Origin of the sequence: Thiorhodospira sibirica ATCC 700588, from assembly GCF_000227725.2 — a bacterium.
GTDB lineage: Bacteria > Pseudomonadota > Gammaproteobacteria > Ectothiorhodospirales > Ectothiorhodospiraceae > Thiorhodospira > Thiorhodospira sibirica.
Map to the genome: position 1 here is coordinate 483867 of NZ_MU255056.1, position 57671 is coordinate 541537.

43 protein-coding genes, 1 tRNA gene and 1 pseudogene (1 of these 45 only partly in view) are annotated in these 57671 nt (G+C 57.8%); 25 read left to right on the forward strand and 20 right to left on the reverse strand.

Annotated elements, in window-relative coordinates:
- A pseudogene (locus tag THISIDRAFT_RS15155) lies at window positions 1–260 on the forward strand (IS91 family transposase); the annotation flags it as partial.
- On the opposite strand, the gene ruvB reads toward THISIDRAFT_RS15155, so the two are convergent.
- Window positions 209–1114, reverse strand: a complete 906-nt coding sequence (gene ruvB / locus THISIDRAFT_RS02390; protein WP_006786631.1) for a Holliday junction branch migration DNA helicase RuvB — start codon at window positions 1112–1114, stop codon at window positions 209–211. The pseudogene THISIDRAFT_RS15155 and the gene ruvB overlap by 52 nt on opposite strands.
- 251 nt (window positions 1115–1365) lie before the next feature.
- On the opposite strand from ruvB, the gene flgG reads away from it, so the two are divergent.
- From flgG to flgL, 6 genes are all read left to right on the forward strand, one after another.
- Window positions 1366–2151, forward strand: coding sequence for a flagellar basal-body rod protein FlgG (flgG, locus tag THISIDRAFT_RS02395; RefSeq protein WP_006786632.1), 786 nt, complete (start codon window positions 1366–1368; stop codon window positions 2149–2151).
- A 25-nt stretch (window positions 2152–2176) separates the two neighbouring features.
- Entirely contained in the window at window positions 2177–2863 is a 687-nt protein-coding gene (gene flgH, locus THISIDRAFT_RS02400) for a flagellar basal body L-ring protein FlgH (RefSeq protein WP_006786633.1), read from the forward strand.
- A 70-nt stretch (window positions 2864–2933) separates the two neighbouring features.
- Window positions 2934–4010, forward strand: a complete 1077-nt coding sequence (locus THISIDRAFT_RS02405; protein ID WP_246585412.1) for a flagellar basal body P-ring protein FlgI — start codon at window positions 2934–2936, stop codon at window positions 4008–4010.
- A 2-nt stretch (window positions 4011–4012) separates the two neighbouring features.
- Window positions 4013–5074, forward strand: a complete 1062-nt coding sequence (gene flgJ, locus THISIDRAFT_RS02410; RefSeq protein ID WP_006786635.1) for a flagellar assembly peptidoglycan hydrolase FlgJ — start codon at window positions 4013–4015, stop codon at window positions 5072–5074.
- A gap of 46 nt (window positions 5075–5120) precedes the next feature.
- Window positions 5121–7037, forward strand: a complete 1917-nt coding sequence (gene flgK, locus THISIDRAFT_RS02415; RefSeq protein ID WP_006786636.1) for a flagellar hook-associated protein FlgK — start codon at window positions 5121–5123, stop codon at window positions 7035–7037.
- A 15-nt stretch (window positions 7038–7052) separates the two neighbouring features.
- Entirely contained in the window at window positions 7053–8336 is a 1284-nt protein-coding gene (gene flgL / locus THISIDRAFT_RS02420) for a flagellar hook-associated protein FlgL (RefSeq protein ID WP_006786637.1), read from the forward strand.
- Window positions 8337–8519: 183 nt separating this feature from the next.
- Here the strand turns inward: flgL and THISIDRAFT_RS02425 are convergent, their stop codons facing one another.
- The 13 genes from THISIDRAFT_RS02425 to THISIDRAFT_RS02485 all read right to left on the reverse strand — a co-directional run bounded on the left by THISIDRAFT_RS02425 (window position 8520) and on the right by THISIDRAFT_RS02485 (window position 31943).
- Window positions 8520–9041: a hypothetical protein gene (locus THISIDRAFT_RS02425; RefSeq protein ID WP_006786638.1), complete on the reverse strand. Its 522-nt coding sequence runs from the start codon at window positions 9039–9041 to the stop codon at window positions 8520–8522.
- 47 nt (window positions 9042–9088) lie between these two features.
- A complete protein-coding gene (locus THISIDRAFT_RS02430; protein ID WP_006786639.1) occupies window positions 9089–9646 on the reverse strand; it encodes a hypothetical protein in 558 nt (185 codons plus the stop codon).
- The gene (locus THISIDRAFT_RS02435) at window positions 9643–11703 is read right to left on the reverse strand and encodes a cache domain-containing protein (RefSeq protein WP_006786640.1); all 2061 of its coding nucleotides are present in this window, start codon (window positions 11701–11703) and stop codon (window positions 9643–9645) included. Before THISIDRAFT_RS02435 ends, THISIDRAFT_RS02430 begins: the two co-directional genes overlap by 4 nt.
- A gap of 105 nt (window positions 11704–11808) precedes the next feature.
- Window positions 11809–15075: an efflux RND transporter permease subunit gene (locus THISIDRAFT_RS02440; RefSeq protein ID WP_006786641.1), complete on the reverse strand. Its 3267-nt coding sequence runs from the start codon at window positions 15073–15075 to the stop codon at window positions 11809–11811.
- Between the two features lie 237 nt (window positions 15076–15312).
- Window positions 15313–16353 carry an efflux RND transporter periplasmic adaptor subunit gene (locus tag THISIDRAFT_RS02445; protein WP_040851653.1) on the reverse strand — a complete coding sequence of 347 codons (1041 nt, stop codon included), beginning with the start codon at window positions 16351–16353 and terminating at the stop codon, window positions 15313–15315.
- 145 nt (window positions 16354–16498) lie between these two features.
- Complete coding sequence (locus THISIDRAFT_RS02450; protein ID WP_006786643.1) at window positions 16499–17359, reverse strand: FecR family protein; 861 nt, start codon at window positions 17357–17359, stop codon at window positions 16499–16501.
- A gap of 11 nt (window positions 17360–17370) precedes the next feature.
- Window positions 17371–23043, reverse strand: a complete 5673-nt coding sequence (locus tag THISIDRAFT_RS02455; RefSeq protein ID WP_221913942.1) for a two-partner secretion domain-containing protein — start codon at window positions 23041–23043, stop codon at window positions 17371–17373.
- A gap of 219 nt (window positions 23044–23262) precedes the next feature.
- Window positions 23263–24924, reverse strand: coding sequence for a ShlB/FhaC/HecB family hemolysin secretion/activation protein (locus THISIDRAFT_RS02460; protein ID WP_006786645.1), 1662 nt, complete (start codon window positions 24922–24924; stop codon window positions 23263–23265).
- Window positions 24925–25177: 253 nt separating this feature from the next.
- Window positions 25178–25534, reverse strand: coding sequence for a P-II family nitrogen regulator (locus tag THISIDRAFT_RS02465; protein WP_006786646.1), 357 nt, complete (start codon window positions 25532–25534; stop codon window positions 25178–25180).
- Window positions 25535–25686: 152 nt separating this feature from the next.
- A complete protein-coding gene (gene glyS, locus THISIDRAFT_RS02470; protein WP_006786647.1) occupies window positions 25687–27756 on the reverse strand; it encodes a glycine--tRNA ligase subunit beta in 2070 nt (689 codons plus the stop codon).
- The gene (glyQ, locus tag THISIDRAFT_RS02475) at window positions 27756–28694 is read right to left on the reverse strand and encodes a glycine--tRNA ligase subunit alpha (protein ID WP_006786648.1); all 939 of its coding nucleotides are present in this window, start codon (window positions 28692–28694) and stop codon (window positions 27756–27758) included. The genes glyS and glyQ overlap by 1 nt, the downstream gene beginning before the upstream one ends.
- Window positions 28695–28887: 193 nt before the next feature.
- Window positions 28888–30525 (reverse strand): methyl-accepting chemotaxis protein, encoded by a 1638-nt coding sequence (locus THISIDRAFT_RS02480; RefSeq protein ID WP_006786649.1) that lies wholly within the window; start codon window positions 30523–30525, stop codon window positions 28888–28890.
- Window positions 30519–31943: a leucyl aminopeptidase family protein gene (locus THISIDRAFT_RS02485; RefSeq protein ID WP_139063968.1), complete on the reverse strand. Its 1425-nt coding sequence runs from the start codon at window positions 31941–31943 to the stop codon at window positions 30519–30521. Before THISIDRAFT_RS02485 ends, THISIDRAFT_RS02480 begins: the two co-directional genes overlap by 7 nt.
- Before the next feature lie 505 nt (window positions 31944–32448).
- Between THISIDRAFT_RS02485 and THISIDRAFT_RS02490 the strand changes: the two genes are divergently transcribed.
- The 3 genes from THISIDRAFT_RS02490 (at window position 32449) to THISIDRAFT_RS02500 (ending at window position 34710) form a co-directional block, all read left to right on the forward strand.
- The gene (locus THISIDRAFT_RS02490; protein WP_006786651.1) at window positions 32449–32859 is read left to right on the forward strand and encodes a sulfur globule family protein; all 411 of its coding nucleotides are present in this window, start codon (window positions 32449–32451) and stop codon (window positions 32857–32859) included.
- Window positions 32860–33223: 364 nt separating this feature from the next.
- Window positions 33224–34165: an SPFH domain-containing protein gene (locus THISIDRAFT_RS02495; protein WP_006786652.1), complete on the forward strand. Its 942-nt coding sequence runs from the start codon at window positions 33224–33226 to the stop codon at window positions 34163–34165.
- A gap of 38 nt (window positions 34166–34203) precedes the next feature.
- Entirely contained in the window at window positions 34204–34710 is a 507-nt protein-coding gene (locus THISIDRAFT_RS02500; RefSeq protein ID WP_006786653.1) for an NfeD family protein, read from the forward strand.
- A 24-nt stretch (window positions 34711–34734) separates the two neighbouring features.
- Here the strand turns inward: THISIDRAFT_RS02500 and THISIDRAFT_RS02505 are convergent, their stop codons facing one another.
- Window positions 34735–35697 carry an RluA family pseudouridine synthase gene (locus THISIDRAFT_RS02505; RefSeq protein WP_006786654.1) on the reverse strand — a complete coding sequence of 321 codons (963 nt, stop codon included), beginning with the start codon at window positions 35695–35697 and terminating at the stop codon, window positions 34735–34737.
- 142 nt (window positions 35698–35839) lie between these two features.
- Between THISIDRAFT_RS02505 and THISIDRAFT_RS02510 the strand changes: the two genes are divergently transcribed.
- From THISIDRAFT_RS02510 to THISIDRAFT_RS15445, 8 genes are all read left to right on the forward strand, one after another.
- The gene (locus THISIDRAFT_RS02510) at window positions 35840–36913 is read left to right on the forward strand and encodes a glycosyltransferase family 2 protein (RefSeq protein ID WP_006786655.1); all 1074 of its coding nucleotides are present in this window, start codon (window positions 35840–35842) and stop codon (window positions 36911–36913) included.
- A 243-nt stretch (window positions 36914–37156) separates the two neighbouring features.
- The gene (locus THISIDRAFT_RS02515) at window positions 37157–38512 is read left to right on the forward strand and encodes an N-acetylmuramoyl-L-alanine amidase (RefSeq protein ID WP_040851659.1); all 1356 of its coding nucleotides are present in this window, start codon (window positions 37157–37159) and stop codon (window positions 38510–38512) included.
- Between the two features lie 12 nt (window positions 38513–38524).
- Entirely contained in the window at window positions 38525–39283 is a 759-nt protein-coding gene (pgeF, locus tag THISIDRAFT_RS02520) for a peptidoglycan editing factor PgeF (protein WP_006786658.1), read from the forward strand.
- Between the two features lie 123 nt (window positions 39284–39406).
- Window positions 39407–39622: a HypC/HybG/HupF family hydrogenase formation chaperone gene (locus THISIDRAFT_RS02525; protein ID WP_006786659.1), complete on the forward strand. Its 216-nt coding sequence runs from the start codon at window positions 39407–39409 to the stop codon at window positions 39620–39622.
- Between the two features lie 69 nt (window positions 39623–39691).
- Window positions 39692–40003, forward strand: a complete 312-nt coding sequence (locus THISIDRAFT_RS02530) for a YqfO family protein (RefSeq protein WP_006786660.1) — start codon at window positions 39692–39694, stop codon at window positions 40001–40003.
- A gap of 182 nt (window positions 40004–40185) precedes the next feature.
- Complete coding sequence (locus THISIDRAFT_RS02535; RefSeq protein ID WP_006786662.1) at window positions 40186–40767, forward strand: superoxide dismutase; 582 nt, start codon at window positions 40186–40188, stop codon at window positions 40765–40767.
- Window positions 40768–40940: 173 nt separating this feature from the next.
- The gene (locus tag THISIDRAFT_RS02540; protein WP_246585310.1) at window positions 40941–41525 is read left to right on the forward strand and encodes a retropepsin-like aspartic protease family protein; all 585 of its coding nucleotides are present in this window, start codon (window positions 40941–40943) and stop codon (window positions 41523–41525) included.
- Between the two features lie 2 nt (window positions 41526–41527).
- Complete coding sequence (locus THISIDRAFT_RS15445; protein ID WP_472910295.1) at window positions 41528–41626, forward strand: IS1/IS1595 family N-terminal zinc-binding domain-containing protein; 99 nt, start codon at window positions 41528–41530, stop codon at window positions 41624–41626.
- A 172-nt stretch (window positions 41627–41798) separates the two neighbouring features.
- Here THISIDRAFT_RS15445 and THISIDRAFT_RS15255 read toward each other — a convergent pair whose 3' ends face one another.
- Window positions 41799–42092 (reverse strand): IS1/IS1595 family N-terminal zinc-binding domain-containing protein, encoded by a 294-nt coding sequence (locus THISIDRAFT_RS15255; RefSeq protein WP_418896121.1) that lies wholly within the window; start codon window positions 42090–42092, stop codon window positions 41799–41801.
- Here THISIDRAFT_RS15255 and THISIDRAFT_RS02545 point away from each other — a divergent pair.
- The 5 genes from THISIDRAFT_RS02545 (at window position 42091) to THISIDRAFT_RS02560 (ending at window position 46050) form a co-directional block, all read left to right on the forward strand.
- Window positions 42091–42342, forward strand: a complete 252-nt coding sequence (locus THISIDRAFT_RS02545) for a hypothetical protein (RefSeq protein ID WP_006786664.1) — start codon at window positions 42091–42093, stop codon at window positions 42340–42342. The two genes, THISIDRAFT_RS15255 and THISIDRAFT_RS02545, sit on opposite strands and share 2 nt — an antisense overlap.
- 56 nt (window positions 42343–42398) lie before the next feature.
- Window positions 42399–43607 carry a methyl-accepting chemotaxis protein gene (locus THISIDRAFT_RS02550; RefSeq protein ID WP_006786665.1) on the forward strand — a complete coding sequence of 403 codons (1209 nt, stop codon included), beginning with the start codon at window positions 42399–42401 and terminating at the stop codon, window positions 43605–43607.
- A 214-nt stretch (window positions 43608–43821) separates the two neighbouring features.
- The gene (locus THISIDRAFT_RS14615) at window positions 43822–44211 is read left to right on the forward strand and encodes an RNA-guided endonuclease InsQ/TnpB family protein (RefSeq protein WP_246585311.1); all 390 of its coding nucleotides are present in this window, start codon (window positions 43822–43824) and stop codon (window positions 44209–44211) included.
- 31 nt (window positions 44212–44242) lie between these two features.
- A complete protein-coding gene (locus THISIDRAFT_RS14620) occupies window positions 44243–44617 on the forward strand; it encodes an RNA-guided endonuclease TnpB family protein (RefSeq protein ID WP_006786667.1) in 375 nt (124 codons plus the stop codon).
- Window positions 44618–44793: 176 nt separating this feature from the next.
- Window positions 44794–46050, forward strand: coding sequence for an MFS transporter (locus THISIDRAFT_RS02560; RefSeq protein ID WP_006786668.1), 1257 nt, complete (start codon window positions 44794–44796; stop codon window positions 46048–46050).
- Between the two features lie 6 nt (window positions 46051–46056).
- Here the strand turns inward: THISIDRAFT_RS02560 and THISIDRAFT_RS02565 are convergent, their stop codons facing one another.
- The 3 genes from THISIDRAFT_RS02565 to THISIDRAFT_RS02575 are packed head-to-tail and all read right to left on the reverse strand — an operon-like array spanning window position 46057 to window position 51432.
- Window positions 46057–47376 (reverse strand): hypothetical protein, encoded by a 1320-nt coding sequence (locus tag THISIDRAFT_RS02565; RefSeq protein WP_006786669.1) that lies wholly within the window; start codon window positions 47374–47376, stop codon window positions 46057–46059.
- The gene (locus THISIDRAFT_RS02570; RefSeq protein ID WP_006786670.1) at window positions 47373–48695 is read right to left on the reverse strand and encodes a hypothetical protein; all 1323 of its coding nucleotides are present in this window, start codon (window positions 48693–48695) and stop codon (window positions 47373–47375) included. The genes THISIDRAFT_RS02565 and THISIDRAFT_RS02570 overlap by 4 nt, the downstream gene beginning before the upstream one ends.
- Window positions 48676–51432, reverse strand: coding sequence for an MFS transporter (locus tag THISIDRAFT_RS02575; RefSeq protein WP_159098502.1), 2757 nt, complete (start codon window positions 51430–51432; stop codon window positions 48676–48678). Before THISIDRAFT_RS02575 ends, THISIDRAFT_RS02570 begins: the two co-directional genes overlap by 20 nt.
- Before the next feature lie 253 nt (window positions 51433–51685).
- Between THISIDRAFT_RS02575 and THISIDRAFT_RS02580 the strand changes: the two genes are divergently transcribed.
- Window positions 51686–51762 (forward strand) — tRNA-Met (locus tag THISIDRAFT_RS02580).
- Window positions 51763–52012: 250 nt separating this feature from the next.
- Window positions 52013–56599 carry a bifunctional diguanylate cyclase/phosphodiesterase gene (locus THISIDRAFT_RS02585; protein ID WP_006786672.1) on the forward strand — a complete coding sequence of 1529 codons (4587 nt, stop codon included), beginning with the start codon at window positions 52013–52015 and terminating at the stop codon, window positions 56597–56599.
- A gap of 69 nt (window positions 56600–56668) precedes the next feature.
- Here the strand turns inward: THISIDRAFT_RS02585 and THISIDRAFT_RS02590 are convergent, their stop codons facing one another.
- Window positions 56669–57671: the end of a hybrid sensor histidine kinase/response regulator gene (locus tag THISIDRAFT_RS02590; protein ID WP_006786673.1), read on the reverse strand. Its footprint extends 1151 nt past the window's final position; 1003 of the gene's 2154 nt are visible here — the last part of the coding sequence; its start codon lies off the right edge, out of view; the stop codon is at window positions 56669–56671.

The following is a 57671-nucleotide window of genomic DNA, read 5'->3' on the forward strand; positions in this document are numbered from 1 at the left end:
AGGCGTTTCCGTTGACCTGCCCGCAGTGCGGCGCCGAGATGCGGATTCTCGCCTTCATCACCGAGGCGGTGGACGTTCGGGCCATCCTGGAGCACATCGGCGAACCCGCCACTCCGCCCCGTATCGCCCAGGCGCGGGGTCCGCCGGAGTGGTACGAGGACGCTACGGAGCATGCCATCGCTGCTGAGGCAGGTTCCGCAGGTGATCCCTACGCCCAGCCCGCGCCGGAGTGCGAGTACGACCAGCGGGTGTCCTGGTAAAGCAGCTCCCTTGGGCTGCTAGCCCCACCGTTGCCCGCTTTCCACAACCCAACCCATCGCCCACCGGAAAAACCGTCTCGCCACCCCTTGGCGGGCCGATTTCGGCCTGATAGGCTGCCGACGCTGCTCAGACGGGGCTTCCGTTGCGACTTGACAGGCACCCGGATCGAAGGGATATTGCGGTGAAGGCGGTTGGATTTCCTATCCTTGCGTGAACGCTGGGCGATTTCTGTGGCGGCGTCTTGATGCAGCGGCGTTTGCAGGATGTCGGCGGCGCGGGTGACAATGCGCGCCAGTTCTTCGGTGCTGTAAAACTCCAAGCGCTGCACAATGCCAAAGCGGTCGCGCAAAGGCGAGGTCAGCAAGCCCGCTCGGGTAGTCGCGCCCACCAGGGTAAACGGCGGCAGCTCAAGCTTGATGGAACGCGCTCCTGGCCCTTCGCCGATCATGATATCCAGCTGAAAATCCTCCATTGCCGGATATAGCACTTCCTCCACCACCGGCGAGAGTCGGTGAATTTCGTCAATAAACAGCACATCACGCGCTTCCAGATTGGTCAACAGCGCCGCCAGATCACCGGGGCGATCCAGCACTGGCCCCGAAGTCTGGCGCAGATTGACCTGTAATTCATGGGCGATGATGTGCGCCAGGGTGGTTTTGCCCAGACCCGGCGGCCCAAAGATCAATACATGATCCAAGGCCTCGGCGCGCATCCGTGCGGCCGGAATAAAAATCTCCATTTGCTCGCGCACCACCGGTTGGCCGACATACTCGGCGAGCCGTCGGGGGCGGATGTGCCGCTCCAGGGCGTCTTCGTCAGGGGCAAGTTGGGCGGTTATCAGGCGCTCGGACATGATGCGTCAAATCTATGGTCATGCGGGCGGCAAAGTTTGCCGCTTCCGCAGTGGCATGAAATCCCTACCCTTCGCCAATCCTGCGATATTCCTCACGGTTTCTCCAGCACTCTGTTTGTTTTTTATGACTATTTTTCAATAAATTATAAATCAGGCCCGCTTTTTGCATTGATGCTTGTCAAGCTCAGTAAACCCTGTGACTCAGGGCAACACCCTTACATCTAACCAAACACCTAACGAGGATTTTGACCATGAATAAATCACTGTGGATCGGCAAAACGGGCCTGGATGCACAACAAACCCGCATGGCCGTGGTGGCCAATAATCTGGCCAATGTAAACACCACCGGCTTTAAAAAAGGCCGTGCCTCCTTTGAGGATCTGATCTATCAAAACGTGCGCCAGGTAGGCGCGCAGGCCGCGCAAAACACCGAGCTGCCTTCCGGGCTGACCATCGGCACCGGGGTGCGCACGGTGTCCACCGAAAAGCAATTCACCCAGGGCAATCTGATTCACACTGATAATTCCTTTGATGTCGCCATTCAGGGACGCGGGTTTTTCCAGATTCTGATGCCCGATGGCACGGTGGCCTATACCCGTGATGGCAGTTTCCAGCTCAACAGCGACGGCCAGATGGTCACCTCCAACGGCTATCAGCTTGAGCCGGGGATCGTGATTCCTGAAGGGGCGGTGGCCTGCTCCATCAGCCTGGATGGCATCGTCAGCGTCCAGCTCGCTGGCGATCCGGCACCGATTGAGGTCGGCAATATCCAGCTGGCTGATTTTATCAATCCGGGCGGGCTGGAGGCGATGGGCCAGAACCTGTTTCTGGAAACCCAGGCCAGCGGTGCGCCACTGCCCGGTGAGCCGGGGCTGAACGGTTTAGGCACGCTGCTGCAAGGTTCGCTGGAAACCTCCAACGTCAATACCGCCGAGGAATTGATCAATATGATCGAAACCCAGCGCGCCTATGAAACCAATGCCAAGGTGATTGCCGCCGCCGATCAGATGCTGCAATACACCAATAACACCCTCTAAGCCATCCCAGCGAGGCCATTGCGTCATGAAAACCCTGTACCTGCTGTGTGTCGTCTTGCTGTTGGCATGGCTCAGTGGCTGCGCCAGTGTGACCCCCGTGCAGCGGGGCGATTCACCCGAATTTAGCGCCATCAAACCACAGTCCCCGCTGCCGCCGGAACAAAATCAGGGCGCGATTTTTCAGGCGGGGAATGAACGCACCCTGTTTGAGGATTATAAAGCGCGGCGCGTGGGCGATATCTTACAGGTCTTGCTGATGGAGCGCACCAATGCGCGCAAATCCGCCTCGACCAGCACCAGCAAAGACAGCAGCGTCGAGATTGCCGATCCGGTGATTTTTGGCCGCCCGATTACCAAAGACGGTCGTCCGATTCTGGGCGCCAGCATTGGCGGCTCACGCAGCTTTGATGGCGCAGGTGATGCCGCCCAAAGCAACCAGCTCGACGGCACCATCACCGTCACCGTCGCCGAGGTCTTGGGCAACGGCAATCTGGTGGTGCAGGGCGAAAAATGGATTGGCATCAATCAGGGCAAGGAATACATCCGCCTGCGCGGCATCGTCCGCCCGGTAGACATTCGCGCTGATAACACCGTCTTGTCCACACAACTGGCCAATACCCAGGTGATTTATGGCGGCACCGGCGCACTTGCCGACAGCAGCAGCCAAGGCTGGCTGACCCGCTTCTTTAATCACCCGATCTGGCCCTTTTAACCCGGAGTCCCTGACCATGAACCGCTCGACTCATTCTCTGTGGCACACCGCGCTGGTGCTGTCTGTCCTGATGCTGCTGTTAGTCACCGCCCCGGTATCCGCCTTTGAGCGCGTCAAGGATTTGGCTTCAGTGGCCGGTGTGCGCAATAACCAGCTGGTTGGTTACGGTCTGGTGGTCGGTCTGGATGGCACCGGCGACCAGACCACCCAGGCCCCCTTTACCGTGCAAAGCCTGAAAAACATGCTTGGCCAGTTGGGGGTTACCGTACCGCCCAATGTCAACCCGCAGCTTAAAAATGTCGCTGCCGTGGCGATTCATGCCGATCTGCCGCCCTTTGCCAAGCCCGGCCAGACCATTGATATCACCGTATCTTCCATCGGCAATGCTGGCAGCCTGCGCGGCGGCAGCCTGTTGATGGCCCCGCTTAAAGGTGCCGATGGCAATACCTACGCCATCGCCCAAGGCAATCTGATTGTCGGTGGCTTTGGTGTCGCCGGTGCAGATGGCTCGCGGGTATCGGTAAATATTCCCAGCGTGGGCCGCATCCCCAATGGCGCCACCATTGAACGCGAAGTGCCTTCCTCCTTTGCCCGTGGCGACAGCATCACCCTGAATCTGCACCGCCCGGATTTCACCACCGCCACCCGCCTGTCTGAGGCCGTCAACAACTTTCTCGGTCAGGGCACCGCCGCCCCGCTGGATGGCTCCTCGATCCGGGTGCGCGCCCCGATGGATCCCGGCCAGCGCGTCAGCTTTATCTCGGTGGTGGAAAACATCACCCTGCAAGCCGGCGAGCCACCCGCCAAGGTGATTGTCAACTCACGCACCGGCACCGTGGTCATCGGCAATAACGTGCGCGTCTGGCCGGCCGCCGTGTCACATGGCAGCCTCACCGTGACCATCACCGAACGCTTTGATGTCAGCCAGCCCGAACCCTTCAGCCAGGGGCAAACCGTGGTCACGCCACGCACCGACATCGACGTGGAAGAAGCCGGTAGCCCGATGTTCTTGTTTGGCCCTGGCACTACGCTGGATGAAATCGTCCGCGCCGTGAATCAGGTCGGCGCCGCCCCCGGTGATCTGGTGGCGATTCTGGAAGCCCTGCGTGAGGCCGGTGCCTTGCGCGCAGAACTGGTGGTGATTTAGCCATGAATACGCAGTTTGACAGCGCCTATCTGTCCACCGAATTACAAGGCCTTGCGCAGCTGCGCAGCCATGCGGTGCAACAGCCCGACAGCCCGGAAACCATCGACGCGATTGCCCGCCAGTTCGAGGCCCTGTTCATTCAGATGATGCTCAAAACCATGCGCGATGCCATGCCGGTGGACAGCGGGATGCGCAGCGAACATCTGAAGATGTTTGAAAGCATGTATGACCAGCAGCTGGCCCTGGATATGAGCAAAGGCAGCGGCATCGGTTTACGCGAGGCCCTGGCCCGCGATTTAGCGCCGCATCATCAGGCCGCCCTGGATCCGGATCGGGAACTACGGATGCCCACCGAACGGGTCCCTGCCCTGCGCGCCGCCCTGGAAACCATCAAGGCCGCCCGCGAGGCCGATGCCGCCCTCAGCCCTGCCCCGGTACGGGAACGGGGACGGCCCGCCGCCGCTGAGCGTCCAGAGCCTGTCGCCGCCGCTGCCAACCCGCGCCGCGCCAGACCGGCGGTCAGCGCGCCGACCGATGCCCCGGTACTGGATCACAACTGGCGCCCACAAAACGCCGAGGAATTTATCCGCGATTTATGGCCCCATGCCCAGCAGGCCGCGCAACGCTTAGGCGTTGACCCCGAGGTCTTGCTGGCCCAGTCCGCCCTGGAAACCGGCTGGGGACGGCACATCATGCGCCACGGAGATGGCCGTAGCAGCTTTAATCTCTTTGGGATCAAGGCCGATCGCAGCTGGCAGGGAGAGCGTGTGAATGTCTCCACGCTGGAATACGTCAACGGCGCCTTTGAGCGCCAGCGCGCCAATTTTCGCGCCTATCAAAGCCCGGCAGAAAGCTTTGAGGACTATGTCAATTTTCTGCAAAGCAACCCGCGCTATCGCCACGCCCTGGAAGTCACCCATGACCCGGAGGCCTATCTGCGCGGACTGCAACGGGCGGGCTATGCCACGGACCCGGCCTATGCCAACAAAATTCTGAACATTTTAAATCGAGGCTCATTGCCGCAAACCCTCTCGGCGCTTGAGTCTCAAGCTGATAATGCGTAAGCACTTTTTATGTTAATCACCTGCATCTATCCGGAGGTTTGCCGCCATGAGTAACAACGGTATCTTAGGCATCGGGACATCCGCCCTGCTCGCCTTTCAACGCGCCCTGGCCACCACAGGCCACAACGTCGCCAACGTCAACACGCCCGGCTACAGCCGCCAGCGCATTGATCTGAGTGCCCAGCAACCGGCCAATCATCTGCAGTCCTTTTATATCGGCAGCGGGGTCCGGGTCGATAACATCCGCCGCGAATTTGATCAATTCATCGAAAATCAGCTGCGCAACAGCGTCACCAGCGCCGAAGACGCCAACGTCTTTTACAGCTTTTCCCGGCGCATTGACAACCTGCTCGCCGACCCGGCTACCGGCCTGACCCCTGGCATCAACAAATTCTTTGCCGCTCTGCAGGATGTTGCCAGCGACCCGACCTCCATTCCCAGCCGTCAAGTATTGATCTCGGAAGGCGAATCCTTGGCCCATCGTTTCGGCTTTTTGCAAACCCGCCTCAATGAGCAGCGCGAGATTGTCGAAGGCCAGATTGGCACCAATGTTGATGAAATCAACCAGCTCGCCAGAGGGGTGGCCGATGTCAACGAACGCATCGCCTCCTTGCGCGGCACCCCAGGTCAGCCCAACGACCTGCTGGATCAACGCGACCAGCTGATTCAACAGTTGGCCGAACGGGTCAGCGTCACCCTCGTTGATCAGGACAATGGCGCGGTGAACGTGTTTATCGGCAAAGGTCAGCCACTGGTGCTGGGCTTTAAGAATTTTGAACTGGAAGTCAACCGCAACGGCCCCGATCCACGCCGCCCAGAGGTGGGTCTGAAAACCACCGGCGGCACCATTCAGGTCAGCGGCGTGCTGGACGGCGGACGCCTGGGTGCCTTGCTGAATCTGCGCAGCTCGGTATTAGACGAAGCCCAGAATAACCTCGGGCGCGTCGCCGTGGGTCTGGCCAACGCCTTCAACGAACAGCATATGCTAGGCTATGACCTGGATGGCAATCTGGGACAGGCGTTTTTCAAATTACCGGAGCCGGATGTACAGGGCTTTCGTGGGAACACCGGGACAGGAAAACCGGTGGTTAGCATTGATGCCAACAATCTTGCCAATCTGACGTTGGACGATTATGTGTTGGAGCAAGCGGGTGGCAACTGGACGTTGAAATCCATGCAAACAGGACAAGTTATTGATGCGGTAGCCGGTAATTTTGCGCATGTGGGTTTGAATATTGATACGACGGGTCTAATCGCCACAGACAAATTCTTCATCAGCCCCACACGCAATGCGGCCAGTCAAATGGGCGTACTGATCAAAGAACCGCGTGAACTGGCGGCTGCCTCTGCCGCCACAGGACGCTCCACTAATCTGGGCACTGGCGTGGTGGAAGGGATTACCTTCCCTGCTCCTTTCAACGCAGAAGTGTTGCCAATTGTAATTAGAGCCAATGTAGATAATACCGGCGCGATTACCTTTGAAATCAGTGGTGACCCGGTTCCTACGCCGATAACCCCTACCATTGATCCAGATACCGGCGCATTTATATTCACGAACATCAACGGCACCGGCATTAACCTTACGCTCTCCGGCACCCCCGAAAATGGCGATGAATTTGTCCTTCCGCACCCCGGCGAAGTGGGTGATAACCGTAATGCCTTGATGCTCGCTGAATTGCAAAGCAAGCGCTTCCTCGCCAATGGCACCACCTCGATTGAGGCTGATTACGGCAACATCGTCGCCAAGGTTGGCACCAAAACCCGCCAGGCCGAAATCACCCATCAGGCCCAGCAACGCCTGCTGGCAGAGGCACGCACCCAGCGCGAAGAAAAATCCGGGGTCAATCTGGACGAAGAGGCCGCCAATCTGCTGCGCTTCCAGCAGGCCTATCAGGCCTCGGCACAGATCATTGCCGCCTCCAACACCATCTTTGACACCTTAATTGCCGCTGTTCGGCGCTAAGCGAGGGCCGCCATCATGCGTATCTCCAGCTTCCAGATATACAACACCGGGATCGAAGCGATTCAGCGCCAGCAAGCCGAACAATCGCGCACCCAATTACAACTCGGCTCCGGGCGGCGTATTTTAACGCCCTCCGATGACCCCAGCGGCGCGGTACAAACCCTCGAATTTGAAAGCCGCATCGCCAGCACCGAGCAATATCAGCGCAATGGCTCCATGGCCGAACAGCGCCTGCGCCTGGCCGAAAGCACCTTAAGCTCCGTAGGCGATGCCCTGCACCGGGTGCGCGAGATTGTCATTACCGGCATGAACGCCACGCAAACCAATGAAACCCGAGGCTATCTGGCCGAAGAAGTGCGCCAGATCGCCAAACATGTGGTGCAACTCGCCAACACCCGCGAGGCCAACGGCGAATACATCTTTGCCGGGTACAACACCTTGCAACTGCCCTTTGCCGCCAATAACGTACCCGACAGCGAGCAGCCGATCCGTTATCTGGGAAGCAACGAACAGCGCGAAGTGCAAATCAGCCCGACCCGCCGTGTTGCTATCGGTGACTCCGGTCAAACGGTGTTCATGAGTATCCGGGATGGCAATCGTACCTTTGCCATTGATGCGGGGATTCCTGATCTTGCTAATCCAGGTAGCTTATTACCAAATACCGGCAGCGGCATTGTCGGCGTGGGGTCGGTAGTTGATCCGGTGCAATGGAATGCTAATGCAGATACATATACAGTGACATTCAGTGTAGATGCTAATGGCGCAAGAACTTATGAAGTTACGCGAGACCCAGCTGGCGCTATTCTTGGGCCAGATGGAAATCCATTAACTTTTCCTGCTGATTACGTCGAAGACGGCACCATTGAGTTCAACGGCATCCAGTTCTCCGTCAGCGGCCAACCCGCAGACGGTGACAGCTTCGTGGTGCGGCCATCAGCAAATCTAGACATGTTCCAGATCTTTGAAGACATCGCCAAAGCCCTGGAAGCCCCGCGCACCGATGAAGTCTCCCAGGCCCGGCAGATGAACGCCCTCAACCACGGCCTGCAACGCCTGGACAACGCGCAAGAAAACACCCTGCGCATCCGCGCCACCCAGGGTACCCGGCTGCAAGCGGTTGACGAACAGCGCCTGATTCACGACAACCTGCTGCTGAATCTCAAAACCACGCTCTCGGAAATCCGCGACCTTGATTACGCCGAGGCCATCAGCCGCTTCCAGCTGCAAATGACCGGCCTGCAAGCCGCCCAACAGTCCTACACCCAGGTGCAGCGACTGTCCTTATTCAACTACCTCTAAACACACGAAGTGGCGGCGGCTTTTAGCCGTCGCAAGCTGTGCTGGACACATCTTGCGCTCGCTGTGGCGACACCTTCCAGGTGTCGCTTTCTTTTTGCGGCATCAAGATGATGCCGCTACGTTTTGATGCCGAGCTGGGGCTCAGGCTCCCAAGGACGGCGTTCCAAGCGGTGGTTATAAAAATCAGGGTACGACGTTTGACATGTGACCGACGTAGTAGCGCATGTGGACGAGTTTGCCGTTGACATCGCGAAACAGCAGATTCATGGTGTGGATGTCTTGGTACATGACGTGGACATGGCCGGTGAGGTGTTGCATGTGGGTGCGCATGCCGCTGACGTCGTGTTCCATGCTGAGCATGTTGCGGCTGATCATGTCCATTTGATCCACCATGACCGGCATCAGGGCGATGTTTTGGCCCATGGCGCTTACATGGGTGCGCATGCCGCTCATGCGTTCGCTCATTTCGCCGAATTGTTCGTACATGGTGGTCATGTTACGGATGATGATCTGGGTTTCCTGTGCCAGGTCGCTGACAAAATACAGATTGACCAGGGCGACCAGGCCGATGAGCAAAAATACGATTTGTAACAGGCGCTGGGTACGCCGGGCCAGACCTGCGTCAATGGCCTGAGTGGCGCGAATGCTTTCCTCGGTTTGCTTGAGGCGGTGGAGGATGTGGGCTAGTTCGTCTCGGTGTTGCATGGTGTGATGAGGTGACCTGCAGCGGGTAATGGAAAAGCCTTGCGCGCTTAACGCATGGGACTAAAGGGCGCCCAGGGCATGAATTGATTGAACATCTGCATGGGCTTGGACATGTGTTGCACGTCACGGGTCATCATGCCCATCTGCGCATCCATGATACGAAAGGACTCGCGCATCTCTGAGACCGAGGAGGCCAGCCCTTTGATGTCTTCTTCCATCACGCCCATGTGGGCGTAGATCGTGTGCATATCGCCGCTCATGTGGGCGACGCTTTGATTCATGCTGTCCATGCGCCGCACAATGGCGCTCATGCTGTCTACGTCACGGTCCATGCGCGCCATGGCGAGCAGCATGGCGTCCATGTCTTTGTTCATCTGTGTGAAGTGGGTGTTCATGATGGAGCTGACCTGGCTCATGTGCTTCATCTGCGTTGACATCACCAAAATCAGGAAAAACAACGCACCAATCACCAGCGCAAAGCCCAAAAACGTGGCCCGATAGAGAAAATTCAGGCGTTTGGCCATATTGGCGGTATTTTGCGCCTGTAAGGTGTGGATGGTTTCAAAGCAGCTGAGCGCATTATCGACCTGTTTGGGATTCATCATGGCGTGGCTCCCTCAGTAGCTGGCGAGAGCTGGGCGCGCAGGCTTTGAATCTGCCAGGCGACGGCGGCATCCTGGGGATAGCTTTCCTGTAAGGCCAGACATTTCTCCAGAGCGGCCTGGGGTTTGTGGTCGATGTAGCGCAGCGTCAGGGCGGCTTCATAACGGTTGATGTATTCCTGACAGGGGGCAGCCAGTACGCCTTCGGGCAGGGGGCCGACCAGTTCGTAAATTTTCATCGTGGCGCGCTGGTCGTTTTGCCGCCGCATGTCGATCTGATCCAGCCAGCGAAAGCAGAAGTCCTTGCTGACCTGGGCATGCAGAACGTCGCTGATGATGATTTGCGTGCCATAGCGTTTGTTCAGGCGCTCCAGCCAGTGACTGATGGCCACGCCATCGCCGAGCACCGAATAAAACATATATTCATCGGAACCAAAATTGCCCACGATGCATTCATCGGTGTGCAAGCCGATACGGATGGCCATCTCCGGGAACTGTTGTTCTCGCCAGCTGCGATTGAGTGTCTGCACGGCCTTGAGAGCGTCGAGGGCGGCGGTGCAGGCTTTGCGCGCATCCTGCGGATCGGCAAAGGGGGCACCCCAGAAGGCGATGATACGATCATCAATGAATTTGTCGATGATGCCGCTGTGTTGGGCAACGGTTTGAAACATTTCGTTTTGATAGCGGGTCAGGTAGGTGATTTTCTGCTGGGTCTGCATGCCCCGGCTATGCCGTTTAAGCTCGGTCACTTCGCTATTCATCAAGATGAGTGGGCGCGCCTCGCCGCCGAGTTTGGCCTCGTGTTGGGTGTGTAGAAGCTGACGAATCAGCGCGGTGGGGACGTAGCGGTTAAAGGCGACCAGACTGCGGCTCATGTTTTTGATCGAGCTGTCGAGGCGGCGAAACTCATTGAACGGGGCATTGACCGGCTTGAGTTCATTAAAGCGCAGCTGCTCCATCAGGTCGGTGTTAGCGACCACTTGCTGTAGGGGGCGGGTCAACTGGTTGGCAATCACATAGACAATGTAGGTGGCCACAATCAGCAGGATCAGGGCCAGCATCAGCGAGGTGTACAGCCCCCGGTTGATGGTTGCCAGCACCTCATAATCGGGCACGATGCCCAGCAGATACCAGTCCTGATTAAAGCCTCGGGTAAGCTGCGAGGCTTTGATGAAGTAGCGCTTGCCGTCCAGCGTCAGATTGAGCACCGCCCCGCCGCTGCTGGGTGCGCTGTTGAGCTGGGCCTGGACGGCCTCCCAGGCCTGGGCAATCCAGGGCGGGTTGATGTGCGCCAGTTTGAGAATGGATTCATCCCGCTGGGTGCTCCTGAGCGCCAGATTTTGGGAGTTGGCGAGCACCTCTTCTGCGCCGTTGATGATGAATAAATGCCCCAGACGCGATTCGCTTAGAAACTGGTTGAGATCTGCCAAACCGATGTCGATTCCGGCCACCCCTTTGAGTTGCCCCTCGCTGTCCAGAATTGGATAGGAGATGGTGATGCCCAGCCCTTCGCCATCTTGCAGGGTGTAGACATCGCTCCAGTGGGGCTTGGGCGTAGTAGAAACCGCCTGATACCAGGGCCAGTCGCGCGGATTGTAGTCCAGCGCTTTGGTAATGCGCGCAAGCGGTTGATAGTCCGGATCGCGGTAAATCCATTCTTCATAGCCGTCGGCCTGACTGAAGTAATTGATGCGGGTAAGTTGATAGGGCTGTTTGCGCGCCTGCAAGAAATTGCCGTGTTGGTCTGCGATATAGCTGGCGCGATAAAAAGGCGAGCGCTGGTTTAAGGTCCACAGTAAGGCCATGACCTCCTCATGTTCGGCGATGAGATCTTTATCCTGCACCACCAAAGACAGCATCGACAAGCGATTGCCGGTGAGTTCGACCAGATTGTTGATGCGTAACAGCATTTGATCCACGGTGCTGTCAATGATCCGGCTGCTCAGATCAATCACGCCGGAACGCGCCTGATAATAGCTGTTGAGCGCCACCACCGAGACGGTGATCACCAGCAACAGACTGAACAACACCAGAATAACGCTTTTAAAACCGACTTTCATGTTTCGTGTGCTCTAGTTTGGATCGTGCCCCAACCCTACCTTTAGTGGCGACACCTGGAAGGTGTCGCTTTTTTTGCAGCGGCATCTCAAAGATGCCGCCACCGCTTAGTCTGCACGGGCGGTGATCAAGTGTAGCCGCGTGCGCACATAGCTGTAATACAAGACCGGGATGAGGATCAAGGTCAGCGCGGTGGAGACAAAGATGCCAAAGATCAGGGCAATCGCCAAGCCGCTAAAAATCGGGTCATCGAGAATAAAGAAGGCCCCGATCATCGCCGCCAGGCCGGTGAGAATAATCGGCTTGGCGCGTACGGCACCGGCGTTGATCACCGCCTGCTCAATGCTTTGACCACGGCGCACCTCATCGTTGATGAAGTCCACCAACAAGATGGAGTTGCGCACGATGATCCCCGCCAGCGCAATCATGCCGATCATGGAGGTCGCGGTAAACTTGGCGTCCATGAAGAAGATATCCATGAAAGCATGACCAGGCATTACCCCGATGATGGTCATGGGAATCGGCGCCATGATAATCAAGGGCACGGCATAGGAACGAAACTGCGCCACCACCAGCAGATAAATCAGCAGCAGTCCCACGGAATAGGCAATTCCCATGTCGCGGAAGGTTTCGTAGGTCACTTGCCATTCGCCATCCCACTTCAGGCTGTAAAACGCCGGATCCTCGGGCGGCTGGATGAAAAACTGCTCCAGCGGCTTGTCATAGACCATGGGGATATCACGCAGCTCCGAGGACAAGGCAAACATGCCGTATAAGGGGCTGTCGAGTTCACCGGCCATATCCCCAAACACATAGACCACCGGCAGCAGGTCTTTGTGGAAAATGCTCTGCTCACGGGTGGTTTCACGCACCGTCACCAGTTCGCCGATCGGCACCATCGCCCCGTTTTGTGCGCGCACTTTAAGCTGCATCACCTGATCCAGACTGGCCTTGTCCTGTGAGCGGAAATCCAGGCGGATGGGCACGGCATATTTCACATGACTGTCATATAAAAAGCTGACATCCTCGCCGTTTAATACCGCCTGCACGGCATGGGCGATGCTGTCTTGCGCCACCCCCAAAAGGGCCGCTTTTTGCCGGTCGATTTCCAGGATATAGCGTGCTCCGGGGTATTCCACGCTGTCATCAATATCCACAATCCCGCGCCCGCGTTCAAAGACCTCGCGCAATTGCGTGGCCACAGCGATTTGTCCCTGATAATCCGGGCCATAGATCTCGGCGACAATGGGTGACATCACCGGCGGGCCGGGCGGCACTTCGACGACCTTGACCCGTCCACCGTGGCGGCGGGCGATTTCATGCAAGCTTGGGCGCACCTGCGTGGCAATCACATGGCTTTGCAGGCTGCGATCATCTTTGTGGATCAGATTGACCTGGATATCGCCCTGATGCGCTTCGCTGCGCAGATAATACTGACGCACCAGACCGTTAAAGCCTATCGGTGCCGAGGTTCCGGCATAGATTTGATAATCCGTGACCTCCGGGATGGTCGCCAGATAGGCCCCCATTTCCGCCAGCACCGCTTGGGTATGCTCCAGCGTGGTGCCCTCGGGCATGTCCAGCACCACCTGAAACTCGGATTTATCATCAAAGGGCAGCATCTTGAGCACTACCCACTGAAAATACACCAAGGAAACCGAGGCGATAATCAGCAGCAGGATGCTGAAATACAAGAGCAGGCGGCGTTTGGCCGCCCAGGCGCCGCGCAGAAACGGCCCGATGATGGCATTGGCAATGGCATATAGGCGATCCGAGGCCGCTTCGCCGCCCCCCGCATGGCCATGTTCCGGGGCTGTTCCCGCCGGGGCAGCGTGGGCGTGAGCATGGCGGCGCAGCAGTTTGTAGGTCATCCACGGGGTGACGATAAAGGCCACAGCCAGAGAGATCAGCATTCCCATGCTGGCATTGATCGGAATCGGGCTCATGTACGGCCCCATCAGGCCGGTGACAAAGGCCATCGGCAACAGTGCCGCAATCACGGTAAAGGTGGCCAGAATGGTGGGGCCGCCGACCTCATCCACCGCCAGCGGAATCGCCTCCAGCAAGGTTTTCTCGCCGAGCTGCATGTGACGGTGAATATTCTCCACCACCACAATCGCATCATCGACCAGGATACCGATGGAGAAAATCAGCGCAAACAGTGAAACCCGGTTGAGGGTAAAGCCATAGGCCCAGGAGGCAAACAGCGTCAGGGCGAGGGTGATCACCACGGCGGTGCCGACAATCAAGGCCTCACGCCAGCCCAGCGCAATCCACACCAGCACCACCACCGCACTGGTGGCAAAGATCAGTTTTTTGATCAGATGCTGGGCTTTTTCATTGGCGGTTTGTCCATAATCGCGGGTGATGGTGTATTCCACTCCCTCCGGGATTAAGGTGCCTTGCAATTGCTCCAGGCGCTGGCGTAGCCCTTGGGAGATATCCACCGCATTCATGCCGGGCTGTTTGGCCACAGCGATGGTCACTGCCGGATGGAGCAGCCCCGCCGGTTGCGCGCTGGCAGCCCCGTGTGCAAAGCTGACATATTGATGCGACGGGGCCGGCCCGTGTACGATCTCGGCAACATCGCCCAGATACACCGGACGGCGTTCAAAGACGCCGACCACCAGCTGTGCCACTTCCTCCACCGTGCTGAGAAAGGTGCCTGCCTGCACGGGGATTTGCAGGTTATCGCGGATCAAGACTCCGGCATCATAGGAGCCATTACTCGCCGACAGGGCGCGCCGCAGATCATCCAGGGTGATGCCATAACCGGCCAGGCGGTGTGCATCCAGCAGCACCTGCACCACATGATCCGGGCCGCCGAGGGTGTAGAGATCCCGCGTTCCCGGAACCCGTTTGAGTTCGGTTTCAATGGCATGGGCTACGCGCAACAATTCATGACTGCCCCGCGTTGGATCCTCGGTCCACAGGGTCACGGTAAAAATTGGCACATCATCAATGCCGCGTGGTTTGACAATGGCCTGACCAACCCCCAGCCCGCGAGGCAACCAATCCTGATTGGAATAGATCTGGTTATACAGTCCGACAATGGCCTCGGTGCGGTCGCGTCCAACCTTGAATTGCACCGTGACCATCGCCATCCCTGGACGTGAAACCGAATAGATATGCTCCAGCCCTTCGATTTCGGATAACACCTGTTGTGCCGGAATACTGACCAGCTGCTCCACTTCCTGCGCACTCGCCCCTGGAAAGGGGATAAACACGTCCACCAGCGTGACGTTAATCTGCGGCTCTTCCTCACGCGGTGTGATCAGAATCGCAAACAATCCCAGCAACAGCCCGACTAAGGCCAGCAAGGGCGTGATTTGTGATGTCAAAAAGGCCTTGGCTACGCGCCCCGAAATACCCATATTCCCCCCACGGGAGCGCCGAGCCCTCGCTCGGCACTCACGACTGATCAATCGTGGCGGACGCATCTTGCGTTCGCTTGGTTTAAGCGACACCTGGAAGGTGTCGCCACAGGCAGGTGCATCTTGCGTTCGCCTGGTTTAAGCGACACCTGGAAGGTGTCGCCACAGGCAGGTGCATCTTGCGTTCGCCTGGTTTAAGCGACATGAAGATGATGTCGCCACTTTGCGTCAGGATGCCTAGCGCTGGGCCTGTTGTTTTAGGTATAAGCCCGCCCTGATCGGCTCCAGCGCCACCCGCTCACCCGCCTGCAGGCCAGCTAATACCTCGGTGAAGACCTCATCTGCATGGCCGCTGCGAATCTGGCGCAGGTGTACGCGATTATCCGCCCCCACCACATACACGGCGGTTAATTCACTGCGATGCATCACCGCCGCACGAGGAACCACCAGCCGCTGTTTTTGGCCCACGGTAAAGGCCACTTTCACCGACATCCCCGGAAACAGGCCTGAGATGCCGGTGGGCAAATCGGCACGCACCCGAAAGGTATTGGTCTGCGGATCGGCATAGGGGAAAAAGGTCAAGGTCTGGGTCGGTACGCTGAGCCGATCTTCCATGTGTACCGTCGCCTGGCGATGTTCGCGCACCGCGTTGATATGGCGTTGTGGCACATCGGCGGTGATGCGCAAGGCATCTAGCGAAATGCCTGCCATCAAGGGCTGGCCGGGATTCACCGTCTCGCCAATTTCGACATAGCGCTCCAGCACAATCCCGGCAAAGGGCGCCCGCACCCGGGTATATTCAAGCTGTTCGTTCGCCTCATCACGGCTGGCGCGGGCGGCATCCAGGCGGGCACGGGCCGCATCGCGGGCGCTGGTGGCCCGATCCATATCCGCTCTGGACACGAGATTGCGGGCGAAAATATCGCTGATGCGTTTAAATTCCGCCTCGGCCTCGCGCAAACCGGCCTGGGCCTCATTGAAGGCGGCGTTGGCCTGATTGACGCGCGCCCGTTGTTCGGTGTCGGTCAAGCGAACGATCAGGCTGCCCGCTGTCACATAATCATCCACATCGTAGGCAATCTCCATGATCCGCCCCGAGCCTTGCGCGGAGACGGTGGAGCGATGCACGGCTTCAATGCGCCCATCCAGCACTAACTGTTGGGCGCTGTCTTGATACACCGCCGTCTCGGTGGCAAAGGGAAGGCTCGCCGCTGACAGCCCAGCCGCATACCCCCCAAAAAGCCCCAAACACACCACAGCCCACAGCCACTGCCGCATTTTCTGCATAGCGTTCCCCTGACGATAAAAGATTAAAAAATTAGGATATTTTTATAAATACAGCGCAACGCACGGCGACGGCCTGGATGCCTTCGCTCCCCGGCAAAGAACGACCAAAGCCGTGCGCAGACCCGATAAACTCACATCACTGGCAATCGACCCACTGCATAGAGGGTGGTTGTGCGGGAATATAAAACACTTCGCGGCCATCTGCACCTAAGCTGGTTTCCAAAGCCAGCTGTAGCGGACTGCGCTCACTCGGATCAATGGGCTGATCCGCGCCAGCGGGCATCACCTCAACGCCACGCTCGGCGCTGTCATCCGTATCCTCAGCAAAGGGATTATCCCCCAGACTGGGATCGAGGGTTAAAATCGCTGGCGGTGCATCCAGCAAAAAGGTCACACCATCAAGATTGGTAAAGGCTGCTTGCCCAGCCGGCACAATCACCTCGCCCACACTCAGGGTTCCTACCAGTGTCTGGGTATACAAACCATCTGGCGGCGGATCAATGCCGATATGTTGCAAATCCATGCAATCGCCCCAGTCACGCCGACAAAAGCGCAGCCGAAACTCGGTGCCACGGATACCGATGGTGGTCACCGGGGTGTGCAGACGATAGCTTTCTTGCTGCGCATCCCCCACCGCCCCGGTGACCGCCCGCAATCCGCCGCGAATCAGGCGCTGCACCTGTGTATCTTGCGTGACATCGCCGCTATATTGATAGGACTCAATCAGCAGACGGCTCACCGGGCGCAAGGTCAGCGCGCCCCCGTCTGTAAAGCGCAGACGGGCACGGCTGTTGACCCCGGTCGCCACCGTATCCCCGACAAAAACCGGATCATCCTGCGACAAGGCACGCACCTCAAGGTCTCGCTCCAGTGCGGCAGTCACCGAACCACTCAAGGCGGTGACATGCGCCGCTGGATCAGCAGCCAGAACGGTCGATATCGTCAGCAGCCAAAGGCCCATGCAGAGGAGACCGCGTTTAATATATGTATGGTGCATGGCGTCACTCCTCAACGACACATTAGTTGCTGGCCGACGATACCCCCGCCGCTAACCCCAATCAGCGGCTGCGTGCGCAGATCATCCTCATCCGCCGCCCCGTTGATGCTGGCCGTCTGCGGATGCATCTCCCACGCTGCATCGTCTCCTGCAAGCGGTGTATCCATCAGCTGCATAATGGACTGCTCGACCTCGGCCACCACCCGTTGCTCGGCCATTCCTGGCGTGGGTTCGGGTTCTACGGGTTGTTCAGGTTCTACGGGTTGTTCAGGTTCTACGGGTTGTTCAGGTTCTACGGGTTGTTCAGGTTCTACGGGTTGTTCAGGTTCTACGGGTTGTTCAGGTTCTACGGGTTGTTCAGGTTCTACGGGTTGTTCAGGTTCTACGGGTTGTTCAGGTTCTACGGGTTGTTCGGGTTCTACGGGTTGTTCAGGTTCTACGGGTTGTTCGGGTTCTACGGGTTGTTCAGGTTCTACGGGTTGTTCAGGCTCTACCGGTTCTTCTGGGTCTGTTGGTTCTTCTGGGTCTGTTGGTTCTTCTGGATCAACGGGGTCTTCTGGGTCTGTTGGTTCTTCCTGCAATTCCCCATCAAATCTGATTTCACCGAAAGCACTGAGGGTAATATTGTCGTTGATGTTGATGGAGCCGCCTGGGGCATACAGATCGATATCGCCCGCCGTGGAGGTGATGTTGCCATCGACATTTAAATCACCGATGGTCGCCGCTTCAAGGTAGATATTGTTCATCGCCAGCACCCCGCCCTGGCCGATAGATAAGGGGCTGTTGGCGATCAGGGTCACAGCCCCTGCTGGCGCCGAAAGCTCGTATAGCGGGCTGGTGAACAAAGGGCCGTAGTTGGTGATATAAACATCCCCAGAGGCGGCATGGATCTCATCTAATCTTAAGGTGGCCGGATTGGCGGGGCCATGATTGACCAGATAGATACCACCGGCATTCACCGTGGCACTTAGTTCGGCGGTGTCTGTGTTCAAGGCCGCCGTTGGGCTTCCCATCCCCTGGCGGGCCTGAAGATGCAGGCGCGGTGCGATGAGCGACGCCGAGAGCAGGGTCAGACGCCCGGCGGTCTCCAGATGGATCGCATGAAGCGCCGTCAGTGTGTGCGGTAGTTCGAGGTTTTCGCGGCTGTGAAGATTCAGAGTATCAAAGGTGGGCGCAATATTTCCCCCGCTCCAGGCAAAATCATCAGTGACTATCAAATCCCCCGTACCCTCAAGTAGGCCCCCCTCAAGGGTTAGCGCGGCAATATCGCCTCCTGCCAATAGCGCCACCCTGCCACCGCTTACTGCCAAGGCATCAAGCGCACCCGTGTCATGCAAGGAAAGTTGCCCTGATGTTACCGCCAGGCTGGCGATCTGATAACCACCCTGCAGATCCAGGGTGCCGCCAGAGACAGACAGGGCACCTGTAATGGCGGTGGAGCCGGTGACATTCAGCGTCCCACCCTGCACATCCAGCGCATTATTGGCCGCAATATCAAGTCCGTTGATGGTGGTTTCCAGTGCCGGATTGACGCGGCCATAGGTAACGGCGTAGCCGGGGGCGCCGCTGATCAATACCTCATGCCCGGCCTCGGGCAAGCCGCGTGACCAGTTGCCCGCCGTCTCCCAGGTCAGTCCTCCTGCCGCATTGGTAAAGACGTTGGCAGTGTCGCTCACCCCGCCATAAATCAAGCGCGCTGCCTCGCCCTCGCTCAAGGCATAGCCGAGGTTGAGCCCGGCAAACTCCGGCCAGACCTCAAACGCATTGAAGCGACCGTTTAATGTACCGTCAACCTGCAAAAAGGGAAAAACGCTGCCGGGTGCAGGCTGGTAGTTATTCAGTAAACGCGCCTCCAGAAGGCCATCGAGGTGAATATCACCGACCACGCGAATGCGGCCAAACTCGCCGTCTTGCGTTCCCTTGATGCCCAGCTTGATGCGCGCCTCGGCAGTATTGACGAAGTTGCCGGTAATCTCCAGCGTATCCAGGGTGTCTGAATCGACCAGCACCGCCACATCACCGTTATTGCGCAGATTGCCCGCAATCGTACCGCGTCCAATCAGCTCGCCGTGATTGATCACCTCCGCCGCCTCAATGGTATGCGCCCACAGGGAATACGGCCCGGCATGGTTCTCAAACGCCACACCGGCGGCGACACTCAGGCGATCACTGCTCAGCGTGTAGGGAATCTCCACAGCGTCCAGCGCTCCCCGCGCCCGACGCAATAAATCCTCGCCTTGCACCTCGGCACCGGCGGAATCCAGTCTGAGCAGACCGAGCTGCAGGCGCTGATCGTCCAGATGGCTGGCATTGTAATACCAGCGCACATAAGCACCGGGGGCGTCTGGGCGTCCGGCGATATAACTGAGCAAGGCGCCCGGTTGCTGCGGGATTTGACTGCCCTGCAAGGGCGTCTGGAAGAGCCCATTGGCATCGGTCACCGATTCGCTAATCAATACACCGTCAATGTAGGTGCGCACCACCCAGCCGCTATTCACATAAGCCCCAGCGGCATCCAGCACAAAGCCTGAAACGACATAATCCGCTGGCGCAGACGCGGCCCACGTCAGATAGGGATAAGAGGCCCCTTCATCAATGCCCCATAGAGCACTGAAATCCCAGCCAGTGAAACTGACACGCCGCATCATGGCATCACTGTCCAGGCCGGTGCAGCCGTCAATGACGCCGCCGCTGCCAGCGCACTGGCTCAGCCCGGAAGTGGTCGTGTTCCAGTAGGCAGAGATTACCTCGTTAGCGCCCCTATCCTCGCCAATCAAGCCGCCGATCTGGTCGCTTCCTGTCACCGCGCCGGAGGCATAGCTGTGTGCAATGCGGGTGCGTTGCGCGTTATAGCCCACCAGCCCGCCCACTTGCGTCGCACCGGCCTGACCGACATGGCCTGCGGCATAGCTGTTTTCAATAGTGCCTGCATTCGCACCCACCAAACCGCCCAGCTGCTGGCTATCCTGACCGGCGGTAATGTGGCCTTGAGCATAGCTTTGCTGAATGAGTCCATCGCCTTCCGTCACCGTGGTGGAACCGCTGACATTTTCCCCCACCAGACCACCGAGCCTCTCACTGCGATCTCCTGCACTGACATTCCCGGTGGCATAGCTTTGCGTGATCTCTGCATAGCGGTTTTCGCCGACCAACCCGCCGAGCATCCGGCTATCATGGCCGCCTTGCACCTCCCCCGTGGCATAGCTTGCGATAATGATGGCATTGTCATTTTCTCCCGCCAAACCGCCCAGCTTTTCGCTGTTATCATGGCCGCGTATGTAGCCGGTGGCATGGCTATGCTCGATACGCCCCCAGTTACTGCCCACCAGACCGCCGACATAGCCGATGCCCTTGGCATAGCCCGTCGCATCACTGTTAAGAATTTGGCCACTGCGCAGATTTTGCCCGACCAATCCGCCGATGCGTGATCCAGACATTTCAAAATGGACATTCACCGCGCTATGGCTGTCAGTAATGCTTCCCTGATTGGAGCCCACCAGCCCGCCCACCTCGCTGATCCCGGTAAACTCCGGATTGGCCTGCATCCAGCCCTGCGTGTGGCTTTGCAAGATCTGACCGGCATTATTGCCGACCAGCCCGCCGACGCTGCTAACCGAGGATGCCTGGATTTCCAGCATGACCTCTGCCTGGCTGGCCTCAATCGCCCCCTGATTGTGTCCCACCAGACCGCCGATGCGGCGACTGCCTTGCGTATCAATCTCGATAAGGACATCCTTAGCCTCACTGGCATCAATGCGCCCCGATGTCGTACTCCCTGCCACGTTATAACCGACCAGACCGCCGACCCGATCTTCACCGCGCACAAGGCCGCTGTTCACCACCCCGGCGTGTACACTTCCCTGCTGATAACCTGCCAGCATCCCGACATTTTGCCGGCCTGTGACCTGACTTTGTACCACCGAGCTAGAGACCAGCGCACCATAATTTCTGCCGACCAGCGCGCCTACATGCAAATCCCCGGCGATAGTGGCCCCCTGCAGCGTCAGGTTGCGCACCACGGTATCTGTTCCGGTGTAGCCAAACAGCCCCACATCCAGGGTTTGTGGCCGCTGGATGTGCAGATTGCTAATGCGATGCCCCAAGCCCGCAAACACGCCGCCAAAGTAGTGACTGACACCCGTACTACCGGAACCAATGGGCATAAATCCCGCGCCCTCATTCCAGGTGCGGGTATTGGAGGCATCAATGTCTTGACCCAGCACATAGTCCTCATTGCGCAGCGAAGGATGGGCAATGGCCTGCAAGGTGGGGCGTTGAGGCGGAGCAGTGTGATCCCCGGCCTGTCCGAGTTCGGTGATCACCGTGTATTGGCGTTCGGCACCATCTGAGCCTAACTTGGTGGAAAAGGTGCTGGTGGCCGACAAAGACACCGGCTGATGCACGTAATATTCGGCGGGATTATTCGCGGCCACGGCTTTTTGCCCATACTCCAGCGCCAGCCCCGCGCCCTCAAGGGCCGACATGGGAGCATTGATATGAATATCATTCCAGGCGCTCAGGGTCAGCGTATGGGCACTCCAGGACACCGCATCATCGACGAGGATATCGCCATTGCCCGTGGCATCATCCGCTACATTGCACGCCACCCCCGTACACGCCACGCCGACAGCGAGGGTCTGAATGGTCACATCGGTGCTCGCCAAGGCCGCTGACAGTGCCGCGCCGGTAATATCGCCGCCGCTGGGGGCTATGGTGAAATCCTGCGGATCAATCAGCCAGGTGCCGGTTTTGCCCTGCGGCGCGGCGGTGGTAATCACCGCATCCGGGGCAATACTGACCTGTGCCGCCGAGGTTTCGATAAAGCCACCATCGCCCCCCTGCGGGGCCGAGGCATCCAGCACACCGCCAATCTCAATGCGATTATCCTCAACGATGCGCCCCTCGTGCATCCCGCCGAGGATAAAAATCTCGCCCTCATGCTCTTCAATGGTTTGCGCCCGCACCAGTCCTTGATTGTTCACCACCGTCGCTTTCAGGCCATTGGCGACCCGCGCCGTCATGATGATGCGCCCGCCATCGGCGAGCAGTTCACCGATATTTTCCACCCCCGCCAGGGCGCTCAAGGTCGCCCGATCCACCGAAAGATTGATCAGTTGATCACCGTCGATGTCCAGCGTGATGCGTTCCCCGCTGACCAGCGCAATATCACCGAGACGAGCCTGCACAATGCCCTCATTGCGGGTGTAATCACCGGCGAGAATCACATAGCCCGCATTGGCATTGATCAGGCCGCGATTGATCACCCCGACCCCGTGCGTCGGTGCATCCACCGGGCGCTCAAATACAAAGCGCCCGGCCATGAAATCCTCATTGTGAATATCCAGCGTAGACGCCACCAGACCCTGCACATCCACCCGGCTTTGCGGGCCGAAGACAATGCCTTGCGGATTGATCAAAAACACCTGCCCGTTGGCCTGTATCTGCCCCAGAATCTGGCTGGGATTTTGCCCCAGAATGCGATTTAAGGTTGCAGCGTCAGCGCCGGGCTGTACAAAGCGCACCAGCGCATCGACATTCACATCAAAGCGTTGCCATTCAATAATGGCGCGCTGGCTATGCTGTTCAATCAGTGTGGTATGCGCATCCGGGCGCGAGATCGTCGCCTCACCGGCGCGCAGCTGTTCGCCACCGGGGCCGCCCCATCCGGGCACGGGAAGCAACAAGGTGACACATAAAAGACTGCTGGAGGCCAGCGCGCTTGGCCTCAAATATGGCGTGGCCCTGGGTCGTCGTTGGGTACCAGCCTTGATGGCCTGCTGTATCGCCAAAGCCAGTGGCGTGCATGGATGCGGGGGGCGTGTGCGGATAACGCCTGTGCGGGGAGAAGGAAAACCATCAGATCGTCTTGATTTCATGATGCGCACCTGCTGTCGCTAAACACCTTAAAAGGTCGTTGCCAGATGAACCCAATACAGGCTGCGGTCATCGTGGGCCTGCTCACCGCTCAAGGCATAGGCCCAGTGCAGACTCAACTGGTGGCGTTGTTGCAGTAACACCGCGCTACCCAGCCCCGCTGCCGTCAGCGAATCACTGCGCGAGAGACCCTCAGGTGGCCGTATCCGCTCCACCCAGCCGCTATCGACAAAGCCACGCAGACTGAGGTCAGCCTGCTCCAGGCGCACATAGCGGCGCAGTTCAGCGCTTGCCTGTAGTCCTTGATCACCGCGCTGGCGCGAGGGCACAAAGCCACGCACGCTGTGCGGCCCGCCGAGGCTAAATTGCTGGCTATCGGGCAAGGGATCCAGCGAAAGCTGGGCGCTACTGCGCAGATGCACGCCCCAGTCCGGGTTTAGCAGGTAATCGAAGCTACCGCTGAGCGCCAGGCGACCCTGCATCGCATCCTCATTTGGGCCATCATCATGACAGCGCAGATTGCTGGCAAAACTGGCACTCAGTGAATAAAAGGCCTGCGCCAGCCGTCGATCAAACTGTAAGCGGGTGTCGAGGTATTGGATGCTGGCATCGGTCAAAGGCACCCCGTCCAGATCAGAGCGGCCTTTGCTGTGTACCAGCGCCGCACTCAAAGACAGATTTTGCACCCGGCGACGCTGTAGCGGATAGCTGTATTGCAGGCGCGCATGTTCACTCACCCCATCCATATTCAGCGCGGCAAAATCGCCCCCGACATCATAGTCGGCACGGCTGTAAGCCAGACTGCCAACCCCGCCGCGATAGCCCACCGGGCGCGACCACTCCACGCGCCCCTGACGCAGTAAATTGGATTCCGCCACGGTGATGCCCAGACCCAACTGATCACCCCTGCCGCTCAGATTATAAAGATTGGCGGCCGTACCCACGCGCCACTGCCCGACACTTTCGGGGCCATGATTATCCACACTCAGGCGCAGATTCCAGCGCGTTTCTTCCATACGCAGGCGAATGTGTGAGGTGCCGTATTCCTCACCGGGAATGATCACCGAACGCGCCACCAACCCCGGTAGATCGTTGAGCAGCAAAATCTCCCGCTCAATGACATCAAAGCGCAGCACCTCGCCGAGTGCAATCCCGCTCAGATGGCGATGCAGGGTGTCATCCTGATAGCGCTGATTGCCCTCAAACAAAATCCCGGCAATCTGGCCCTCAATGATCTCAATCCGCACCCGCCCATCACTGACCCGCTGCGCCGGAATGGTGGCACTGGCCACACTGTAGCCGTGCTGCTGATAAAAAGCGGTAATCTCATCGGCCGTGGCATAAATCTCCGCCAGGGTCAGCGCCTGTCCATAGCGATCTGCAATCACTGCTTGCAGCGCCTCATTGCTGAAAACCTGATTGCCGACAAACTCAAAGGCATGGATGGTCACGCGAGGCCCGCCAGCAGGAATGTCGGCTGGCAACGGTGCGGTCATGGCAGGGGGGAGTGGATCAGCGGGAGGACGTGCGGGGGGAACAGGGGGACGTAGTGATTCTTCAACAACACCAGGGCTTGGAAACTGCGCCATTGCCGGTGGCGTCAAGCCCAGCAATATCAGCACCCCAAACGCATATAGCACCCCGCAAACATGGGCTGCAAACAGCCCGCGAGAAGAGCGGTACACGAACATGCAGAATTCCTCATCGTGGTGGGCAGAGCAAACGCATCAGAACGTGATCACCGGCAACAGACAACGCAATATTTTCCGCCGGATCCCCATGAGCTGCCCGTCAACATAACACGCCTCCTTGCATGAGGAAAAGTGCAAATACGCATTCACGCACATTCACGGGTGTCGCGCAAGATCGACCTTGGGAGCGCCGCGACCTGCGGCTCAAGGCCACAGCTACAGCGCTGAGATGCTTGTTGATAACCCTGCGGTGTTAATCCTTGGGTGGCGGGGGTTGTATGGCTTCCAGTGTTTGAATATGTGCGCTCAGGCCGACGGCGCGGCTTACGTCCAGCTCCAGGGCGATGCCGGTGTTCAGATTTTCATCCAGTCCGCCAGCACTGACAATGGCATCCAGAACCACCGAGGAGCGGCGATCTTCCACCAGAATCAAGATCACGCTGCGAAAGGCCATGAATTCCAGGCCAAAGAAGGTGAATTGGCGATGCAGACCGTGACCTTGTGCATCTTTGATGACGGTAGCCCCGGTGGCGCCGGCGGCTCTGGCAGCATCAAGCACGATGCTGGTTTTTTCTTCGTCAACAAACACCATAATCAGTTTGAATTGCATGGGGTGGTTTCCTTGTGGCATGTGAGGAGCAAAAAACAGGTTGCAGGCTTTGCCCATTCAGCGGCTAAGCGGCGTTTTGCCGGAGACTTGCTGCGCTTGTCTTGCGACGGCGGCAAGCCGTCGCAAGACTGCGTTGCGCCGGGTTATAGCCGTTACAGCCGCGATAAATCAGCCGCCTGGGAGAAGGTGTCATTAAGCTGTGCCAGCAGGGCCAGGCGGTTGTTGCGGACTTTGAGATCATCGGCCATAACCATGACCTGCTCAAAAAAGGCGTCCACCGGTTCGCGCAAGGCAGCCAGCGCGGTCAGGCCCTGGACATATTCGCCGCGTGCAAAGTGCGGCGAGGCGACTGCGGCAACCCGCTCCAGGGCTTGATGAAGCTGCTGTTCAGCGGCTTCGTGCAGATACAGCAGCTCAATGGTGCGCGGCGGGCTGCCTTCGGTTTTTTTGAGGATGTTGTGGATGCGTTTATGGGCGGCAGCAAGGCTTTGCGCCTCCGGTAACTCCAGAAACTGGCTGACTGCATGAACGCGCTGGTCAAAATCCAGCGGGACGGTGGGGCCTAAAGCGAGCACGGCTTCAAATACCTCCAGGCGGATGCCGCGATCCTGATAATAGGCGCGCAGCCGCTCCATCATGTAGGCAAAGAGTTCGGGAATCGCTGCGCTGGCGGGCACGCGAGGCTCAAGCTCGGCAGCGGCGCGTTGCAGTAGCGTCTGCAGATCCAGCGCCAGACGCCCTTCAATCAGGATGCGCAGCACGCCCAGCGCGGCACGGCGCAGACCGAAGGGGTCTTTGGTTCCGGTGGGGCGCTGGCCAAGGGCAAAGATGCCGACCAGGGTGTCGATACGATCACTGATAGCCAGTGCCTGAGCCAGAGGGCTTTGCGGTAATTGATCTCCGGCATGGCGCGGCCAGTAGTGCTGTTCCAGGGCCTGGCTGACTTGACTGGGTTCGCCGTCGTGTTGGGCATAATAACGCCCCATGATGCCTTGCAGCTCGGGGAATTCATGCACCATCTGGGTTTGCAGGTCACATTTGGCCAGACGGGCGGCACGCAGGGCATCACTGGGATTGATCTTGAGGGTCTCGGCCAGATGGCTGCACAGTTTGGCGACGCGCTCGCTTTTGTCATGCAGGCTGCCGAGTTTTTGCTGAAAGGTGACGCTGCGCAGACTGTCAATGCGCTCGGCCAGGGCGTGACGCCGGTCTTGCTGCCAGAAAAAGCGGGCATCGGCCAGACGCGGGCGGATGACCCGCTCGTTGCCCTCACGCACCTGCTTTGGATCGTGTGAGGCGATGTTGCTGACGGTGATGAAATGCGCCATCAAGGCACCGTGCTCATCGACCACCGGGAAATATTTCTGATTGCCCTGCATGGTGGAAATCAATGCCTCTTGGGGCACTTCCAGAAAATGCGGCTCAAAATGCCCGGTCACTACCACCGGCCACTCAACCAGTGCCGCCACCTCCTCCAGCAGCGCCTGATCTTGCAGCGCGTAGCCGCTGAGTGCCTGGGCAGCAGCGCTCACCTGCTCCTTGATCAGGGCACAGCGTGCCTCAAAATCGGCCTGCACATAGCCGCGTTCCGCCAGCACACGGACATACTCGCCGGGGGTTTGCAGGGTGATCGGCTGGGGATGATGAAAGCGATGGCCGTAGGTAATGCGCCCGGCGTGCAGGCCGAGAATTTCGCAGTCCAGCACCTGCTCACCGAGCAGTGCCACCACCCAATGCACCGGTCGCACAAATTCGGTTTCGCCACTGCCCCAGCGCATCCGTTTGGGCACGGGCAGGGCCTTGAGCGCTGCCTCGACCCGTTCAGGAATCAGCGCCGCTGCCGCCTGACCGGCCTCCTCGCTGCGATAACACAGCCAGGCGCCTTTGTCGGTTTCCAGGCGTTGCAGCTGCGCGACCTCAACCCCACAGGATTGCGCAAAGCCGATGGCGGCCTTGGTCGGGGCGCCATTGGCGTCAAATGCCGCTGCCAGCGCCGGGCCACGGCGTTCGATCATCCGGCTGGCTTGGGTCAGCGGCAGTTGCTGGCAATACACTGCCAAACGACGCGGCGTGGCGTAGTACTTTATGCTCTGGGCGCCAATACCGGCCGCGTTAAGCCCCTCGCCAAGCTCCTGGGCAAAGGCCGCAGCCAGGGATTTGAGCGCCTTGGGCGGCAGTTCCTCAGTACCAATTTCAATCAGCAGATCGTCACGCAGATCCATTACACAGTCTCACGGTGTTGGGCGGTGGCAGAAGCATGTGCGGCGGCACACAGCGGAAAGCCCAGCGCCTCGCGGGCTGCATAGTAGGCCTGCGCCACCGCACGGGCGAGTTCACGCACCCGCAGGATATAACGCTGGCGCTCGGTCACGGAAATCGCATGACGGGCATCGAGCAGGTTGAAGGTATGCGAGGCCTTGAGCACCTGTTCATAGGCCGGCAATGGCAGACCCAGCTCCACCAGGCGCTTGCTTTGCGCCTCACAGGTATCAAACCAGGCAAATAATGAGGCCGTGTCGGCCTGTTCAAAATTATAAGCCGATTGCTCGACCTCGTTTTGGTGGTAGATATCGCCATAGCGCACCGTGCCGTGCGGCCCCTGCGTCCAGACCAGATCATAGACACTGGCGACACCCTGCAGATACATCGCAATGCGCTCCAGCCCATAGGTAATCTCACCACTGACCGGGCGACAGTCCAGCCCGCCGACCTGCTGAAAATAGGTAAACTGGGTCACTTCCATGCCGTTTAACCACACCTCCCAGCCCAGCCCCCAGGCCCCCAGCGTGGGCGATTCCCAGTTATCCTCAACAAAGCGGATATCGTGCACCAGCGGGTCAAAGCCCAGCGCACGCAGCGAATCCAGATAACGCGCCTGAATATCCAGCGGCGAAGGCTTTAAAAGCACCTGAAATTGATAATAATGCTGCAAACGGTTGGGATTTTCCCCATAACGTCCATCCGTAGGACGCCGCGAAGGCTGCACATAGGCCGTCAGCCAGGGCTCTGGACCAATGGCGCGCAAAAAGGTCGCCGGGTGAAAAGTCCCCGCACCGACCTCCATATCATAGGGCTGTAACACCGCACAGCCCTGGCGGGCCCAAAAATCCTGCAGGGCGAGAATCAATCCCTGAAAGGTAGTGACATCATATGAAGACATGGCTTGGCTCTTGGATACCTAAAGCCGGGATTATACTGCCCCACGCCATCCCCACCAAACCGCGTTATCATGATCTGTATACGGCTCATGCCGGGGCGGCCGCCGTCGGTGCTGACGACCTTCCCCTGCATCCCACTTCAAAGCGTGATCATCCCCCGTTCCAGGCGGAACCGTCATTGAATTCGGCGACAGGCTATACACGGAATTGCTTGATCTTGGTCTGCAGGTCTGTGGCCAGGCTGGAGAGCTCTTCGCTGGCAGAAATGATCTGACGCATGCTGTTAGCCGTTTCATCCACCGCATGGGTGATGTTGGCGACGTTGCGGTTGATCTCTTCGGTGACGGCGGATTGTTCTTCAGCGGCGCTGGCGATTTGAGTATTCATATCGGTGATCGCGGTCATTGACGCCGTGATGGCATCCAGTCGTTCGCCCGCCTGTCCGGCTTGCGCCACGCTGTCTTGCACGCGTTCCTGACCTTGCTCAATCGCGCGCACCGCATCGGCTGAGCCTTTTTGCAGGCGTTCAATCATCGCGTTGATTTCTTTGGTCGAGGACTGGGTACGGCTGGCCAGGGTGCGTACTTCATCGGCGACCACCGCAAACCCACGCCCCTGCTCCCCGGCGCGGGCGGCTTCGATGGCCGCATTCAGAGCCAATAAATTGGTCTGTTCGGCAATGCCCTGAATCACTTCCAGCACTTTGCTGATGGCCTCGCTGTCCACCGACAGGCGTCGAATGACCTGGGCGATATTTTCGACCTCGCGAGCCACTGAATCAATGGCCTGAATCGTTTGCTTTACCCGATCACTGCCGATATCCGCCTGCCGGTCGGTATCCTGTGCCGCTTTAGCCGCCTCGGCGGCATTGCGGGCCACCTCGGCCACAGTGGCGGTCATTTGATTGATGGCGGCGGCGACCTGATCGGATTCATGATGCTGGCGGGTGACCAGTTCCCGCGTCTGGGTACTGCTGCTGCTCAGTTCCTCGGCAGCCGCTGACAGCCAGGAAGTCACATCCATCGTTTGTTTGACCAGTCCGTGAATTTTATCGACGAAGCGGTTAAATGCCCGAGCCAGCTCTGTCAGTTCATCTTTGCCGGTTTCATCAATGCGGTGGGTCAAATCACCATCGCCGTGGGCAATATCATGCATGGCCTGTACCGTCTTTTTTAACGGCTGGATGATGCTTTGGGTAATCCAGAAAACCAGCACGGCGATCAGAGCTGAAAAAGCGAGGGTGATGGTGAATACCGTGACGACATAGGCCCTGAATTCGCGTTGAATATCGTCAATATAAATGCCCGAGCCCAACACCCAGCCCCAGGGTCTGAACAGTTCAACATAGGAGATTTTTTGCACGGGTTGCGTACTATTGGGTTTGGGCCAACGATATTCCAGCCAGCCAGCTCCTTGAGCGCGGGCTAAACGTGCCGCTTCTAAAATGAGCGCTGTTCCATCCGGGTCTTTAAGACCTGATTGCTCCTTGTTTTCCAGCGCAGGATTTAGCGGGTGCATCAATACCACCGCTTGCAAGTCATTGATCCAGAAATACTCACCTTCGGCATAGCGCAGCGTACGAATGACCCTCATGGCCTGTTGCTGGGCCTGTTCCCGGCTTAAGGTCTGGTTTTGTTCCAGGGTATGATAGTGCCTTAAAACACCAGAGACCGTCTCGACGATATGGTGAACCTTTTCTGCTTTGCTGGCCTGCAAGGCATGGTAATTTTGATACAGGGTGACGCCGCTTAATAAAAAAAGGGTGATAACGGTCACGCCCAGAATAAGCCACAAACGAGCGGCAATGGATAGCGTGCGCAGGTGCTTTAGCATGTGAGGGATCTCCGCTGAGCAAGAGTGGTGGTAAGCCATGCAAAGACGGTTCGCAGGCCCATAGCCTCGCCGCCTTTGGGCCTTCCCGGACGTTGGCGTGTATTCCAGGCCATGATGTCAAAATGCACCCACGGCCTGTGCTGGACAAAGGCTTGCAAAAATAAGGCCGCCGTAATCGCCCCGGCATACCCGCTCTCGCTGCTATTGGCCAGATCAGCAATATCACTGTCGAGCATCGCTTTATACGGTGCATGAAGCGGCAAACGCCACAGCGGGTCACAGGGCAAGGTGGCATGATGCATGAGCGCATCGGCCAGCGTGTCATCATTACTGAAAAACGCGGCAATTTCAGTGCCCACCGCCACACGCGCCGCCCCGGTAAGCGTGGCAAAGTCGATCATCAGATCGGGCGCCTCCTCGGCAGCCGCACTGAGCAGATCAGACAACAACAAGCGCCCTTCCGCATCGGTATTATCAATCTCAATACTCAGTCCCTGACGCGACAGCAACACATCTCCCGGTTTAAAGGCATTGGCAGACACCATATTTTCTGCCGCCGCTACCAACACCCGCAAACACACTGGCAAATTCGCCGCCATAATCATGCGCGCCAGCCCCAAGACATGCGCCGCCCCACCCATGTCTTTTTTCATCCAGCGCATTCCCTTGGAAGGCTTTAAATCCAGTCCACCGCTATCAAAGCACACGCCTTTACCAATCAAGGTCAGTTTAAACCCCGCCGGATCACCCCAGCGCAAATCCAGCACCCGTGGCGCGTGCTGGCTGGCACGTCCCACTGCATGCACCAGCGGATAACCGGCATCCGGGAGGCGTTCGCCGATCGTCTGGGTACACTGTGCGCCAAATTCACTGGCCAGTCGCTCAAACGCCTCGCCCAGATGCGCCGGAGTCATATCGGCGGCGGGCAGATTGATCAAATCACGCACCCAATAGTGCGCGCTGACGGTATTTTCAATCTGCGCAATCTCAGCCGCCGTGAAGGTATCCGGCCCTTCGGGTAAGGCCAACTGACTCAGCAGCGGCTCGGTTTTTTTATAGCGATTGAAGCGATAGCTCCCCAAGCCCCAACCAATGGCCAAATTCACACGCTGCGTCTGAGGCCAATCTGCGTCCAGGTAATAGACCCCTGCGGGTAATTTTTCCGGCAGTGCCGCAATGAACCACATCGGCTCAGCCTGATCCAGGCCGACCAGCACACGCTCCAGTCGTCCCGCCACATCCGGCAGCAAACAAAGGCTTTGCGGTTTCGCCTTGAAACGCTGAACATCCAGCCACTGTCGTGTTGCCAGCGCTTGCGCCTCAAGCCAGGCATCCAAAATTTCGGGAGACAGCGGGGTCAGTGGTATCGCACGATCCAGCGTGCCGTGATAAAAACAGGTTAAGTGCAGTGCTTGCATTACTAAGGCCTTATGCTGTGCAAAATTGGCAGGGGATTCAGCGCATATTTTAGCGCCTTTGCCGAGATATTGCCGCGCCATAGCGCACCTTTAAAAGTCCGCCTGCCTCCAAGGCCAGCACCTCCCCCTCAAAACGCCGTCAGCGTCTGCGAAAAAATAAAGATAAGCGCATGAATCCTAATAATAATAAAATAAAGAAGCTTTCCCATTTTGCAAAAAAGCAAAAAAAATCCCCAGACAGCTTGCATTTATTGAAAAATAGTATAAGCTTTCTCTTATATACTTAATTTTCCCTGCAATATGAAATTAAGTTATACGGGTGCTGCCAAAAAGCGTATACGCACATTCATGCGTATTTTGCTCAGCGCAAGACTTGCCATCTGAGTGGAAATCGCTATAGAGTAGCAACACCATAGGCTATGGATGATCATCCCTCACATCCTGCAAGGCCAGTATCCTGAGTTGGGGGAAGCACAACAATCAACCCGTTTTCGGAGATAGCATGATGAAAAAAATCACCAAAGCACTTGCTGCAGCCGCCGTTTTAGGCGTTCTTGCCATTCCTATGCAGGCCAGCGCCTGGTGGGGCGGCGGTCCTGGCTACTGGGGTGGCCCAGGCTATGGCTACGGTCCTGGCTACGGTGGCTATGGCCCAGGATACGGTCGCGGCATGGGCGATATGTTCGGCGACATGTGGGGCGATATGGACTTCAGCGTACGCGGTCGTGGCACGGGTACTGGTCGTGGGTATGGCTACGGCTACCATGACCCCTACCGTTATGGCGGTTATGGCGCTCCTTATGGCTACGGCGCCCCTCATGGCTTTGCTCCTTACGGTGCACCTTATGGCGCTCCAGGCTTTGCTCCTTACGGTGCCCCACAGCAGCCCGCCCCGCAGCCACAAGGCAATCAGTAACACATGCACTAAGGTGTGTGTAAAAAGCGGCCCCCTCCAGGGGCCGTTTTTTTTGGCGCACACTGCACGCCGCATGGCCTCAAAACAAAGGCGTGAGACCTTGCCCGAGGCCCTTTTCTTCGATGTAACGGACACCCCGAAGCAGGCGCTTCAACCGTAATACCTTCCATAACTTCAGCGATATCCGGCAGTATTACAAAGGACTGAGCTGGCCATCGTTTCTCCGTCTTCTGTTTAAAGCTTGATCCAGTTCATATACAGTAGGCCAAGGCTGCAGGATACTTATACCTTCTGAGCTCAGGCTATCTTTGTCTAGCTTTATTCACCACGCAGTACTCACCGCGCAAGCTGGGAGATTTTTATCATGATCAGCCTATTTGAAATTGTCGCTCTGGTTGTTGTCATTGTTGCGATTGTAACTCTGATCACGGCGGTTAAAGCGGTTCCCCAGGGGGAAAAGTGGACGGTGGAACGCTTTGGTCGCTATACCCATACCCTTGAATCCGGGTTGAATTTTATTGTGCCCTTTATCGACGGCATTGGTCGCAAGCTGACGGTGATGGAGCAGGTGCTTGATGTTCCCGCGCAGACGGTGATTACCCGTGATAATGCGGCAGTGGTGGCCGATGGAGTGGTTTTTTTCCGCATTGATGATGCTGCAGCAGCGTCTTATCAGGTGCGCAATCTGGAAGAGGCGATTGTCAATCTGACCACCACCAATCTGCGTTCGGTGATCGGTTCCATGGATCTGGATGATACCCTGTCCAATCGGCAGAAAATCAATGATGTTTTGATGACGATTGTCGATGAGGCGACCAATCCCTGGGGTATCAAGATCGTGCGCATTGAAATTCGCGATTTGCGCATGGAAGCTGAATTACAAAAAGCCATGAATATGCAGATGACCGCTGAACGGCGGCGGCGCGCTCAGGTACTGGAAGCCACCGGCGAGCGTGAGGCCGAGATCTTGCGGGCCGAAGGTGAAAAACAGGCGGCGATTCTGCGTGCGGAAGGTGCCCGCCAGGCGGCCTTTCTGGAAGCCGAGGCCCGTGAGCGTGAGGCGCAGGCTGAAGCAGAGGCCACGCGCATGGTGTCGGAGGCCATTTCAGCGGGGAATGTTCAGGCGGTGCAGTATTTCCTTGGGCTGAAATATGTCGAGGCCTTGCAGACCATCGGCGGGGCGGATAACAGCAAGCTGGTTTTGATGCCGATTGAGGCCACCGGGGTGACGGGTGCTATCGCCGGGGTCTCTGAGCTGTTGCAGCAGATCGCGGCATCGAAGTCGCCAACGCTTGGCAATAAATAATCGCCGCATCCTGCCTAAGCTTATACAGAGCGCACGAAATGGAAACCGCCTTAACCAACCCCTGGTATTGGGTCATTGCTGGTGTGATCCTGATTGGTCTGGAGATCGTTGTCCCCGGCGTGTTTTTGCTGTGGATTGGCTTGGGAGCCTTGTTGTCGGCCCTATTGATCGTCTTATTTCCTGATCTGCCCTCCGGCTGGTATTTTTTGTTTTTTGCGGTGGCCTTGCTGTCTTCCGGTTCGCTGGGCTTTTGGATTCAGCGCCGTGGCAAACAAAAAGCCGCCGGCCTGCCGGTGCTTAATCAGGAAATGGACGGTATGCTGCATAAGGAATATATCGCCGCCGTTGATTTTAGCGTCGGGCGTGGACGCATCCGCGTCGGCGATACCACCTACACCGCCCTCGGACCCGATAGCATCAAAGCCGGGGATGTGGTGCTGGCCTATGAACACCAAGGCATTCAGTTCAAGGTTCGCCCCGTCACGCCGACCGGGCAGGACGAGGACCCTCCCCCCCTGCCACCCGAAGTCTTGGAAAAAGACTAAGCCTGGCTCTTGGCGCTTTGAGGGTTAGCGGTGTTCCAGCCGCTGGAGTAGCTGTTGCAGCGGGGTATCCAGCGGGGCCTTGATGTGCCAGTTGCGTGGCTGGTCAGGCCAGGGGAAGCGCAGGATGTGGGCATGTAAAAACAGGCGTTTTAAGCCCAGCGCCCGCAGCTGGCGGTTGGCGGCGAAGTCACCGTAATGGCGATCACCGGCCAGCGGATGGCCCAGATGGGCGGCGTGGACGCGGATTTGATGGGTGCGTCCGGTCATGATCTGCGCCCGCACCAGGGTGACTTGGGGATAACGCACCAAGGGGGTGAACAGGGTCTGGGCATCTTTACCGTCTTCTTCGTCTACGCAGACCAGGCGTGCGGCCTTGCTTTGCAGGGTGCGCGCCAGGGCTTTATCCACCTCACGCGGGCCGCCCTGCCAGCGCCCCACCACCAGCGCCAGATATTCCTTGATCACCTGCCCATCGCGCCACAGTTGCTGTGCCTGCAGCAAGGCCTCGCGCTGTTCGGCCAGAAGCAGGCAGCCGCTGGTATCACGATCCAGCCGATGCACCAGCTCCAGAAAGGGGCGTTCGGGCCACAGACGCCGCAGCGCCTCAATCACCCCGACGGTGATGCCACTGCCGCCATGCACTGCCAGTCCGGCGGGTTTATTCAGGCATAAAAGCCCCTGGCCTTGCCAGAGCAGCGCCGCTTTCAGGGTTTGCGCCAGTCCCTCGGGTAAGGGCGCGCTGCCCAGATCGGCCTGGGCGGGCAGGCGCAGTGGCGGCAGGCGGATGATATCGCCCCCCTCCAGACGGCGCTCAGGCTTTACCCGGCCTTTGTTGACCCGGACTTCGCCGGTGCGCAACATGCGATAGATATGGCTTTTGGGAACGCCTTTGAGTTCGCGCATCAGATAATTGTCGAGGCGTTGTCCGGCATGTTCCGGGCTGACTTCGTGGTAGGTAACGCTGTGTAATTGGCTGTTTTTTGTCATACTATGTGGTGTTGCCGTAAAGGTGGCGACACCTTCCAGGTGTCGCTTTTTTTTGCGGCGGCATCACGATGATGCCGCCACGTTTTTATGCCAGACAAACAGACCGCTCCCTCCCTGATAACCCTGAGTCGCTTAGCCATTCATGCATTCTCCCGCTGAACATTGTGCTGTATCCACTGCGCTGCCTTCGTCTGCCCCCAGTCTGTCGGTGGTGATTCCATTTTATAACGAGGAAGATAATATTGCTCCGCTGGTGGCGCGGGTGCACGAGGCGCTGGCGGCGCTCCCGTGTCCGTGGGAGCTGCTGCTGATTGATGATGGCAGTGCAGATCGCACCCTGACACAAATGCAGGCCCAGCAGGCGCATTATGGCCCGCATGTGCAGGTGCTTGCGCTGCAACGCAATTTTGGCCAAACGGCGGCGATGCAAGCGGGCATTGATCATGCGCGAGGCACGGTGATTGCGCTGCTGGATGGCGATTTACAAAATGATCCGCACGACATTCCGCTCATGCTGGCCCTGCTGCTGGATGAGCAGCTTGATATGGTAGCGGGCTGGCGCAAGGATCGCCAGGATGATTTATGGCGACGCAAAATCCCCTCACGCATCGCCAATCGCCTGATCCGGGCGATTACCAAGGTGAATCTGCACGACTATGGTTGCAGTCTCAAGGTGTTTCGTGCCGAGGTGCTCAAAGGGGTGCGCCTGTATGGCGAGATGCACCGTTTTATTCCCGCCTGGATCGCCACCCAGACCTGTCCGGGGCGCATCGGTGAATATGTGGTACGCCACCATCCGCGTGCCAGCGGGGTCTCAAAGTATGGGCTGTCACGCACCCTGCGGGTGATTCTGGATTTATTATCGGTGTATTTTTTCATGCGCTACAAGGCCCGTCCAGGGCACTTTTTTGGCAGCATCGGCCTGTTTTTCGGCGCCCTGGGCGGGCTGATCCTCAGCTATCTGTTTACCTTAAAGCTGGTGTGGGGCGCTTCCATCGGCACCCGACCGCTGTTGATCATTGGTGTGCTGTGTGTGCTGGTTTCGGTGCAGCTGCTCACCACCGGGGTGCTCAGCGAGATGATCTCGCGCACCTATTTTGAATCTGGCCACGCCCGCTCGTATGTCATCCGCACCGCTAACAGGCCGCTACCACCCGCCGGCTGGTTTACACCTCGCCCCACCGCTTCCTCTGACACTCCCGCCGCAGATGCCTGAAAATCCGCAGGCAATGCGCGTATCCACAGCGCCACAAAAAATTAATGCACAACAATAGATAAACATCATATCCCATTAAAAAACATTTAAATTTACTTGAATTTTTATTTTTATCGTCCACAATATCAGATGGGTACTTGTAGCATATTATTTCGGTGTTGTGTTTGTGTTGCATCCGCCTGATCCTGCATGCGCGCGGTCGGCCTATGAGGGATTCGCCGGATGCTGAATGTGAGGGGGTGTATTGTGAAACCAGCAGATGTTGAACTACAGCGGCGTCAAGTGCTGCGGCTGTTGCTGGCCGGGGGCTTGGGCGCCACCGCTTTGTTGGGGCCAGGATTGCTCCATGCCAATACCCAGGCGCGCATTACGGGGATGCGCGTCTCCAATGAAGGTCAGGTCACACGCCTGGTCTTTGATCTCTCGGGCGCAGTTGAGCACAAGGTCTTTACCTTGAGTAATCCTGATCGCGTTGTCATTGACTTAACGCGCACCCGCAGTACGGCCAATCTGAATCTGCCCGCCAATGCGCCGCCGCCCTTGCGCGGCGTGCGCCATGCCCCACGCAATACCCATGATCTGCGCCTTGTCCTGGATCTCAGCGCGCCTACGCAGCCGCGCAGTTTCCTATTGCGCCCAGGGCAGGGTGCCGGGCATCGGCTGGTGATTGATCTGCAAGGGGGAGCAGCAGCGCCGCGTCCGGTAGTGGCCGCCGCCCCGGTCTCGCGGTCGCGGGATGTGATCGTCGCCATTGACGCCGGTCATGGCGGCAAAGATCCCGGTGCCATTGGCCAGGCGGGAACCTATGAAAAGGACATCGTATTGGCCATTGCCCGGCGACTCGAACGCCTGGTGAATAACGAGCGCGGGATGCGTCCGGTGATGATTCGCACCGGCGATTACTTCCTGCCCTTGCGCCAGCGCATTGACCGCGCCCGCGAACAGCAGGCCGATGTGTTTATCTCCATCCATGCGGATGCTGCGCCCAATCGCAACGCCCAAGGCTCCTCGGTCTACATCCTGTCTGATCGCGGAGCGACCAGTGAAGCCGCCCGCTGGCTGGCCGCGCGCGAAAATGAGGCCGACCGACGTTTAGGCAGCGTCCCGATTACGAATAAAGATGATGTACTGGCCTCGGTCTTGCTTGATCTTTCACAGACCGCCACCCTGGAGGCGAGCGCCACGCTGGCCGATGCCTTGATCGGTGAGATGCACCGCGTTGGTAAAGTGCGCAGTCGGCAGGTTGAACGCGCCGCCTTTGCCGTGTTGCGTTCCCCGGATGTGCCCTCGGTGCTGGTGGAAGCCGCCTTTATTTCCAATCCGGAAGAAGAGCGCAAACTGCGCGATGCCAATTTCCAGCAATCCATTGCTCAAGCCATTCTCGGCGGACTGCGCGCCTATTTTAATCAACATGCCCCACCGGGCACCCTGATTGCCGAAACCCGGCGCCAGCAGCATGTGATCCAGCGCGGCGAAACCCTCTCCACCATTGCCCAGCGCTATCAGCTCAGCGCCGCCGAGCTGCGTCAATACAATAATCTGCGCAATGACCGGGTGCAGGTCGGCCAGGTATTGCGCATTCCGCAACGCAGCAGCTAAAGAGGCACGTCCATGAACGCGCAATGGCACAACCACGGGCTTAGACCGCAATGGCCGGCACCGTCACGGGTCTCTGCCTTCAGCACTACTCGCTTGGGGGGTAACAGTGCGGCCCCCTTTGCTGAGCTGAATCTGGCCTTGCATGTGGGCGATGAGGCCGCCGTGGTAGAAGAAAACCGTACCTGGCTGGCCACCCAGCTGCAACTGCCGGGGCCGCCGGTCTGGCTGACGCAAGTGCATGGCTGTGAGGTGATTGATGCTGCCGACTTTGTGAATGCCCAAGCCCCCCCGCAGGCGGATGCCGCCTTTAGCCAAACGCCCAATGTGGTATGCGCGGTCATGACCGCCGATTGCCTGCCGGTGTTGTTGTGTACTCAGCACGGGGATGCAGTAGCCGTCGCTCATGCCGGCTGGCGCGGGCTGGCCCAAGGTGTGCTGGAAGCCACCGTGCAGGCGCTAAAGACCCCAGCCTCTCGGCTCTATGCCTGGCTTGGGCCGTGCATCGGACCATCTGCCTACGAAGTGGGCAGCGAGGTTTACCACGCCTTTGTCGATCAGGACAGACAAACCGCTCCCGCCTTTACCTATTTAACCCAGGAGCGCTGGCTGGCGGATTTACAGGCACTGGCCCAGCATCGTTTGCAGCAGCTCGGCGTCGTGAACATCAGTGCCGAGCCATCCTGCACCTTTCATGATCTGCGCCGCTTTTTTTCCTACCGCCGCGACGGCCAGACCGGACGTATGGCTACGCTGATCTGGTTTGCGCCATAATGCATGCAAAACCCCCCCTGCCAGCGGCGCCAAACCAGGACGCACCTCCCTGCCAAGGGAACGTCGCGCCGCAGGTGGAGCGGATGCTCATCCAAGAGATGCCACCACACCCAAGGTATGCTTATGTGTCTAGCGATTCCCATGCAGGTTGTAGAGATTGACGGGTATAACGCCCGCTGTGAGGCCAAAGGCATCAGCCGCGATGTCAGCCTGTTTTTATTGCAGGGCGAACCCATCATCCCCGGTGATCATGTGATTGTGCATGTGGGCTATGCCATCCAGAAAATCAGCGCCGAGGAAGCCCGCAGCGCCTGGGAACTCTACGATGCCATACTATAGCACGTTGATAATTCAGCAAATGGCGGCAACGAAGGTGGCATTTTCCCGCCACCACCGTGGGAGCGCATGATGTATAAACTGGTTTTTTTCGTACCACCAGAACACGCCGAAACCGTCAAAGCCGCCGTGTTTGCCACCGGCGCAGGACAGATCGGCGATTATGAGCACTGCTGCTTTGAAACCCTCGGACGCGGGCAGTTTCGTGCAATGGCACACGCCAATCCCTTTGTCGGCGAAGCCGGACAGCTCAACCATATCGAAGAGCTGCGCGTAGAGCTGGTATGTCGTGATGAACTGATCGCGCACGCCGTAGCCGCCCTGCGCGCCGCCCACCCCTATGAAGAACCCGCCTTTGATGTCTGGCGCATGGCGGATTTTTAGCCATTTTTTTCACCAAGCGCTATGGCGCTTTGAGCGGAAATTTTATATGTGCTCGCTCTGGGAGGATATGCGCCGCTCCTGTCAGCTTGTGCAAAATAGTGTATGTTTAGGGGGCCAGCTCAAACTAGCCAAACGCCTCGCCCAGGGGTGAGGTTTTCACAACGACATGAAGGATTAAAATCATGCAACATCAATTACCCGAACTGCCTTATGCCAAAGATGCGCTGATGCCGCATATCTCACCGGAAACGCTGGAGTTTCATCACGACAAGCATCATGCGACCTATGTGGACAATCTCAATAAGCTGATTGCTGGCACGGAATTTGACGGTCTGAGTCTGGAGGAGATCGTCAAAAAGGCTCCTGCCGGTGGCCTTTTCAATAATGCCGCGCAGGTGTGGAATCATACTTTTTATTTCAATTGCCTGGCCCCGCAGGCGGGTGGCGCACCATCCGGTTCATTAGCGGCCCTGATTGATCAGCACTTTGGTTCATTTGAGGCGTTCAAAGAAAAATTCAGCGCCTCAGCGACCGGCAACTTTGGCTCTGGCTGGACCTGGCTTGTGCAAAACGCGGCCGGTGCGCTGGAGATTGTGAACACCGGCAATGCCGCCTGTCCGCTGACCGAGGGCAAAACGCCACTGCTGACCATCGATGTCTGGGAACATGCCTATTACATTGACTACCGCAATGCCCGGCCCAAATACCTGGCCGCGTTTTGGGAATTGGTCAACTGGCCGTTTGTCGCGGCACAATTGCGCTGATCCGCCAGCGAAGGGTTGCGCGTTTGCTGTAAAGCAAACGCGGGCCACACAGCACTCGCGGGAGGCGCGCAAACCGTTGATAGGGGGTTGTCATGCTGCGAATGGCTCGATGCCGATGGCCGTTATTTGGCTGGGCGCTGTGGTGGTGTTTGTCGCCCGCGACGCTGTGGGCGATGGATGTACAAGTATTGGCGGTATTCAGTGATCGTGCGGTAATCCAGATCGGTGATGAACGCACCCAGCTAAAAATCGGTGAATCCAGTACCAGCGGTGCCCGCCTGCTATCCACCGATGCGCGCATGGGGCGCGTCCGCCTGCTGATGGATGATCAGGAACGCGAATTCACCCTCGGTGGACGGGTCGGCGGAGCTTATCAGACACCGCGCCAGGCCAGCACCCGCATTTATCGCGACTCTTCCGGAGCCTACACGACCACCGGCAGCATTAACGGCACCGCCGTGCGTTTTTTAGTCGATACCGGCGCCAGCTCAGTCGTTCTCAGTGCAACCCAGGCGCAGCGCCTGAATATCGACTATAGCCGTGGCGTATTGACGCCGGTGATGACTGCCTCTGGAAATACCCTCGGTTATCGCATCGTACTGGATCATGTCATCATTGGCAGCATCCGCCAACACCATGTGCAAGCGCTGGTTTTACCCGGCGACAGCCCGCACATCGCTTTACTCGGCATGTCCTTTCTCAATGCACTCAACCTGCGCAACGAATCCGGCGCCCTGGTGCTGGAACAGCGTTATTAACCGTGATTAAAAATGGCCGTATCCATAACCACAAACCCAAATTCGCGTGCAAGGCCTGTGGTCGGCAGTTTATCAAGCATCGCATCAGCGCGGATCAATAGGCACTGATGGATAATCGAAGTCGGCTAGGAACCCAAGGGCTTTAGGCCCCTGGCTGACTTCGATCCCCGACACACACGCCGACCCTTTCGCCCATATCCTGATCGATCGCTCACCAAACCCAGGATTTATGATGCTGGTTTCCCACAAAAGACCACCGCGCATCGCATGGGATCACACGCTTGCCTTTGGTTTTTTTACCTGCACCTTTCGAGGTGTTCCTTTGTATTTTTGATTCACATAGCTGTGTAGCCAACGCTCTGAAACCCCAACGACCCGAGCGATACCGGCCCGTGAAATGCTTTCCAATAAGAGCTTATCAATGAGTGCTTTTTTATCCTCACTGATTCGATTCTGGGGATTCTCGACAAACTGCCGACCGCACGCCTTGCACGCGAATTTCGGCTTGTGGTTATGGATGCGACCATTTTTAATCACATTTTCTGAATGACACGAAGGACACTGCATGGCTTTTTACGCTTTAGAACCCATCACCTCTACATCTTACCACATTCAGCACTACCATTTTCAGGGCTACCAATTCATCTACGCTGATGTGGGTGAGCAGTTCAGCCTTTCAGCACAGTGGATCATCTGCGCCATTACCAGCTATGCCGAAGCCTGCAAGGCGCGGGGTGTTGGCGTCCCGCTGGCCATCGTGGTTTCGCGCTACACTAGCCGGACCTGTCCAAGCATAGCGCAAGCCTTTCGGCTTTAGCTTTAGCCCTGGGGGCACATGAGTGAAGATTTAAGTAGCACGCACAGGAAACGATGATGACAACCGTATCAAACATCAAGAACAATTTTTTTGCCTCTGATCCAGAGCATTCAACACGGCCTGCATCCGGGATCGCACTGGCACCGCTATTGCTGGGCATCATCGCCGCAGCGCTTGTGTTTATCCTGGCCCAGGGCTTTGCCCGTTGGCTGGCTGGCGGTGGTTTGCTGGTTCTGGGTGTGGCGCTGTCGTGGTGGGTTCATGCAAGCCTGCAGCGTTGGGAGCAAACAATGCTGCAGCGCCAGGCCCGTGCGGTTGAGGCGAGTCATGCACAGGCGGCTCCGGTTTCTTCGCCCTTAGCGCAGGTCTGTGCGTCGGTGATTCCCATCTGGCGTCGTCATGTGGCGGCCAGCAGTGCGCATACAGAGGACTCGGTTGCTCAATTGGCGACGCGCTTTGCCGATATCAACCGGCGCCTGGAGCAGGCTCTGGTCGCCTCCGGCACATCGTCGGGGAGCCATGAAGACGATGTGGTCACCACCTTGCACAAGGCCCGCGAAGAGCTTAACGATGTGCTGGGAAATATGCGCCAGGCCTTGGGAACCAAGCGCGATTTATTGGCGCGGATTAGCGAACTGGCGAATTTCACTCAGGAAATGCAAGGAATGACCGACGCGGTTTCGGCACTGGCCTCACAAACCAATTTGCTGGCATTGAATGCAGCTATTGAAGCGGCGCGGGCGGGTGAGCATGGGCGCGGTTTTGCCGTGGTGGCCGATGAGGTGCGCACCTTGTCCACCCAGTCGGGCGAGGCCGGCAAGAATATTGCGCATAAGGTGCAGGCAATCAATGCGGCGATTCTGGCGACCCGTGATTCCGCCGCACATTTTGCCCAGCAGGATGAGCAGTTATTCAATCATGCGCAACAGACCATTGAGCATGTGCTGACCCGTTATCAGGCGGTGATGGCCTCGCTGGAAGCATCTGCCCAGGTATTGCACACAGAAAGCAATGCGGTGCAGGCTGAGGTGACGGAGGTTCTGGTATCCCTGCAATTTCAGGATCGGGTGACCCAGATTCTGGGGCATGTGATGCAGGATATGGATAATCTGATTTCTTGTATGCAGGAACAGCGCTGCGCCCAGGTGGATCTGAAGACCTGGCTGGAGGCTTTGCAATCTTCCTACACTACGCCAGAGCAGCATCATTATCATAGCGGCGAACAGGCAAATAAGCCCACGCCCAGTGAAATCACCTATTTTTAGATCTGATGAGCGCCCGGCTTGCAGAGTAGCGAGACCGGAAGCCTTGCTGTAACCGCTTTCGCGGTGTGGTGAGGGCCATTCATCAGTTTGCGCGGGAAACCCCGGCCGCAAGGCCAAGGAGGGATAGCGCGGCTTGCGAAGCAAGCCTCCCGTTCCCGCGCTCCTTTCTATGTTGAGGTTTTACACAGTGCGCTATCGCGTGTAATGTATGGATATGGACATCAAACGCGCCTACCGCTTCCGGTTTTATCCGACGCCCGCGCAGGAACAAACCCTTGCCCGGACGTTCGGTTGTGTGCGTTTCGCGTACAACCACATGCTGCGGCTGCGTACGGATGCGTGGTTCAAAGAACAAAAGCGCGTCGGCTATCACGAGACCTCCGCGCTTCTGACCGAGTTGAAGAAGACGCCAGAACATGCATGGCTCAACGAGGTCAGCAGCGTTCCGGTACAGCAGGCGTTACGCCATTTGCAAACGGCGTTCGCCAACTTTTTTGCCAAGCGTGCCGGGTATCCCGCGTTCAAGCGCAAGGACGGCTCGCAGTCAGCGGAATACACGACGAGCGCCTTCAAAGACGTGGCGGCACCTTCCAGGTGCCGCTGAAAACCAAGCGAACGCAAGATGCGTCCGCCACGTGCGCTCAACCCGGTTGATCAACGAAAACCAAGTGATCGCCGTCGAGACGCTGGCCGTGAGCCACCTGCAGAAGAACCGCTGTCTGGCGAAGTCCATCAGTGATGCAGGCTGGTCGGAGTTTGTCCGGCAGTTAACGTACAAGGCGCAATGGTGTGGGCGAATGCTGGCGGGCATCGACCGCTGGTATCCGTCGAGCAAACGCTGTTCTGAGTGTGGACACACCGTAGCGAAAATGCCGCTGTCTGTCCGAGATTGGGTCTGCCCGGAATGCGGCAGTCTCCACGACCGTGACATCAATGCAGCGCGCAATGTGTTAACCGCCGGGCTGGCGGGGTTAGTCTGTGGAGAGAACGTAAGTCCCGTGTTGCTGTAAAGCGGCATCGGCTGGTCTCGTTGAAACAGAAAGTCCTGATCGTGAGGTTAGGAATCCCCGTCCTTCCTGCCTGCCGCGACGCACGCGGCGCAGGCAGGTAGGGCGGGGTGGATGTCAAGATGCCGCTTAACGCCGTTAAGTCCATCACACGCACATCAGTCAACAGGATCGTTTGAATGTTTGCCAGTCTTTTGAATGTCTATTCCCTCTTGCTGGGCATGGGGATTTTACTTGCCGGTTCTGGGCTGCTGGGAACCTTGCTGGGCTTACGGGCCGGGCTTGAGGCGTTTCCGCAGTGGTTGATCGGCCTGATTATGTCGGCCTTTTTTATCGGCTATGTGCTGGGTTCTTATTTGTGTCCGATGTTGATCCGTCGGGTCGGGCATATCCGTGCTTTCGTGGTGTTTGCGGCGATTGCTTCGGTGGCTTCTTTTGCGCACGGGCTACTGGTCTATCCCTTGCTGTGGTGGATTTTGCGGGTGGTGGTCGGGGTCAGTGTGCTGGGTTTGTATATGGTGGTGGAAAGCTGGCTCAACGAGACGGTACGCCAGCAGCGCGGTCAGGTGTTTGCCATTTATATGATGATCAGTCTGATTGCCCTGGGGCTTGGGCAGTATCTGATTTTGCTGTATGGGCCGGGGGAGTTGGCCAGCTTTGCCCTGGTGGCCATGCTGTTTTGTCTGGGACTGATTCCGGTGGCGATGACACAGGTTTCACAGCCGACCCAGGTTGAGATTCCGCGTTTTTCCTTTCGCACACTGTATCGGGCCTCGCCGGTGGGCTTTTGGGGGACATTTACCTCGGGCATGATTACCGGCGGTTTTTGGGGCTTGTCGGCACTGTATGCCCAATCCATCGGGCTTTCCAATGTCGGGATTGCCAGCTTTGTCAGTGCAGCGATTCTGGGCGGGGCATTATTGCAGTGGCCCATCGGTTTGCTCTCGGATCATCGTGACCGGCGTATCGTGCTGGCCTTGGTGTGTATCGCCGGGGCAGTCGCAACCGTGGGTATTTTTCTGGTGGCGGGGCAGTCCTTGCCGGGTCTGCTGGCTATGACCGTGTTGTATGGCGGCTTTTCCTTTTCGCTGTACGCGCTGTGTGTGGCACATACCCACGACCGCGCTGACATCAGTCAGGTGCTGGAGATCACCCGTGGCCTGTTATTACTCAATGGCATCGGCGCCAGCTTCGGGCCCATTATCGGCGGTCTGGTGATGCAGTTTGGTAGCAGTGCGCGTCTGCCGCTGGTGTTTGGCGCGATTATGGTCATGCTGTCGCTGTTTACGCTGTATCGCATTTATACCGACCGCCCCGTGCCCCCCGAGGAGCGCTCGGTGTTTGTGCCGGTCACCCGCACTTCAGCGATGGCGGCTGAACTGGATCCGCGCAGTGACCTGGAGCGTGAGCTGGAATTGAAACCGCCGGTCGATTGATGCGCCTTATGTGCTCTGCTGTGCTGCGGAGTGCAGGCGGGCCAGCAGGATGACACCGCCATAGTGTTGTTGCTGGCTGAGCACCTGATCCAGTTCGCTGGCGATCTCGGCGAGGGCGCTGGAGGCCGGGGCATGAGTAAACCAGTTCTGTGCCAGGCGGGTTTCGGCGGGGTTGAGGCTGGCGCGCAAAAACTGCGTCAGTTTTTTTGCGCTATAGGGGTGTCCTGCCTGCAGGGCAGGGCGCGATAACATCAGCAGGTTGACGTGTGTGTGCTGGCCAAAGAGTTGCCGGTGGCGTTCATACAGCGGCTGCATCGTGGCGTGATCCAGCGGCTTGAAAATATGGCTGAGCTGGCGTTCCCACCAAAGCGCCGCCCGGCTGGCTTGAGCGTCACTTGCTGCTGTCCCGTAGACGATATACAGCGTCTTTGGTTGCAGGACATGGGCATAAAAATGGCCGGATGCAGCGCCTACCAGGGTCATAAAGAATTCCCAGTGGCCTTCCTCTAAGGTGTGCGCGGGGAATCGGGCACGCCGCAGGGCGCTTTGATTGCTGATCCGGTTGGCGTCAAGCAATTCATCAAACTGGCGTTGAATGGCGGTGCGCTCAATCTCATCCATCAGGCAGATGGTGCGATCCAGTTCATGAAATTCACGCAGTCGGGGCACCGGGGCAATATTGTCGGGTGACACTTTCTGGGAAAGGGCCTGCAGGCGTAGTTGCAAGCGGGTGAGGGCTTTATTGAGCATCCACAGCAGATAGACCGCCAGCAATAGCCCGACCAAGGCCGCCACGCTGATGCTGATCAGCGCCTGCCATGCCGCATGTCTGAGCATGTGGCGGTAGGTGGTGGTTTCCAGCACGATCCCGACAATCACCGGCATCCGCTCGGCATCGGCCGGGGTGCCGGAGGCAAATACGGTGAAATATAAAGCTGCGTCGTTGTCAGTGTGGCTACGGCTCAGTCCGGCGATATGGATTCCTGGCGCGGTGCGTAGTGCCTGCGCCTCGTCAGGCAGATCCCAGTTCGGCGGACGGGCGAGAAGGTAGCGCGGGATGTCATCGGGCGTCATCGGGGGTAAAAAAATGCTGTGTACCGTGGTGGAATTCAGGGCGCGCACCAGTGGCAGATAGCGGCTATCCAGGGCCTGGGTACCGCGCTCGGTCAAAAATTCCGCCATCACCACGGCCACGGCGCTGCCTTCCTGGCGGAGATTGTCCAGATATTGCTGACGCTTGAGCGAGACATCAAACAAAGAGGCCAGCGCCGCCAGACTGACAAACAGGAGAATCACCAGGGTGGGCAAAATGATGCTGAGTCTCATGCGGCGGGACTCCTTAACGGACACAGTGACTCCCAGGCAATCACCGGGCTAAGGGTTTTGCCGGGATATAGCACTGGCACGGGTTTAGCAGCCCGCGCATCGCCCAGCACATCGCCGGCAAGGTGGCGCAGGCTGTCATCTTGCATCAATAGCAAAGCGCCCTCGCCGGGTTTAAGCAAAGGGCGCGCAGCGGCGCTAAAAGCGTTGAGCTGTTGCTGTTCCGCCAGCCACAGACTTTTGAAAAGGCCAGCGAGATCCACGAGCAAACGCAGCTGTGTGGCATCGTATAAGGTCTTTGCAGGGTCGGTGAAGTGCAGCCAATACAGCCCCGCCTTGGGATCCAGACTGATCAGATAGCCATGATGCAGCCGCTGCATCATTCCCTGTAGCTGCTGGGCCGCGTGGTCATGGGCGCTTTCTGTGGCGCGTTGCTTGCGCAGATTGCGGGCCTCGGCGGTGACTTCCTGATGCGCTTTGGTCAGCTCCCGGCGTAACTGCTCAATCCCGGCAGCGATGGGCGCAAGCTCAGGGACCGTATGCATCTGCTGATTCAGGGGCGTGGTTGAACCCGCCGAAGTGCGGGCCGCCAGGGTTTTGAGTGCTTGCATGGCGCCACTTAAGCGCTGCGCAATAAACCAGGTGATGGCCAGTCCGGCACTGAGCGCGGCCAGGCCCAGCAAAAACACCGTCAGCAAGGCAACCCGGGTGCGCGCTCGAATCACGCTGACGTTCACATCTGCCCCGGCGGCGGCGACAATATCGCCGTGCCGGTTCTTGATAGGCGCAAAGCCGGATTTCAACAGTCCCCACTCCTCCCACGCCTGCACCGGCGAAATGTAATACGGCGCCCCGCCAATCACCTGATACATGCCGTGCATCGCATCAGCCGGCAGGGTATCGGGAGTGCCGATGGGCGTGTGATCATCGTCCTGATTGGCATCAAAGACGTAAATCACCTCATTTTCTTCCTGTCCGTGTACCTGGGTAAATAAATAGGTCAGGCCCAGGCGCGTGCGAATCTCCCGCATGGGCCGGATATGATCAAGATAGCGCGGATCACGGCTGAGTTCCTTGGCGCTGGCCTCCTGATGGAGGCGCTCATTGAGCAGCGCCTGATGGCTCTCGGTGTTAATAAAGGCGCTGGTGACCACGCTGGAGGCAATCAACAGCCGATCAAAACCATCAATGATGGATTGATTCAAACCCTTGTAAATCAACACCGTCAGGGTGGTGGTGACCAGAATTGCAGCAGGAACCAGCACCAGCAGCACCTTACTGCCCAGACCCATGACGGGCGAATTATGTGGATGCATGGCCATGCGCTAAGCGTTCCAGATCAGTGATAAAGGTATGCAGTGCGGTCTGCTCCTGGGAATCCCCGCTGTTGGTGCGGTTATCCGCCGCCAACACCAGCGTGGCGGCCTGACGCACCAACGGCGTACTGCCATGCAGCAGATAATAGCGTGTCACCCGCGCCCGCTCAGGCATCACCAAACCAACGGTCGCGACCAGCGCCACCGCCGTTTCCAGTGGGTCAAGCTCGGCGGTCTCCAGCACCTCGGCCAACCAGGCGGCAAGCTCGGTCGGCGTGCCGGATGGCAGCACTTCCAGCGCGGCGATGCTCGCATCAGCATCCAGCAGGCGTATCAGGCGGATAACCTGCTGCTTGTTAAGCCCCTGTTCGATGGTTTCCAGCGCATTGGCGCGATCTTTGGGGTTTTTTGAGCAGAGCGCCTGATCCAGACTGGCAAAACTGGGCAATCGGCCTGATAAAGCCGCCAGCTCAATCACCCGCAAGCCGGCATGTTTGGCGCTGGCGCTCAGCAGTTGATGCAGCAAGGCCAAGGCGCGTGGCGGTTTGGCCGACAGGGTGGCCAAGCGATAGTCCAGCTGTTGCGCATAGGCCCGAAGCCGTAAGCCCCGCTCAAGCTCCTCATCCATAATGCTTTCAAACAAGGGAATCGCCTGATTCAGATCAATCCGTGCCGCCAAATTAGCGGCTAAGCTGCGGGTACGATGCCCAAAGCCGGTATCTGCAAGTACGCGCATCGCCGGCAGCAATACCTGAATGCCCAGATGGCCCAGGGTGTGCTCAAGGCGTTTCAGCTCGGCGGGTCGCAGGCGATCAGCGAGTTGCAGCATGGGCAACACCAGCCGGGGGTCTTCCAGAATCCCCAGACAATCAATCGCCAACAGACGGCTATCGCTGTCCTCCTGTGCGAGAATATCCAGCAATTTCTCCCCCAGCCCCGCCGTAGCCATGCCTTGGCGCAAGGCCCCTTGCAGCGCCTTGAGCGCCGCATGACGGATACGCGGCTCCTGGCTATCCAGCGCATCCTTGAGCGCATGCAGACTGAGCGGGTCGCCCATGCAGCCGTAGGCCTGAATGGCCAGTATCCGCTCGTGAGTATCGCCCTGCGCAAGCTGATGCAGGGTCTGTACGGCATCCTTGACGTAACGCACATCGCCCAGATGCCACAGCGTTAATGCAGCCGCAGCGCGCAGATGGGGCGTGGCATCGCTGAGCCAGGCCACCGCCCGCGAGGTGGAAATCAAGCCAGCATGTGCCGCCTCGACCGCCTGCTGCTGATCCAGCCCATGCAGGCCATGCCATTCTGCCGCCAGACACAAAGTCACCCAACGCTCCATCGTCTTGGCCCCGCCTTTACCCGGTTCAGTCAGGCGGGCATCGCCTTCGCGGCGGTGTGGATGATTCATGCGGCCTGAGGTCTGCTGCTTGGCCATGGTCTGAATATTCGCCGCCATCGCCCCACGGTAATAATGACGCAACAACAAGGCCAGCCCGATCAAAACCACCGTCACCAGCAAGGCAATGCCCGCAAGACTGCGCGGATCAAGCAAGGGCACGGCAATCAGCAAAAACAGCCCGGAAAACAGGCTGGCGCTCGGCTCAACCAGGCCTTCGATGTAGGTGCGGATGGATTTTTTATACTGCCCCGGCACCGCATTAAACAAAATGTTCTGGGTATTGTATTCCAGCGAAGTCAACACTCCGTGATAGGCCCAAAAAGCCAGCACCGCCGCCCATAAATGATCAGTAATAAACAGCACCGCAAAGGTCAGCAAATACACCATCGGCATGACCAGCATCAGGGTACGGATGCCCAGCCAGACCACCAGACGACTGTAGAGAAAGAGATTAACAACCAGATTAAACAGCGCACTCAGCGCATACAAAAGCCCAAACAGCACCGCCAGCTCAGCCGCATCGCGATCCCGCCCTAAAATCTCAAAATATTGATATTCAATCAGATTGGTCAAGATCAGGGTCACGAACAAGACCCCGGCGAGAATCAGACTAAACGGAGAATTGAGCAAGGCGCCCAACATCGAGGTCGGGCCGCGTCCCGCCTGTGCATCGTCGTCAGCACCGGTATCCGCCAAGGGCTGAAAGCGCTTTTTCAAAAACACCAGCAGCGGCAGCGTCACCAACGCCAGCAGCGCCCACAGAAAAAAGAAAAACGCCATCGGCACATGCGCCGCCAGCAGCGTCACCAGCCCCGCACCGAAAATACTGCCCAGGGCCATCCCGGCGCTAAACAGTGGAAATAAACGCTTGGCATCCTGAATGGTGAAATAACTGTCGGTGAAATTCCAAAACAGGGTATATAAAAGGATGTACCAGATGGCCGCATACAGCTTGATGCCGATAAACAGCGCCTGACGCAGCCCCTCCGGCCAGCCCTCCGCCTGGCTCACCGCCCAGGCAATCAACACGCCAAAGATCACCAGAACAACAAAAGTGTGCTCTGCCAGACGGTTGATGCCATGACGCTGCAACCAGGTAGCATATCCGGGCGTCAGTATCGCCATCAACAGCGGCGTGAGGATAAACACCAACCACAGCTTATCCGCCCCCAGATGGTTCAAAAACACCGCATCACCGGCCGCCATCCCGATGGTCATACCGCTTTGCAACAAAATCGCAAACAGCGCAAAGGCGACTACCTGACGACCTTCGCCCGGCATCACCTTGCAATAGCGGCTAAAAAACGAAATCTTGCAAGGCGGAGCGCCATCAGCAGGCACTGACATGGGAGAATCTTTGGGCATGGAGCCTCTCAAGCAAAAACATAGCGCGCCCACAGTATAATATCTAAGCTGTGGCGGTGTGCAGCATCATACCTTTGCACCGGCGTCTATGCCAACAGCACACACCCGCGAGTGCAAGACGGATGAAAACCACGCAAAGCCCACCGCTTCATGCCGTGGCCGGTGCTCGACGCTCAGGCTGGGAAAATTGAGACTTGCGTTTTATTTTTTTTCGACTATAATGCCACCTTCTTGATGCGGGGTGGAGCAGTCTGGCAGCTCGTCGGGCTCATAACCCGAAGGTCGCAGGTTCAAATCCTGCCCCCGCTACCACTTTTGTGGTTAAATGCTCTCTTATCAGTTCTTCTCTGTTTTTCCTCTGCGTTATCCCCTGTTATCTTTTCTTCACGCTGCTTTCCTTGATTTTATCGGTGTTCCGTGTTTTATTGGCTGTCTACGGCAGCGATGCTGGCGTGTTTTTGGCTAATATCTGACAACAACACCCGCAACCCATTGACCCCGCACATACGATTTATCTAGCGACGGATGCTGCCTGAGCCTCGATGAGGAATGCCATCAATTTATGCTCAATCCTTTGCATATTGCCTTGTTGTATGCGTTGTTTGCAGCGTTGTGGATTGTAAGCTCAGGGTATGCGCTGGATTTGCTCGCACAAGACCCTGAGTTTCTGGCGCGCCTGGAGCGTATCAAGGGCTTGATCTTTGTTGCAGTAAGCAGCGCCTTGCTGTATCTGTTGCTGAAGCTGCAAAACCTTGGTCCACGAGCCATACGCGCCTCCTCGCAGACGGTGCCATTACGCGGCGACGGGCAACGATACCGCCTGGTCATCCTGGGTCTGGTGCTGCTGATCATGACCCCCTTGCCGGGGCTGCTCATTTTAAAGCTGCAAAAACCGCAGATCATGCAGGAAGCCTATCAGGATTTGCAGGTCATCTCGCGCTTTAAGGCCTCGCATCTGCAACAGTGGCTCACTGAGCGGCGCACGGATGGCCTGAGTCTGGCGAGCAATGCGCTGTTTGTGGAGCTGGTACAGACCGCCAGCGTGGCCCAAGACGCACCGTTGATGGAGCGGTTGCGCACCCGTTTGGAGGTGTTGCGCGGCATCCGCGACTATCGGGCGGTGGTGTTGTTTGATGCACAAGGGCAACTGCTGCTCGCGGTGGGCGAGCAGCTTTGGGGGGAAGGCGCGAATCATCCGTGGCAAGACAGGGCGTCGCTGCCTCGGGACATACAGCATACGGATTTATATCACGATACCCACGGTGCCCTGGCCCTGGATTTTTGGATACCTTTGCGGCGCTCCGGCGCACCGGCAGATGAGCTGGCCGGTTTTGTGCTCTTGCAAACGCAACCCGAGGTTTTTTTCACGGAGTTGCTCATGGATTGGCATGATGCCACTCACCGCGCAGAAAGCCTGTTATTGCGTGAGGAGCACGGGGCACTGTGGCTCGTCTATGGGGCGCACCCAGATCAGCGGTGGCAGGATGATGGGCCATTGGCCTTGCGCAATCCCCGCAGTATTTTTTATCGCTGGGATGCGATGTCTCCGGGCAGTATGCTTGAGGGCCTGGATCATCGACAAACGCCGGTGCTGGCGGTGTCTCAAGCGATTCCCTCGACCTCCTGGTTCCTCGTGATCAAGCGCGATCAGCGCGATATTTTTGCCAATCTCAACACTTTAAGCCTGTGGGTCACACTGATCAATTTTTTTGCCCTCAGTGCGCTGATGGCGGCGCTGGTATTGCTGTGGTTTCAGCAGCAGCGGGTGCATGAACTGACCCTGAAAGCACAGTCTGCACAGCGTGACCGGCTGCTGAAATACTTTTTTGATTTGCCCTTTATCGGCATGGCCATTACCCAGCCATCGGATCGGCGCTGTCTGAACGTCAACCAACGCCTGTGCGATATTTTGGGCCGTTCCCGCGAGGAGTTGATGACGCTAAACTGGTCGCAGCTGACTCATCCCGAGGATCTGGTCGAGGAGATGACGCATTTTAGCCAGATGCTGGGCGGCAAGGCCGACGGTTATCAGATGGAGAAGCGTTTTTTGCGCCCGGATGGGCGGGTGGTATTTGCCTTGGTCAATGTGAAGCCCATTCTCGCTGAAGGGGGCGATGTCGAGCTGGTGATGGCCACGGTGGAGGATATCACCGAGCGCTGGCTGGTGGCGCAGGAGCTGCAGCGACAAAAAGATTTGTACGATACCCTGTCGCAGACCAATCAGGCGATTGTGCGCTGCACCCGACAGGAAGAATTGTTTCCGGAATTGTGCCGGATTGCGGTCAAGCATGGCGGTTTTTGTCTGGCCTGGATTGGCCTGTTGAATGCCACTGACGGTGGGATCGTGCCGGTGGCCTTGCATATTCGCCAGACACGGGCCTTAGCATCATTGCAGGACTTGTTTAGCCACTCACCTGCGCTGGTTGATCAGGATCTGGCGGTGCGGGCGCTACGCCTGAATCGCTATGTAATCCAGCGCCAGGGCATGACGGAAACCTATGACCCGCAGCCACACACGCCTTGGCTTGAGGCCTTGACGCAGGCACACCTTCAAGAGGCCGGGGCCTTTCCGATTTATCATCAGGGGTGCGCCATCGGGGCGATGATTCTGTATTCGGATCAGCGTCCGTTTTTTTCCGGCGACATCTGCCGCACGCTCGAAGAAATGGCGATGGATATCTCCTTTGCGCTGGATATGTTCACCCAGCGGGCCGCGCTGGAAAAAACCACCGAAGAATTGAGCGGGTTTTTCGATGTCGCTTTGGATTTATTGTGTATCGCCGATCTGGATGGGCATTTCCTCAAGCTCAACACGGCCTGGGAGCAGGCCCTGGGGTATTCCTGCGAGCAGCTGCAACGCTGTCGCTTTCTCGATTTTGTCCATCCCGAGGACCTGGCGCATACCCATGAGCAAATCGCCCGGCTGGCGCAGGGCGAGTATGTGATCAATTTCGTCAATCGCTACCGCTGTCCCGATGGCCAGTATCGTTGGCTTGAGTGGCATGCTGCCCCCAGTCCAGGCGGGGAGTGGGTGTATGCCGCCGCCCGCGACATCACCGAACAGCGCGCCCACGAGCAGGCCCTCAAAGCCTGGGATCATCTTCTGGGTTATATCATTCAGCATGATCCCAATGCGATTGCCGTGCATGATAAGGAACTGCGCTATATCTACGTCAGCGAGCGTTATCTGCAGGATTACAAGGTGGAGCAAACGCAGCTGATTGGCTATCGACACTACGAGGTATTTCCGGATATTCCGCAAAAATGGCGCGAAGTACATCGCCGTGCGCTGGCCGGTGAGGTCTTGCGCTGTGAGGAAGATCGCTTTGAGCGCGCCGATGGGCACGTGGAATGGACACGCTGGGAATGCCGCCCATGGTTTGATCAGCATCAGCAGATTGGCGGCATCATTTTGTATACCGAGGTGATCACCGAGCGCAAGCAGGCCGAAATGGCACTGCGTCAAGCCGCCTGCGTGTTTGAAAGCACTCGCGACGGGGTGTTGATCACCGACCTGAATGCGCGGATTGTGGCGGTTAATCGCGCCTATACCGAGATCACCGGCTATCACGAACACGAAAGCCTCGGGCAAACCCCGCATATCCTCAACGCCCAGCACCATCCGCCCGGCTTTTACACGCAGCTATGGCAGTGTTTGCAGGCGCAGGGACATTGGCAAGGCGAGATCTGGAATCGGCGCAAAAACGGCGAGCTGTATCCGCAATGGTTGACCATCAGCACGGTGTATAACGAAGCCCGGCAGCCCACCCATTATGTCGGGGTATTCACCGACATCAGCCAGCTCAAGCAGTCTGAGGCGCGGCTGGAACACATGGCGCATTATGACCCGCTGACCAACCTGCCCAATCGCGTGCTGGTGCAGTCTCGTTTGCAGCACGCCATCGAGCAGGCAAAACGGGAAAAACAGCAACTGGCCGTGTTATTCATTGATCTGGATCGCTTTAAAAACGTCAATGACAGCCTCGGTCATCCCACCGGCGATGCCCTGCTGGTGGCGATTACCCAGCGCATCAGTGCGCGTTTGCGTGAAGCAGATACCCTGGCCCGACTGGGGGGCGATGAATTTTTATTGCTGATGGAAGGAGTGCCGCATGGCCGGGATGCGGGCCGGGTGGCGCAGTTAGTCCTGGATTTGCTCGAAAAGCCGTTTTTATTAAATGATCAGCACGAGATCTATGTTGGGGCGAGTATCGGCATCAGCGTGTATCCCGACGATGCGCACAGCGTAACCCATTTGATTCAGCACGCCGATGCCGCGATGTATCAAGCCAAGGCGCAAGGCCGCAACACCTATCGCTTCTATACCCGCACCCTCACCGAGGCCGCCGACCGGCGCCTGCGCCTGGAAAACCAGTTACGCCGGGCGGTGGAGCATGGGGAATTTGAGCTGTATTACCAGCCGATTGTCTGCGCCAGCACGCACCAGCTACATGCCTTGGAGGCTCTGTTGCGCTGGCATCCGGTGGATGCTCCGGCCCCGATTCCGCCCAGTGAGTTCATTCCGCTGTGTGAGGAAAACGGCCTGATTTTGCCGCTGGGGCAATGGGTGTTGCAGCATGCCTGTACACAGGCCAAGCATTGGTTGGCAGCGGGGAGTGTGCCATTTCGGCTGGCGGTGAATCTCTCGGCCTGTCAGCTGCGCATCAAAGAGATACCGCAGCAGATCGCGCAGACACTGGAACACAGCCAATTACCCGCAGACTGTCTGGAGCTTGAACTGACAGAAAGCGCCATCATGGAACAAGGCAGCGAGGCCATTCACTTGCTGCAGGAATTCAAGGCGCAAGGGCTGCACATTGCCATTGACGATTTTGGCACCGGCTATTCCTCACTGGCCTATCTCAAGCGCTTTGCCGTGGATACCCTCAAGATTGACCGGCAGTTTGTGATGCATCTGACCGAGGATCAAAGTGACTATGAGATTGTCACCACCATTGTGGCGATGGCGCGCAATCTGCGCCTGAATGTGGTCGCCGAAGGCGTGGAAACCGAGGCACAAATCAAGGCCCTGGAGGCTATCGGCTGCGATGCCCTGCAAGGTTATGCCTTCAGTCGCCCCTTGCCCGCAGCCGCTATCCACTCCCTGCTATTCCCCGCTAATCCGCCCTATACACCGCCCGATGCATGAGGATCGTCGTCCGCACCATCAAGGCACTGGCTGAGGCTTGACGCAGCTGGGTGCGCGCAGCCCCTGGCTCTACCCCAGCAGGTTTTTGAGGGTGTCCAGCAGGTTATTTTGATCAAAGCTGCCCTTGATAATATAGGCATCCGCGCCGACCTCAATGCCTCGGCGCTTGTCTTCTTCTTTTTCCCGCGAGGTGATGATGATGATCGGGGTGTGGCGGTAGCGTTCATCCTGGCGCAGGGCGGCGGTTAAGCTGAAGCCGTCCATATTGGGCATTTCGACATCGGTCAAAATGGCATCAAAAGACTGTGAGCGCGCCTTTTGCAAGCCATCCAGGCCATCCTCGGCCAAGGTGATCTGATAGCCGTGGGCTTCCAGCAAATCCTTTTCAATCTCGCGGGTGTTGAGTGAATCATCAACCACCAGCACGCGCTGCCCTGTTGTGCTACTGGCCTCAGTGGTGCGGGTCGCGGTGGTGCTGATGTTGTGCCGGGCGAGATCCATCAAGGCCGGGGCATGCAGGATGCTGATCAGCTCACTGTTGCCGGTCATGACCATGCCAGCGATTAAAACTCTGTCACGCAGGTGTGCTGGCAGCGGTTTGATCACCATATCCTGCTCATCGACCAGATCATTGACTTTGAGTGCTAATTTGGCGTTGCGCACCCGTACCACCACCAGCAGATGCACCTTGCGTGTACTCTGGGCAGGGCTTGGCAGAGAGAGCAAGGCCGCCAGATCCAGCACCGGGACGAATTCATTATCAATCACCACAGTCTGACGTTTGGCCACCAAAAACAGTTGCCGGTCTTCGACCTCCAGCAATTGTGCAATGTATTGCGCGCTCAGACCAAAGCACTGCGTCCCGGTTTGCACCAATAACACCCGCATCATCGCCAGCGACAGCGGTAAACGCAGGCTGAAGGTGGTCCCCTGACCGGGTAAGGTTTCCACCGAGATCGCCCCCTGCAATTCATCCACTACGCAGCGTTTGACCACATCCATGCCCACCCCCCGGCCGGAGACATCGGTGATGATGGCACTGGTACTAAAACCGGGGGTAAAAATCAGCTCA

Coding starts and splice junctions, on each gene's coding strand:
- THISIDRAFT_RS02565 (WP_006786669.1), bottom strand. CDS start 47,376: ATGAGACTCAGCATCATTTTGCCCACCCTGGTGATTCTCCTGTTTGTC.
- THISIDRAFT_RS15255 (WP_418896121.1), bottom strand. CDS start 42,092: ATGCAGTGTCCTTCGTGTCATTCAGAAAATGTGATTAAAAATGGTCGC.
- THISIDRAFT_RS02450 (WP_006786643.1), bottom strand. CDS start 17,359: ATGCACCATACATATATTAAACGCGGTCTCCTCTGCATGGGCCTTTGG.
- flgG (WP_006786632.1), top strand. CDS start 1,366: ATGAATAAATCACTGTGGATCGGCAAAACGGGCCTGGATGCACAACAA.
- THISIDRAFT_RS02465 (WP_006786646.1), bottom strand. CDS start 25,534: ATGCAATTCAAACTGATTATGGTGTTTGTTGACGAAGAAAAAACCAGC.
- THISIDRAFT_RS02430 (WP_006786639.1), bottom strand. CDS start 9,646: ATGATGAATCCCAAACAGGTCGATAATGCGCTCAGCTGCTTTGAAACC.
- THISIDRAFT_RS02505 (WP_006786654.1), bottom strand. CDS start 35,697: ATGACAAAAAACAGCCAATTACACAGCGTTACCTACCACGAAGTCAGC.
- THISIDRAFT_RS02495 (WP_006786652.1), top strand. CDS start 33,224: ATGATCAGCCTATTTGAAATTGTCGCTCTGGTTGTTGTCATTGTTGCG.
- THISIDRAFT_RS14615 (WP_246585311.1), top strand. CDS start 43,822: ATGGACATCAAACGCGCCTACCGCTTCCGGTTTTATCCGACGCCCGCG.
- THISIDRAFT_RS02500 (WP_006786653.1), top strand. CDS start 34,204: ATGGAAACCGCCTTAACCAACCCCTGGTATTGGGTCATTGCTGGTGTG.
- THISIDRAFT_RS02540 (WP_246585310.1), top strand. CDS start 40,941: ATGGATGTACAAGTATTGGCGGTATTCAGTGATCGTGCGGTAATCCAG.
- glyQ (WP_006786648.1), bottom strand. CDS start 28,694: ATGTCTTCATATGATGTCACTACCTTTCAGGGATTGATTCTCGCCCTG.
- THISIDRAFT_RS02485 (WP_139063968.1), bottom strand. CDS start 31,943: ATGCAAGCACTGCACTTAACCTGTTTTTATCACGGCACGCTGGATCGT.
- THISIDRAFT_RS02530 (WP_006786660.1), top strand. CDS start 39,692: ATGTATAAACTGGTTTTTTTCGTACCACCAGAACACGCCGAAACCGTC.
- flgJ (WP_006786635.1), top strand. CDS start 4,013: ATGAATACGCAGTTTGACAGCGCCTATCTGTCCACCGAATTACAAGGC.
- pgeF (WP_006786658.1), top strand. CDS start 38,525: ATGAACGCGCAATGGCACAACCACGGGCTTAGACCGCAATGGCCGGCA.
- THISIDRAFT_RS02510 (WP_006786655.1), top strand. CDS start 35,840: ATGCATTCTCCCGCTGAACATTGTGCTGTATCCACTGCGCTGCCTTCG.
- ruvB (WP_006786631.1), bottom strand. CDS start 1,114: ATGTCCGAGCGCCTGATAACCGCCCAACTTGCCCCTGACGAAGACGCC.
- THISIDRAFT_RS02425 (WP_006786638.1), bottom strand. CDS start 9,041: ATGCAACACCGAGACGAACTAGCCCACATCCTCCACCGCCTCAAGCAA.
- THISIDRAFT_RS02525 (WP_006786659.1), top strand. CDS start 39,407: ATGTGTCTAGCGATTCCCATGCAGGTTGTAGAGATTGACGGGTATAAC.
- THISIDRAFT_RS02560 (WP_006786668.1), top strand. CDS start 44,794: ATGTTTGCCAGTCTTTTGAATGTCTATTCCCTCTTGCTGGGCATGGGG.
- THISIDRAFT_RS02480 (WP_006786649.1), bottom strand. CDS start 30,525: ATGCTAAAGCACCTGCGCACGCTATCCATTGCCGCTCGTTTGTGGCTT.
- THISIDRAFT_RS02490 (WP_006786651.1), top strand. CDS start 32,449: ATGAAAAAAATCACCAAAGCACTTGCTGCAGCCGCCGTTTTAGGCGTT.
- glyS (WP_006786647.1), bottom strand. CDS start 27,756: ATGGATCTGCGTGACGATCTGCTGATTGAAATTGGTACTGAGGAACTG.
- THISIDRAFT_RS02440 (WP_006786641.1), bottom strand. CDS start 15,075: ATGGGTATTTCGGGGCGCGTAGCCAAGGCCTTTTTGACATCACAAATC.
- THISIDRAFT_RS02535 (WP_006786662.1), top strand. CDS start 40,186: ATGCAACATCAATTACCCGAACTGCCTTATGCCAAAGATGCGCTGATG.
- THISIDRAFT_RS02575 (WP_159098502.1), bottom strand. CDS start 51,432: ATGTCAGTGCCTGCTGATGGCGCTCCGCCTTGCAAGATTTCGTTTTTT.
- flgL (WP_006786637.1), top strand. CDS start 7,053: ATGCGTATCTCCAGCTTCCAGATATACAACACCGGGATCGAAGCGATT.
- flgH (WP_006786633.1), top strand. CDS start 2,177: ATGAAAACCCTGTACCTGCTGTGTGTCGTCTTGCTGTTGGCATGGCTC.
- THISIDRAFT_RS02435 (WP_006786640.1), bottom strand. CDS start 11,703: ATGAAAGTCGGTTTTAAAAGCGTTATTCTGGTGTTGTTCAGTCTGTTG.
- THISIDRAFT_RS02460 (WP_006786645.1), bottom strand. CDS start 24,924: ATGTTCGTGTACCGCTCTTCTCGCGGGCTGTTTGCAGCCCATGTTTGC.
- THISIDRAFT_RS02585 (WP_006786672.1), top strand. CDS start 52,013: ATGCTCAATCCTTTGCATATTGCCTTGTTGTATGCGTTGTTTGCAGCG.
- THISIDRAFT_RS02570 (WP_006786670.1), bottom strand. CDS start 48,695: ATGGCCATGCATCCACATAATTCGCCCGTCATGGGTCTGGGCAGTAAG.
- flgK (WP_006786636.1), top strand. CDS start 5,121: ATGAGTAACAACGGTATCTTAGGCATCGGGACATCCGCCCTGCTCGCC.
- THISIDRAFT_RS02550 (WP_006786665.1), top strand. CDS start 42,399: ATGACAACCGTATCAAACATCAAGAACAATTTTTTTGCCTCTGATCCA.
- THISIDRAFT_RS02445 (WP_040851653.1), bottom strand. CDS start 16,353: ATGCGGCAGTGGCTGTGGGCTGTGGTGTGTTTGGGGCTTTTTGGGGGG.
- THISIDRAFT_RS02545 (WP_006786664.1), top strand. CDS start 42,091: ATGGCTTTTTACGCTTTAGAACCCATCACCTCTACATCTTACCACATT.
- THISIDRAFT_RS02405 (WP_246585412.1), top strand. CDS start 2,934: ATGCTGCTGTTAGTCACCGCCCCGGTATCCGCCTTTGAGCGCGTCAAG.